The sequence below is a fragment of the Stenotrophomonas chelatiphaga genome, assembly GCF_001431535.1.
GTDB classification, from domain to species: Bacteria; Pseudomonadota; Gammaproteobacteria; order Xanthomonadales; family Xanthomonadaceae; genus Stenotrophomonas; species Stenotrophomonas chelatiphaga.
In genome coordinates this window covers 1-57,671 of the sequence record NZ_LDJK01000087.1, presented here as the reverse complement: position 1 = coordinate 57,671, position 57,671 = coordinate 1, and the positions used below count along the sequence as shown (strand labels likewise).

Here is a 57,671-nt window from a genome sequence, read left to right as displayed (position 1 = left end):
TCAGGATCACCCCCCTGCCCTGGGTGCCCTCGTTGAGCTTCACCACGTGCGGCGGCGGGCCCAGCATGGACAGCAGGTCGACGGTGTCATCCGGGTTGTCGCCGAACACCGTGATGGGCATGTCGATGCCCTTGGCCGCCAGCAGCTGGTGCGCGCGCAGCTTGTCGCGCGAACGCAGGATGGCATCGGAGGGATTGGGCGTGCGCGCGCCCATCAGTTCGAACTGGCGCAGCACGGCGGTGCCGTAGCGGGTCACCGACGCACCAATGCGGGGGATCACCGCATCCACGCCGGTCATCGGCCGCCCCTTGTAATGCATGGTGAAGCCGTCGGCGGCGATGCGCATGTAGCAACGCAGCGGATCGAGCACGCGCACGGTGTGGCCCCGGCTGCGCGCGGCCTCCACCAGGCGGCGGGTGGAGTACAGCTTGCTGTTGCGCGAAAGGATGGCGAGTTTCATCGGGGGCGGGCCGTGCGGAAGCGCGAAGCATAGCGCGCAGCATGTAAAAGGGGACGGAGGGAATTAAGTCCTTGTCAGCCTGATGTGCGGTTGGCGACTTAATTCCCTCCGTCCCCTTTTTTGACGGCGCTCAGGCGGGCGACGGCGGCGGTGGCATCGGCGGCGCTGCTGAAGTTGGCGAAGCCCAGCAGCAGGCCGGCTTCCGGGGAGGGTTCCAGGCGCCAGTGGCTCAGCGCTTCGGCCGCCAGGCCGTGGGCGCGGGCGGCGGCGGCGAGCGGCACGTCGTCTTCGCCCAGCGGCAGATGCGCCAGCACGTGGATGCCGCCGGCCTGCGGCTGCACCTGCAGCCAATCGCCGGCCTCGCGCGCCAGCGCATCCACCAGATACCCGCGACGCTCGGCATACAGCGCGCGCATGCGCCGCAGATGACGCACGAAGTGGCCCTGATCCATGAAGTCCGCCACGGTCGCCTGCGGCAGGATCGACCCCGCGCCGGGCAGGTGATTGACGGTGTCGTGGAAGGCCGCCACCTGCGACGGTGGCACCACCAGGTAGGCCAGCCGCAGGCCCGGGAACAGCACCTTGCTGAAGGTGCCGGTGTAGAGCACGCGCTGTTCGCGGTCCAGGCTTTTCAAGGCGGGCAGCGGGCGGCCGTGATAGCGGAACTCACTGTCGTAGTCGTCTTCGATGATCCAGCTGCGCTGGCGCTGCGCCCATTCCAGCAGTTCCAGCCGACGCGGCAGCGACAACGCCACACCGGTGGGACTCTGGTGGGTGGGCGTGACCACCGCGAAGCGGGCATCCGGCGCGCGCCGCTGGGCGATGTCCACGTGCAGGCCTTCGGCATCGACCGGCACCGGCGCCAGGCGCATCCCGGCACGCTGCAGGAACTGGCGGGCGAACAGATAGCCTGGATCTTCAAACCAGCCCACGTCGCCGGGCTGCAGCAGCGTGCGACAGACCAGTTCCAGCGCGCCACGGTAGCCGGCCGTGATGAACACCTGGTCGTGCGTGCAGCTGATGCCGCGCGAGATACCCAGATAGGTCGCCACCGCCCTTCGCAGCGGTTCGTGCCCGGCGGGATCCGGCGATGCCAGCGCCATCGTGTCCAGCTGGCGCAGGTGGCGGCCGCCGAGCCGCGCCCAGGTCTTGCGCGGGAATGCATCCAGTGCCGGCAGGCCGAGCTGGAACGGCAGCACCTGGCCGTCCACGGTCTGCGCATGCGGCACCGGCTGCGGTGGCGTAGATGCCGTTTCAGGGTGTGGGGGACTTGCAACAGCGCCGAGCCGTGGCGACACCACCGTGCCGGCCGCACCACGCGGGGTCAGGTACCCCTCGCTGACCAGCATCTGGTACGCCTGTTCGATGGTGCCGCGCGCCACGCCGAGCTCGCTCGCCAACCCACGCACCGACGGAACGCGATCCCCTGCCTGCAGCTTCCCGGCCGCGATCGCCTGGCGGTAACGGTCGTACAGCTGCAGGTACAGCGGCAGGGCATCGTTGCGCAGCGGGCGCAGCAGCTGCGGGTCCAGCACGAATGTCCCAGTCGGTTTCACGATTCTTGGCCCTGTATACAGGGTCATCAGTCTCGTAGATTGGCGGCAGCTGCACAACGCCCCTCCCCTTTCCAGGAACCTCCCATGAGCCTGCTTCGCCTTCCCTACTGGACCCTTTCGCCGGACGCCTACCAAGGCCTGATCGCTACCAAGAATGCGCTGGAAAAAAGCAGCCTGGGCAAGCAGTTGCTTGAACTGGTCTGGCTGCGGGTGTCGCAGATCAACGGCTGCGCGTTCTGTCTGGAAATGCATTCCAAATCGCTGCGCGCCGGTGGCATGCCGGCCGCGCAGCTGGACGCGGTTGCCGGTTGGCGGGTCAGCGAGCGCTTCAGCGACCGCGAACGTGCCGCGCTGGCATGGACCGAATCGCTGAGCCATGTCGACCAGACCCATGCACCGGACGCGGACTTCACGCCGCTGGCGTCGCAGTTCAACGAGGTGGAAATCGCCGACCTGACCTTCGCCGTCGCCCTGATGAGCGCCTTCAACCGGCTTGCGATCGGCATGCGGCAGTGAGTTGGGCCCATTGGGCTGGCAGCCCGTCGGGTTGACGGCCCGTTGGGTTGACGGCCAGCGGCCGTCACTACCTTTTTGAGCAGAGGATTCGATGAACATCCTGCATATCGACTGCAGTGCGCGCGCGCACTCGCACAGCCGTCAGTTGTCGGCGGGCATCCTCGCCCATCTGCTGCACCTGCATCCGCAGGCGCGCGTGGTCCGGCGCGATCTGGGCCACCAGCCGATCGCACACGCTGGCGATGGCTATGCCACGGCGCTGGCCTCACCGGCGGCAATGGCAGCGGCACCGCACCCGGATGCGGTGCGGTTGTCCGACAAGCTGATCGGCGAGCTGGAAGCGGCGGATCTGGTGGTGATCGGAACCCCGATGCATAACTTCACCGTGCCCTCGGTACTGAAGGCATGGATCGACCAGATCGTTCGTATCGGCCGCAGTTTCGCGGCGACGTCGGAAGGCAAACAGGGATTGTTGGCGGACAGGCCGGTCTTCGTCGCCGTGGCCTCCGGCGGGGTATACAGCGGCGAACGCCCAGCCAACCGGACTTCCTGACCCCCTAACTGCAGGCCGCACTGGGCTGCGTGGGCGTGCATGACCTGCGCTTCCTGGCGTTGCAGGGCACCGCGTTCCTGGACGCCGATCGCCTGCTGCAGTCCCGCGCTTCGCTGCTGGCTGCGCTGTAACGCAGACCGTGGAGCGGGTGAAGGGAATCGAACCCTCGTCAGTAGCTTGGGAAGCTACAGCTCTACCATTGAGCTACACCCGCAGCGCAGGGCGACAGTGTAGGCGGCGGGCCATGAAAAGCGCAATCCGCCGCCGTGCGGAAGGTGACGACCAACGGTCGTCACCCACCAAGCCGTCACTGCCTTCAGAACGCGCCGCTGAAGCTGGCGAAGATCGAGGTGTCCATTGCCTTCTTCTGCATCGTGGTGGCGCTCAGGCCGATGTTGCTCTGCAGGCCGAACAGTTCCATGCGCGCACCCAGGATGGCGGTGGCGTAGTCCTTGTCGAACTTCAGGCCCGGCACGCGGTAGCTGCCCACGCCCGGCAGGCTCTGCAGGAAGGCGCTGCCTTCCTGGCGGTCTTCGAACTCGTGGTCGTAGGTGACCTGCACGTACGGCTTGATGCTGCCGCCGTCCAGGCGCGCCTGCCAACCGAGGCGGCCAACGGTGGAATCGGCATCCTGGTCGCTGTAGCCCAGCGCCGTGCTGCTCGGGTTGCTTTCCAGGTAGCCGTCCAGCTTGACCTTCTGCCAGATCACCGCGGCGACCGGGCCGTGGCGGAAGCTGCCTTCCTGGCCGAACTCGTAGCCGGCATTCAGGGCCGCGGTCAGGTTGCTGCCTTCCGGCGAGCCGGTGTGTTCGCGGGTGGCCGGGCCGAGGTGCACCTTGCGGGTGACGTCGTAGTCCAGCCAGCTGTAGCTGACCTGGCCGTTCACCCACGCACGCTCGCCATACCAGCCGGCGAACAGGCCCACGGTGGTGTCGGACTGGGTGAAGTCACCCTGGCTGTTGCCGAAGTCGGCATCCATGCGGCCGTAGCCGGCGAAGCCGCCGACGACCATGCCATCACGCGCCCAGTCGATGCCGAACAGGCCGGCCGGGGCCAGCCCGTCGTACAGATCGGCGTGGTCGTAACGCTGCATGTCGCCACGCACGCCGCCCCACCACGACAGGCCATCGGCCGGTGCACCGCCCAGGTGCAGGCTGACCTGGTCGGCACGCGAACGGCCGATGGTCTGTGCCGAATGGGTCAGCACCTGCTGCAGGCGCGGGGCTTCCAGCACCGAAATGGCGTACTGGCCGAGCATCTCGTGGGTGGCCGCAGACGGATGGATGCCGTCGGCGAACACATAGGCGGTGGCCGCATCCGGGGCCACCAGGCTGGTCGGGTTGCAGGTGACCGACGAAGCCACGGTGCACGCCGCGTTGGTCACGTTGCGGAAGCCGTAGGTGGTCGGGGAGGCGACGATTTCACGCAGGATGGTAAAGGTATCCAGCGGGATGAACTCGATGCCTGCCTGGGTCAGGCCGCCATACAGCGCGTTGTTGTAGGCAGTGGCCACGGCGGTGTACTGCGCCATCGCGGCCGGGCCGCCGGCACGCGCCATCGGGGTCAGGCCGATGTCGGGCAGGTTCGGCACCACCACGTACTTGGCGCCTGCCGCCTGCAGGCTGCCGACGATGCCGATCTGGCTGGTTACCGCCGCGCCGATCACCGCCGGTGCCTGCGCCGGCGTGGTGATGCCGAGCAGGTTGTTCGCGCCACCCCACACCGTGTACAGCGCATTCGGATCGGCCTTGCCGCCATTGGCGGCGAGGTAGCGGCTGGCCTGGGTGGCCAGCGACGGGGTCGGACCGAGCGGGCCGACGACATCGGTGGCCACCGTGGCGCCACCGGCAGCGTAGTTGTCACCGCTCTGGCCGTTGCCGTTCGGGGTGGCGTTGGTGCCGTAGTAGTCGGCCACGTGTTCGGCCCATACCCAGGCCGGGTTGGTGGTGAACTTGCCGGTCACCGGCTGCACCGCAGCGGGCAGCAGCGGACGGAAATAGCCGCTGTCGGTCAGGCTGTCGCCAAAGAACACCGTGCGGTTGAACGCCGGCTCGGCGGCCATGGCCGGCAGGGCGGCAAGGGCGAGCGCAGCGGCGATCAGGGTGCGGACGGGGCGTTTACTGGACAACATGGGGAAACTCCTGTGGGATCAAGCGCCGGCAATACGCCAGCGCACGGTGCAATGGTTTCATCAGCGCAGGCAAAGTCACGCTGCGCCGCGGCATGCATTGTCGCCTGAAGCCCGCCCGGGGGCATGGATCGGCGATGGCTGGCGGCGTCTGGCTGCCCGAAATCGGTGTATCGGCGACAATGGCGGAATGAACATCCAGCTCAACGGCCAAGCCCGCACCCTCGCCCCCGGCGCCACCGTCCAGGACCTGCTGCAGTACGAACAGCTGCTTGAACGCCGCGTGGCGGTGGAGGTGAACAGCGAGATCATCACCCGCAGCCTGCATGCCACGCACGTGCTGGCCGACGGCGACGTGGTGGAGATCGTGCATGCGTTGGGCGGTGGGTGACACCTGCCGCCGTGGGATCGGCCGAGGAGGGCTCGGCGCCACCGGTTCCTGCAGCCCCTGCATTGGTTACCCCATGCGATAATCGCGTCATGAACCATCACGCCCCTTCTGATTCGCTGGTCATTGCCGGCAAGACCTACGCCTCGCGCCTGCTCACCGGCACCGGCAAGTTCAAGGATCTGGACGAAACCCGCGCGGCCACCGAAGCCGCCGGCGCGCAGATCGTCACCGTCGCCATCCGCCGCACGAACATCGGCCAGAACCCGGGCGAACCGAACCTGCTGGACGTGCTGCCGCCGGACCGTTTCACCATCCTGCCCAACACCGCTGGCTGCTATACCGCCGAAGACGCGGTGCGCACCTGCCGGCTGGCGCGTGAGCTGCTCGATGGCCACAACCTGACCAAGCTGGAAGTGCTGGGCGACCAGAAGTCGCTGTACCCGGACGTGGTCGCCACGCTGAAGGCCGCCGAGATGCTGGTGAAAGACGGCTTCGAAGTGATGGTCTATACCTCCGACGACCCGATCCTGGCCAAGCGCCTGGAAGAGATCGGCTGCGCGGCGGTGATGCCGCTGGCCGCGCCGATCGGTTCCGGTCTGGGCATCCAGAACAAGTACAACCTGCTGCAGATCATCGAAGACGCCAAGGTGCCGATCATCGTGGATGCCGGCGTCGGCACCGCGTCCGATGCCGCCATCGCGATGGAACTGGGTTGCGACGGCGTGTTGATGAACACCGCCATTGCCGGCGCGCGCCACCCGGTGCTGATGGCCAGCGCGATGCGCAAGGCGGTCGAAGCCGGCCGCGAGGCCTTCCTGGCCGGCCGCATCCCGCGCAAGCGCTATGCCAGCGCCTCTTCCCCCATTGATGGATTGATCGGCTGATGACCGACCCGTTTTCCAGTACCGGCGCCAAGGCCCCGGCCAAGCCGTTCACCGTCCACGAAGGACGCCGCGAGATCCGCAGCTTCGTGCTCCGCCAGGGCCGCTTCACCCCGGCCCAGCAGCGCGCGTTCGATGAGCGCTGGCCGCGCTTCGGCCTGGATTTCAGCGGCGACGTGCGTGACCTGGCCGCCACCTTCGGCCGTGATGCGCACAAGGTGATGGAGATCGGCTTCGGCAATGGCGTGGCCCTGCGCTTCGCTGCCCAGCAGGATCCCAGCCGCGATTACATCGGCATCGAAGTGCACGCGCCCGGCGTGGGCCGGCTGTTGAACGCGCTGGCCGAGGACAACGTCGACAATGTCCGGCTGTACCACCACGACGCGGTGGAAGTACTGGAGAAGGAAATCGCCGACGGTGCGCTGGACGAAGTGCGCATCTATTTCCCCGATCCGTGGCACAAGAAGCGCCACAACAAGCGTCGCCTGCTGCAGCCGGCTTTCGCCGAACTGCTGGTGCGCAAGCTGCGCCCCGGTGGCCGCCTGCACTGCGCCACGGATTGGGAAGACTACGCCGAGCAGATGTGGGACGTGCTCGACGCCACCGCCGGGCTGGTCAACCGGGCCGGCCCGCGCGGCCATGTGCCGCGTCCGGAATGGCGGCCGCAGACCCATTTCGAGACCCGCGGCCAGAAGCTCGGCCATGGCGTCTGGGACCTGTTGTACGACCGCACCTGACCTCCTGACTCCGACCGGACCGCGCCCCCCATGGAAACCGCGCTGACGCTGACCACCGACATGAAGCTCGTCCTCGGGCTGGTCGGTTTCACGATGGCGATGTTCCTGTTCGAGCGCATCCGCGCCGACGTGGTCGCGCTGGTGGTGCTGGTGGTGCTGGGCGTGACCGGCCTGATCGCGCCGGAAGAAATCTTCGGTGGTTTCTCCGGTAACGCGGTGATGAGCATCATCGCCACCACCATCCTCGGCGCGGGCCTGGACCGCACCGGCGCGCTGAACCGGCTGGCCGCCTGGCTGCTGCGGCGCGGGCATGGGGTGGAACAACGGCTGCTGATCATGACCACCGCGATCGCCGGCTTGAACTCCTCGTTCATGCAGAACCCGTCGGTGATGGCGCTGTACCTGCCGGTCGCCTCGCGGCTGGCCGCGCGCACCGGGCTGACCCTGCAGCGCCTGCTGCTGCCGATCGCCGCGGCCATCGTGATGGGCGGTGCGCTGACCATGGTCGGCAACTCGCCGCTGATCCTGCTCAACGATCTGCTGGCTTCGGCCAACAACAACCTGCCCTCTGGCCTGGCCACCATCGAACCGCTGCGGATGTTCGCCCCGCTGCCGATCGGCGTGGCCCTGCTGGTGGCTTCGCTGCTGTACTTCCACTTCTACGGCAACCGCAAGCTGGTGGAAGAGGAAACGCTGGCCAATGACGGGGTGACCCCGGCGCGTACGGAAAGTTACTTCGCCAAGACCTACGGTATCGAAGGCGATGTCTTCGAACTGGTGGTCACCGCCGAAAGCCCGTTGGTCGGCATGACCCTGGGCGAGGCCGAGACCGTGCACGATGCGCCGCTGCTGCTGGCGCTGAAGACCGGCAACGACACCCGCCTGGCGCCGCCGGCGGAGATGCGCATCTGGGTGGGCAGCGTGATCGGGGTGATGGGCTCGCGTCAGCTGGTCAGCGATTTCGCACAGAACCAGTTCCTGCGCATGTCCTCGCGGCTCAAGCACCTCGGTGACCTGTTCAATCCCAGCCGCGCCGGTATTTCCGAAGCGGTGGTGCCGCCGACGTCCGATGTGATCGGCAAGAGCGCGGCCGAACTGCGCCTGCGCAAGGAACGCGGCCTGAGCCTGCTGGCGATCAACCGGGACAAGCAGGTCATCCGCGAGGACGTGCGCAAGGTGCAGCTGCGTGCCGGCGACATGCTGGTCTTCCACAGCATCTGGACCGACCTTGCGCAGGCCGCGCGCGGGCGCGAGTTCGTCATCGTCACCGACTACCCGAAGGGCGAACAGCGCCCGCACAAGTTCAAGATCGCGATGAGCATCTTCGCGCTGACCATCCTGATCGCGTTGACCTCCAAGCTGCCGGTGGCGCTGACGCTGATGACCGGCGTGGCTGGCATGCTGCTCACCGGCGTGCTGCGCATGGACGAGGCCTACGCATCGATCAACTGGAAGACCATCTTCATGATGGCTGGGCTGATCCCGCTGGGCTGGGCGATGGATTCCAGTGGCGCGGCGGCCTGGGTGGCAGGGCACACCATCGACAAACTGCCCGAAGGCATCCCGCTGTGGGTGCTTGAAGTGGCGCTGGCCCTGCTGACCACGGCGTTCTCGCTGGTGATCAGCCATGTCGGTGCGACCATCGTGATGGTGCCGATCGCGGTGAACCTGGCGTTGGCGGCCGGTGGCAATCCCACCGCATTCGCGCTGATCGTGGCGTTGTCGGCCTCCAACAACCTGATGACCGCCTCCAACCCGGTGATTTCAATGATCACCGGCCCGGCCAACTACACTCCGCGCGAACTGTGGCGGGTGGGCGCACCGCTGTCGTTGATCTACACGCTGGTGGTGGTGGCGATGATCAACATCATGTTCTGAGCCGGCTGCATGACGGCCCGGTAGTGAAGGCCGCTGGCCGTCATGCCCTGGGCTGGTGGGTAACGACCGGCCTTGGTGAGTGACGACCGGCCTTGGTGGGTGACGACCGGCCCTGGTGGGTGACGACCGTTGGTCGTCACGCTGCTGCCCTGCTCCCGCTGCGCTCGCCGAGCATGGCTCGGCGCTACCGATGCAATGTTGACGGCCAGCGGCCGTCACTACCGATGCAATGCCGGCCCGGTAGTGACGGCCGCTGGCCGTCACTACCGGGCCGTCCAGCCCTGCCATCAACCCGCCAGGAACACCTGGCCATCGCGTACCTGCAGCGGCACGGCCCGCAGCCGGTCGCCCTTGCAGGGGCCGGCCACGCATTCGCCGCTGTCCAGCGCGAAGGAGGCGCCATGTGCGGCGCAGACCAGATGGCCTTCGCGGCTTTTCAGGAACTGCCCCGGCGCCCAGTCCAGCCGTCGCCCGGCATGCGGGCAGATGTTGAGGAAGCCGCGCACGCCATCGCCATCGCGATGGATCAACAGCGATTCCGCATCCCCTTCAATCAGCACCTCCACCTCGGCGAAGCCGCCGTCGGTAACGTTGTCGAGGGCGATCAGCGGCTGTTCGGACATTTCTGACTCTGGAGCTGGAATAAATCCAATTGTCGCATGGCTGGGGATATGGCTGGCTGCTGCATGAACGCAAGTGCTTGATCTGCAATGAACACGGCTGCAAATTAACGATTTTTTCACTCACCAGATAAAGCATCGCCCCGATACTGTGGGTTCGCTGATTTCAGCAAAGTGAGTTACCGATGATCAACCGCACCTTCCAGTTCGCCCAGTTCCGCACCCTGTTTGCGCCGCGCAAGCCGCGTCATCCGTTGGTGCGCGTAGCGGTAGGCCTGCTTGGCGTCGCCATTCTGGGCGTCATGGTGTTCGTCGGTGTGTTCGTGGGCGCGGCAATGATCATGGCCGGCCTGGCTTGGAAGCTGCTGGCCCAGCGCAAGGCGCCCGCACGGGCGGTCGATGCCAACGTGGTGGAAGGCGAGTACCGCGTGGTACGCAAGCCGGCATTGCCGACGCACTGATCGGGTCCTCCCGACCTGGCGGTTGCCCGGTAGTGACGACCGCTGGTCGTCATGCCGCGCCCGCTGCGCTCGCCGGGCATGGCTCGGCGCTACCGCCGTTACCGAACGCTACCGGACGCGACCGGCGCTACACTGCGACGACCTGATCGTTAGGAAGCGCGCATGACCGATGTAATTCCTGCCCAGCCCATTCCCCGCATCCCGGTAGTCGGCGGCGGCACCTTCCCGGTGCACCGCATCTACTGCGTGGGCCGCAACTTCGCCGACCACGCCAAGGAAATGGGGGCGGCAGTGCCGGACGCAGCGGCACGCGGCAAACCGATGTTCTTCAGCAAGCCGGCCGATGCCATCGTGGTCGGCCATGACGATGTGATCCCCTACCCGCCCGCCACCAGCGACCTGCACCACGAAGTGGAACTGGTCGTGGCGATCGGCGTGGATGCCCCCGACGGCGTGCTGCCGGTCGAGCAGGCGCTGTCGCTGGTGTACGGTTATGCGGTCGGCCTGGACCTGACCCGCCGCGACCTGCAGGCGGCGGCCAAGCAGAAGGGCCATCCCTGGGACACCGCGAAGGGCTTCGATGCGTCCGCGCCGATCAGCGAGATCGTGCATGCCGGTGAAGTGGGTGACCTGGCCGCACTCAACCTGTCGCTGGAAATCAATGGCGAAGTGCGCCAGCAATCGCTGTTGGACCAGATGATCTGGAACGTGCCGGAAATCCTGCACGAGCTGTCCCAGCTGTGGCGCCTGCGCGCGGGCGACCTGGTGTTCATGGGCACGCCGGCCGGCGTGGCCGCATTGAAGCCCGGCGACCGTTTCAGTGCGCGTCTGGAGAACGTCGGCGAGCGCCATGGCGTCATCGCGGGCTGACATGGGCTGCGTTAGCCTTTAACGCGATTACCCCACTTTTTCAGGAGACCTCAATGGGATTCATCACTGAGTTCAAGGAATTCGCCACGCGCGGCAACGTCATCGACCTGGCCGTCGGTGTGGTCATCGGCGCGGCCTTCGGCAAGATCGTCACTGCGCTGGTGGAAAAGATCATCATGCCGCCGTTGGGCTGGGTGATCGGCCAGGTGGATTTCTCCGACCTGGTCTGGACATTGGCGCCGGCACGCATAGCGGCCGATGGGGCGGAGATCCCGGCGGTGGTGATCGGTTACGGTGATTTCATCAATACGGTCATCCAGTTCGTCATCGTGGCCTTCGCCATCTTCCTGGTGATCAAGGGCATCAACCGCCTGTCGAAGAAGAAGGAAGCCGCGCCGAAGGGCCCGAGCGAAGAAGTCCTGCTGCTGCGCGAAATCCGCGACAAGCTGTCCGCCCCGCAGGGCTGAGCCCCTGCCGTGTGAGACCTCGGGGTCAGGTCCCTTCGCGCTGAAGGAACCTGGCCCCTTTTGGAGGTGACCTTTGCTCCATCTGTCCGGTTCTGGTCATTTCCGATAGGCATGACCTAGGGCCCATGCACCCGGCAATGACGCTGCTAAGCTCAGACGCTTATGCCCCCTGCCGGAGTCCTCTCCATGCGCCGCCGCGTTCTTGCCATCGCCTCTTCCCTTGCCCTGCTCGCCTCGCCGGCGTTCGCCGCACCGCGCATCACCACCCTGCCCCCGGCTTCGCTGGATACCGCCGCCCAGCTGCGTGAGCAGGCATTGGCCGATGACACCGGCTGGAAGGTGGTGGAATCGCTGACCACCGAAGTGGGCCCGCGCATCGCTGGCAGCGAAGCCGATGCCCGCGCCGTGGCCTGGGCCGAGGCACGCTTCAAGTCGCTGGGTTTCGACAGGGTATGGAAGGAACCGGTGACCTTCCCCAAGTGGGAACGCCGTAGCGAACATGCCGCCGTGGTCGGGGCGCATGCGCAGCCGCTGGCGATCACCGCACTGGGCGGCAGCCCGGGCGGGAAGGTACAGGCCGAGGTCGTGCGTTTTGCCGACCTGGCCGCGCTGCAGGCCGCACCGGCCGGCTCGCTGCAGGGCAAGATCGCCTTCGTCGATTACCAGATGCTGCCGTTCCGCGATGGCCGCGACTATGGGCGCGGTGGCGCGATCCGCAGCAAGGGGCCGTCCGAGGCGATCCGCAAGGGTGCCGTCGGCTTCCTGATGCGATCGGCGGGCACCGATTCGCACCGCGTGCCGCATACCGGCATCACCCGCTATGACGACGGGCTGACCCCGGTGCCGTCGGCCGCCTTGTCCGTGCCCGATGCCGACCAGCTGGCGCGGCTGGTCGCGCGCGGTGCCACCACCGTCAGCCTGGCGCTGGATTGCGGCTGGGATGGCACGGCCACGTCCTACAACGTGATCGGTGAAATCACCGGGCGCACGCTGCCGAAGGAAGTGGTGGTGATCGGTGGCCACCTGGATTCCTGGGACCTGGGCACCGGCGCCATCGATGACGCGGCCGGCGTGGGCATCACCATGGCCGCGGGGCACCTGATCGGGCAGTTGAAGCAGGCGCCCAAGCGCAGCATCCGCGTGGTCGCCTTCGCCAACGAGGAACAGGGCCTGTACGGCGGCAAGGCGTATGCCGAAGCGCATTCCAAGGACATCGTGCTGCACCAGCTGGCAGCCGAGAGCGACTTTGGTGCCGGCCGCATCTATGCGTTCAATACCGGATCGCCGAACCCAGAAGGATCACGCGATGCGACCCGCCAGATCGCCGAAGTGCTCAAGCCGCTGGGCATCGAATACGCCGCCGACAAGGGCGGCCCGGGCCCGGATATCGGCCCGCTCGCCGCCAAGGGCGGCGCCTGGGCCTGGCTGGCGCAGGATGGAACGGATTACTTCAACCTGCACCACACCGCCGACGACACGCTGGACAAGATCGACCCGAAGGCGCTGGCGCAGAACGTTGCCGCCTACACCGTCTTCGCCTACCTGGCCGCCGACGCCGATGGCAGCTTCGGCAGCGAAGCCAAGGCGACCGTACCGCCGGGCGAATAAGCCCCAGCCCATTGCGCCCGGGCGGACCCCGGGCGCAATGGCGTTCAGCCGATAGCCTTGGTGATGCGGTTCCACAGGCTGGCGCCCTTGATGCCCAGCCGGTCAGGTTCGAATACCGGATCGATGCCCGCCTTGCGGCTCGTTTCGTAGTCGCGCAGCGCCGCCAGTGCCGGCTTGTGCAGCAGCAGGATGGCGATGATGTTGAGCCAGCTCATCATGCCCACGCCGATGTCCCCCAGGGTCCAGGCCAGCGTGGCGCTGTTGATCGCCGAGTACGCCGCCAGCGCCAGGAACAGCACGCGGAAGACGTTGACGATCCACGCCGCAGGCTTGTCGCGGCACAGGTAGCTGACGTTGGTATCGCCCATGTAATACAGCGCCAGGATGGTGGTGAAGGCAAACGGCAGGATCGCCAGCGCCACGAACGACTTGCCGAATCCGGGCAGCGCCGATTCCACGGCGTGCTGCACGAAGCGCGGCCCCGCCTCCATGCCCGGCAGGTTGTCCAGCAGCATCCGGGCCTGGTCGGGCACGCCGTTCACCGCTGGATCGTAGACGTTGTACATGCCGGTGGACAGGATCAGGAAGGCCGTCGCGCTGCACACCACCATGGTGTCGATGTAGACCGAAAACGCCTGCACCAGACCCTGCTTGACCGGATGGGAGACCTCGGCCGCCGCCGCCGGGTGGGCACCACTGCCCATGCCGGCTTCGTTGGACAGCACGCCGCGGCGGACGCCCCACTGGATCGCCACGCCGATCATCGCGCCGAAGGTGGCATCCAGGCCGAAGGCGCTGCGCATGATCAGCGAGAGCACTTCAGGAATACGCTCGTAGCTCAGCAGCATCACCACCAGCGCCACCAGCAGGTAGGCGGTGGCCATCAGCGGCACGATCCACTGGGTCACCGCAGCGATGCGGCGCACCCCACCGAAGATGATCAGTGCCAGCAACAGCACCACGCCCACTGCGCTGGCGTGCACCGGCAGGTCCCACGCTTCATGCAGTGCACTGGCGATCGCATTGGACTGGGTGCCGGCCAGCATCGCGGCGGCAGCCACCGTGCAGATGGCGAAGATCACCGCGTACCAGCGCTGGCCCAACCCCTTTTCCATGTAGTACGCCGGCCCCCCGCGGTACTGGCCCTGGGCATCGCGCTGCTTGTAGATCTGGGCGAGCGTGGATTCGACGAAGGCGCTGGATGCGCCGAAGAACGCCACCACCCACATCCAGAAAATGGCCCCGGGCCCGCCGAAGGCGATGGCCATCGCGACGCCGGCGATGTTGCCCACGCCGACCCGGCTGGACAGCGAAATGTTCAATGCCTGGAACGGTGACAGCCCCGATTCCGACGCGCGGTGCTTGAACATCAGCCGCAGCATCTCCGGTAGCGCGCGCAATTGGATGAAGCGCGTGCGGATGCTGAAGTACAGGCCACCCAGCAGGCACAGCGCGACCAGGTAAGGGCTCCAGACGATGGCGACGATGGCGCCAACGATCGATTCAATGTTCACGACTCAACTCCACGAGGCAGAGGGGTTGCATCCACACTGACCCGTTCAGGAAGCCCCAACAATGAGGAAAGCTGTGAAAGTGGCGCGGAAACAGGAATGCGCCGGCGGGGGACATGGCGCAATCGAGGCGGGGCGGATCTGGGGCATTGACTACGCACCAATCAGATTTCGCGCAGCATCAGCAGCCCGAATCCTGACCCTCCCGGCCCTTCCCGCACCGCAATGGAGCGCGGTTGTCGCCACGTGCACCCTGCTGACGCGCACATTCGCAAACCCCTCCTGAATCGACTGCGCTGGCAGCCCCCTGCGACAGGTCCTTGGGACCAGCATCGCCCTGCCACATGCGGCCCCGCTGCCCGCCTTCCGGCACAGTCCTGGCGCTCATCGTTTCCCGCGACGCGGCGTCCGGCGCGATGCAGCAGCGATGCAACCAAGGAGCTGTCCTACGATGAACGCACGTCCCCTGCCCACGGCCTCCACTGCCCTCGTGGATGTCGAGGCGCTGGAAACCGCAACGCCCAACGCCGCCGCCAACGCCATCGGACACGACTTCATCCGCGCCTTGCACGTGCCGCTGGAAGACATCCGTGTGCAGGCGCAGGGACTGCACCTGCACATGATCCAATTGGACAGTGCCGCGTGGGTCGGGCACGACATCGAACGGTGCGGCGTAGGCGCCGACCCCGCGCAGGCGACCCGTTCGGGCATGTACGCGGCCATTGCGCAGATCATCCGCGCCACCCATTGGCGGACCTCGAAACTGGACGCGTGCAGGGTGGCTGACTATCTCGCACTGCCGGGCGTCGACGCCGCCCTGGGCGACCTGGTACCGATCCTGGCCGAGCAACCGGAGCGCCGCATGGCCATCGTCTCCCTGCAGGAACTGGGCGGCGAACGCACCCTGGCGGTACCGGTGGTCCTGCTGCATCCGACCTTCCTGTGCGGTGCCAGGAAGGATCCGCGCGCGTCGCAGGACGATTTCGACTACCACCTGCTGCGTCGCTACGGCAGCACCCACAGCATCGCCGCCGCACCCACGCAGGAGGAAGCCCTGCTGCTGGGCATGCTGGCCGCGCAGGAACGGATGGCAGCGGGCATGTTCGCCGTGCAGGGGCTCGCCCTGCGCCAGCAGTGCTACCTGCGCCAGGTGGACATGGCGACCCTGCCACCGCAGATCCGAAGCCTGTGGGAGCTGGTCCGGCAGCGCGAGGGTCACCCGGTGCACCTGTTCGACATCAGCGGCAGGGGCAGGGTCCCGACCTACCTGGCCTGCGTGGAGACCACGGCGGCGACCGCCTTGCGGCTTACCGCAGGTGCGGGGTTCACCTGCGAGCACGCCGCCACGCGGGCGCTGCGTGCCCTGCTGAAAGCGCACGAGTTCACGGCCTGGTCCGGCCGCCGCCGCGAGGGCGCCGCAGCGCGCGGCCTGCCGCGCCACGAGGGCCTGCTGGGCATGCAGCAAGCACCGCAGCGCCCGTACGGCATCCAGAACATCCAGGACATCCTCGCCAGGGGCGGATTCGAAAAAGTGCCTTTCGGCCGCACGATGGTCCCCGTGGCAGGGTCGCTCGGCGGGCGGATCCAGCACCTGCATGACAATTTCAGGCGCAGCGGCATGACAGTGTGGCTTGCACGCTATCCCTCGCCCCGGTGCTGCAACGACGTGGCCTGCCTGCAGGTAGTGCTGACGCCGTTCGATGCCGGTTTCCTGCTGCTCAACGGCGTGCCGGTGAGCCTTTCACTGGCGTCACTGGATGCTGCCGCCAACGACGGCTGATGCCGGCAGGCGGAAAAGAGCCCGGCCGTGGAGTCGGCCGGGCTGCCGCAGCGACCCATCCCACGCGATGGGCGGCACCCTGTGGATGCACCGGCCAACAACATCGCATCGGAGAGCAGATGCGATGCCGCGCCTACAGCGTGCTGGCCACTTCGGCCGCCGGCCATGGGATGAAAGGAAGCTGTGGGGTCAGGCAATGCGGGAACGTGCCCACTGGGCCAGCAACACGGCCGTTGCCGACGCCACGTTGAGGCTTTCCACCGCCCCGCTGCCGGGGATCGACACCTGCAGGTCACAGGCCGCGGCCAGGGCCCGGTCCATGCCTTCGGCTTCGGCGCCCATCACGTAGACCAGCCGCTGCGGCAGTTCGGCAGCGAACACGTTGCTGCCCCCATCGACCAGGGTGGCAGCCAGGCTGAAGCCGGCCTGGCGCAGCTGCGCCATCGCATCGGCGGTGGCCGGCAGCTGCACCAGCGGCACCGCCTCGGCACCGCCTTCGGCCACGCGCGCGGCCGCACCGGAAATGCCCAGCGTGCTGCCTTCGGCCAGCAGCAGCCCACCGGCACCGAAGTGCGCGGCCGAGCGCAGGATCGCGCCCAGGTTGTGCGGGTTGCCCACCCCGTCCAGCCACAGCGCCAGCACCGGGCCTTGCGGCAGCTGCTGCAGCCACTGCGACAGCTCCAGCACCGGTGCGCGCTGTACATCGGCCACCACGCCTTCATGGTGGGTGGTGCCGGACAGCTTGTTCAGGTCCCCGTCTTCCACCACGCGGTAGCCGATCCGGTTGGCCACGCACCACTTCAGCAGCGGCTGCATGCGCGGAATCAGTCCTTCCAGCAGGTAGATCTTGCGGACCGCCTGCGGGCGCTGGTTGAAGGCGGCCAGCACGGCATTGACGCCGAACAGGCGCAGCTCGTCGCCATTGCCGCGTGCCGCCGGCGCTGCCGGCGCATCAGTGCGCGGCAGCGGGGTGGCGCGCGGCGGACGCGCGGACGGACGACGGTTGTTCCAAGGGTTGTTCACTTACGCTGCTTCCTGTTTCTTCTGCCAGAAATCGGCATTCTTGATGCCCAGTGCGACAGGGTCGAAGGTCGGGTCCAGGCCCAGCTTCTTCTGCCGCTCATAATCACGCAGGGCGATCATGGCAGGCTTCTGCACGATCAGGATCGCCACGATGTTCAGCCAGGCCATCAGGCCGACGCCGATGTCGCCCAGCGCCCAGGCCAGCTGTGCGTTGTGGAACGCGCCGAAGATGACCATGCCGATGATGCCCAGGCGCAGCAACAGCACCGTCAGCGGACGCTTGGCGTTGTTGTTGAGGTAGGTCAGGTTGGTTTCGGCCATGTAGTAATAGGCCATGATCGTGGTGAAGGCGAAGAAGAAGATCGCGATGGCCACGAACGAAGCGCCCCAGCCCGGCAGCACCGCTTCCACGCCGGCCTGCGCATAGCCCGCACCCTCGGCGATGCCCTTCAGGCCCTGGAAGATCGGCTCGGCGCCGGCGACCGGCGAATACACGTTGTAGGTGCCGCTGGCCAGGATCAGGAAGGCGGTGGCGGTGCACACCATCATGGTGTCGAAGTAGATCGCGAACGCCTGCACGTAGCCCTGCTTGGCCGGGTGCGACACCTCCGAAGCGGCCGCCGCGTGCGGGCCGGTACCCTGGCCGGCTTCGTTGGCATAGATACCGCGCTTGACGCCCCACTCCACCGCCAGGCCGATCATCGCGCCGAACGCTGCGTGGGTGCCGAAGGCGCTGCTGAAGATGGTGTTGAACATCACCGGCACCTGATCGGCGTTCATGATCATGATCACGATGGCCATGATGATGAAGCCGGCGGCCATGAACGGCACCACGATCTCGGCGAAGTTGGCGATGCGCTTGACGCCGCCGAAGATCACCACCGCCAGCAGCACCGCGACCACCACGCCGATGCCCAGCTTCAGCGCCTGCACCTGGTCCATGCCGAAGGCCTGGCCATCCAGCGGGCCACACAGCGCACCGCCGCGGCAGGCGTTGATGATGCTGTCGGCGATCGCATTGGCCTGCACGCCGGGCATCAGGAAGCCGGCGGCGACGATCGTGGCCAGCGCGAAGGCCATCGCGTACCACTTCAGGCCCATCGCCTTTTCGATGTAGTACGCCGGGCCACCACGGTAGCGGCCTTCGGCGTCCTTGGTCTTGTAGATCTGCGCCAGGGTGCACTCGACATACGACGTCGACGCACCGAGGAAGCCCATCACCCACATCCAGAAGATCGCACCGGGCCCGCCGAAGGCGATGGCGGTGGCCACGCCGGCGATGTTGCCGATGCCCATGCGGCCGGCCATCGACATGGCCAGGGCCTGGAACGAGGAGACGCCGGCATCGGATTTCTCACCGGCCACGGTAAGCCGGCACATCTCGAAGAAGCCGCGGATCTGCATGAAGCGAGTGCGGACGCTGAAATACAGGCCGGCGGCCAGGCACATGAAGATCAGTGCCTTGCTCCAGATGATGCTGTTGATGAAATGTACGGTTGCTTCCACGCGCTCTCTCCAGTCGGCGGAACAAGGGACGTCCCGTCGGCTGAGGGGAACCGGGTTGATTCTAGCTGGCGAACGGCCGGTAGTGACGGCCGCTGGCCGTCAATCCGCGCATTGGTGGGAGAGGACCGCGCATGGGGGCTAGCGACCGCGCAGTGGTGGGTGACGACCGAGTAGTGGTGGGTGACGACCGTTGGTCGTCACGCTCCCAGGCTGATCAAAAGCTGTGACGACCAACGGTCGTCACCCACCGGAGCCGGTCGTCAGCCTTGACCGCCAGTGGCCGTCACTACCCGGTCAGGCGTGGCCACCCACCGATGGGGTGTCCTTCTCCTGCTGCTCCAGCTCGCGCGCCACCGCTTCAGGCGAACGCGTGAACGGGGCAAGCCTTGCGTAGAACGCCGGCACCACGAACAGCGACAGGAACGTGGACAGGGTCACCCCGAAAATGATCACCACGCCGATGGTGCCGCGGCTGGCCGAACCCGGTCCGCCGGCCACCACCAGCGGGATCGCACCGACCACCGTGGCGATGGACGTCATCAGGATCGGCCGCAGGCGCACCCGCGCCGACTCGATGATCGCCTCGCGCACCGTGCGCCCTTCATCGCGCAGCTGGTTGGCGAACTCCACGATCAGGATGCCGTTCTTTGCCGCCAGGCCCACCAGCATGACGATGCCGATCTGGCTGAACAGGTTCACCGTGCCCCCGCTCATCCACAGGCCGACCAGCGCACCGAGCACGCCCAGTGGCACGGTAAGCATGATGGTCAGCGGATGGATGAAGCTTTCGAACTGCGCAGCCAATACCAGGTACACCACCAGCAGGGCCATGGCGAAGGTCAGCAGTACCGCTCCGCCGGAACTCTGGTATTCGCGGGACTCGCCTTTCCAGCTGATCTGCGCATGCTGCGGCAGTTCCTCACGGGTGACACCCTGTGCCCAGGCGATGGCTTCGCCCAGCGGATAGCCCGGCGCCAGCCCGGCGCTGATGGTGATCGAGCGCAGGCGGTTGAACCGGTTCAGCGAACCCGCTTCGGCCACTTCGCTCAGGGTGACCAGGTTGGACAACGGCACCAGCTCGCCCGAGCTGGAGCGCACGCGGATCGCGGCCAGGTCGGCCGGGGTCGCGCGTCCATCGCGGCCGGCCTGCACCAGCACGTCGTATTCTTCGCCGTTGTCGACGAAGGTGGTCACCCGGCGCGAGCCCATCATGGTCTCCAGTGCCGAACCAATCGCCGTCACTGGCACGCCAAGGTCGGCAGCGCGCTGGCGGTCGATGTTCACCCGCATCTGCGGGCGGGTTTCCTTGTAGTCCGAGTCCACGCCGACCAGGCCGGGGTTGTCGGCCATGCGCAGCAGGATGCGGTCGCGCCACTGGGCGATCTCCGCATATTCCGGGCCACCGAGCACGATCTGGAACGGCTGCCCGCCACCGCGCACCAAGCCGCCGCCGACCTGGGTGCGCACGCGCACGCCACGCACCGCATCCAGGTCCTTCTGCAGTTCATCGGCCACTTCGGGGGTGGAGGTGGAGCGCTCGCGCCACGGCTGCAGGAACACGCTGATGCGGCCGGTGTGCATTTCCTCGCTGGACCCCCAGCCGCCCGGCACGCGCGGGTTGGCGCGGGTGATCGGGCGGTCCTCGCCAACGTGGCGGGCCACGATCGCTTCCACTTCCTGCACCTGGCCAACCGTGTAATCGAAACCAGCGCCTTCGGGTCCGTCGATCATGATCTGGAACGAACCTCGGTCCTCGGCCGGGGCAAGTTCCGAGGGCAGGTGCTTGATCAGCAACCAGCTGGCAACCAGCGTGGCCGCCATCACCAGCAGATAGATCCAGGTACGGTCCACGTGCCGGTCCAGCACATTGCCGTATCCGCCGGCGAGTTTTTCCAGGTTGCGGTTGATCACCCCGTACAGGCCCCGCGGCGCTTTACCGCTGTGCGGCTTGAGCAGCTTGGACGCCATCATCGGGGTGAGCGTCAGCGCCACGAACGCCGACAGCGCCACGGCCGCGGCCAGCGCCACGGCCAGTTCGCGGAACAGCCGCCCGGTGTTGCCTTCCAGGAAGCCGACCGGCAGGAACACCGCGACCAGTACCGCGGTGGTGGCGATCACCGCGAACGCCACCTGCGCGGTACCGCGCTTGGACGCCACCAGCGGCGGCTCGCCCAGGTCGATGCGGCGCTGCACGTTTTCCACCACCACGATCGCATCATCCACCACCAGCCCGATGCAAAGTACCAGCGCCAGCAGGGTCAGCAGGTTGATCGAGAAATCGAAGGCGTACAGCGCGATGAACGCGGCCACCAGGCAGACCGGCACGGTGACCGCCGGGATCAGCGCGGCACGGAAACTGCCCAGGAACAACCAGATCACCACCAGCACCAGCAGCATCGCCTCCACCAGCGTGGCGTAGACGCGATCCACTGCTGCTTCGATGAAGGTCGTGTTGTCGAAGGTCACCGCGATCTGCGTGCCCTGCGGCAGGGTTTCGGCGATGAGATCGGCCTGCGCACGTGCCAGGCGGGTCACGTCCAGCGCATTGGCGGTAGAGGTCTTGACGATGCCCAGGCCCACGCCCGGCTCGCCGTTGCTGCGGTAGTACGCGCGGCGTTCGGCCGAGGCCAGTTCGATCTTCGCCACGTCGCCCATGCGCACCACGTAGCCATCGCTGCCCTTGCCCAGCGGGATGGTGGCGAAGTCTTCCGGCTTCACGTAGTTGCGCTCTACGCGCAGGGTGAAATCACGGTCGGCCGATTCGATGCGGCCGGCGGGCAGCTCCACGTTTTCGTTGCGCAGCGCGGCCTCTACGTCGCCGGTGGTCAAGCCGCGTGCCGCCAGCTGGTCGCGGTCCAGCCAGATGCGCATGGCATAGCGCTGCCGCCCACCGATGCGCACCTGCGATACGCCGTCCAGGCTGGCAAAGCGGTCCACGACATAGCGCTCGGCATAGTCGCTGAGCGCGAGGGTATCCATGCTCGAGGACGACAGGTTGAACCAGATGATGGCCTCGTCGTCGCTGTTGGCTTTCTCGATCTCCGGCGCGCGCGCCTCGTCGGGCATGCGGTCGGCCACGCCGCTGACGGCATCGCGCACATCGTTCGCGGCCGCCTCGATATCGCGGTTGCTGGTGAACTCCAGACTGATCTGCGCGCGGCCATTGGTGCTGCGCGCGTTGATCATGTCGATGCCTTCGATGCCCGACAGGGAATCTTCCAGCACCTGGGTGACCCGGCTTTCGATGACCGCCGCCGATGCGCCGGGATAGTCCACCGATACCGACACCACCGGGGGATCGATGGCCGGCAGCTCGCGCAGCGTGAGCCGGGTGAACGACATGATGCCCAGCACGATCAGCAGCAGGCTCATCACCACGGCGAACACCGGCCGCTGGATGGAGGTGTTGGAGAGCTTCATCCGGCGTTACCGGCCCGTGCGACGGGCACGTCTGACGCTGGCGTGGCCGCTGGCGGCGGCAGCGTTTCCGGTTCCGGGGCATCCACCGGCGCCACCGCGCGGGCGTCGACCTTCAGTCCGGGGCGCAGCTTGCCGGTGCCATCCACGATGATGCGCTCACCGGCCTGGATGCCCTGCTTGAGTTCGACCACGCCCGCGCGACGGGCACCGGTCACCACGTCGGCGCGCTCCACCGTGCTGTCAGCCTTCAGGCGGTAGACATAGGAATCCCGCCCGACCTGCACCACGGCGATTTCCGGCACCACCAGCGCCTGCCGCTCGGGACGGTAGATGCGCACGTCCAGCAGCATGCCCGGACGCAGCGCGTGGTCGCCGTTGGCGAAGTCGGCGCGCACGGTGACCGCGCGGGTGGACGGGTCGACGCGGGCGTCGATGGTGCTGACCTCGCCCTCGAACGTGCGTCCGGGCCACGCCACGCTGGTGGCTTCAACCTTGTTGCCGTTGGCCAGCGAAGACAGCTCCGCTTCGGGCACCTGGAAATCCACGTGCATGCGTTCGATATCGTCCAGCGTGGCGATGGCGGTAGTGGGCGTCACCAGCGAACCAGGGCTTACCTGGCGGATGCCGAGCACGCCGGCAAACGGTGCGCGCACGCTGCGATCACCGATCTCGGACTGCATTTCGGCCACGCGCGCCTCGGCGCTGTCGCGGATCGCCTTCTGGGTATCGAGGGTGGAACTGGCCACCAGCCGCTGCTGGGCCAGTTCACGCTGGCGCTTGTACAGCTGGTCGGCTTCAGCGAAGGTGGCCTGGGCCTGGGTCAGCGCGGCCTGCTGGGCCAACCCACGCAGGGTCACCAGCGGCGTACCGGCCGCTACCTGCTGGCCGCTTTCAAAATGCACCCGCTCGATGATTTCGCTGACCTTGGCGGTGATGGTCACCGATTCGCGCGCCCTGGCGGTACCGAGGGCCTGCAACGTATCGCTCCACGCGGCCGATTCCACGACCTGCGCGGTGACCGGCACATCGGCGCCCTGGCGGCGCGCCGCCTGCGGTTCGCCCTTGCAGCCGGCCAACAAAACCAGGACCAGGCCAACGGCCGCGCCCTTTGCGATACGTCCCAGCATGAATAATCCCGCCCTGTACATGACCGGCGAGTGTAGGGGGCGCCATGCGAAGACCGTATGTGCCAAGCGTTTACCACCGCAGGACAGCCCCGAGATAGCGGCCGGAACCCTTTCCGTGCAAGGGCTTGCGCCGGGATGTCATCGTGTATCGGGATGTGTCGGCGGCAGCGCGCGCGCCGTGTGCGACCGCCGACGCGGCTGCCTCTGGGCCCGGCCCGGCCAGTAGCGCAGGCTGAACTCTACCCTCCTGCCAAGGCCATGACGTGCCCACTTTCAATCGCAGGCAGTTTCTCGCTGCCGCAGCAGCATCGGGCGCGATGGCCGGCACCGGGGGCATGGTGCCCGCTGCGGCGCAGGTGCCGCCCCTGTCGCTGCGGTCGCCTGGCTCACTCCCGGCGTGGGCGCTGTCAGCCACCGACGCGAGCGCGCTCCTGCGCCGCGGGGAGCTCAGCGCGGTTGAACTGACGCGCAGCTGCCTGGGTCGCATTGCGGTGGTGAATCCTGTCGTCAACGCATTGAACTTCGTGGACGAGGCCGCCGCGATCCGCGCTGCCGAGCAGGCCGATGCCGCCCTGGCTCGGGGAGCCGTGAGCGCGCCCTTGCATGGCATTCCCGTTGCCATCAAGGACAACACCGACGTGCGTGGCCAACCGATGACCAACGGCATCGTCGCCCTGAAGGACAACATCGCCAGTGCCGACGCGCCCCAGGTGGCCCGTCTGCGCGCGGCCGGTGCCATCGTGCTCGGGCGCAGCAACACGCCGTGTTTTTCATTCAGCTGGGACGCGCGCAACGACCTGCACGGCACCACCTGGAATCCATGGAGCCGGGCCCATACGCCCGGCGGCAGCAGCGGCGGGGCCGCCTGCGCGGTAGCGACAGGCATGGTGCCGCTGGCACACGGCAACGACATCGGGGGTTCGATCCGCCATCCGGCTTATTGCTGCGGCGTGGCCGGACTGCGGCCGACGCCCGGGCGCGTGCCGGGGCTGTTCAGTCCGGCCAAGGGCGATGAAGCACTCGGCCTGCAACTGATGCTGGTCGATGGGCCGATCGCCCGCGGCGTTGCCGATCTCCGTCTCATGCTGGAATCGATGACTGGATTCGATCCTCGCGTCCCGGGATCGCTGCCGCTGCCGCTGCCGTTCCCCGCCTCACCGCTGCTGCCGGGCACCCGCATCGGCGTGCTGCGCGAGGACGATGTAAAGCCGCGCACGCCTACCGTGGCCGCCGCGCTGGAACGTGCGGTGGTGGCGCTGCAGCAGGCCGGTTTCACCGTGGAAGAGGTCAGGCTGCCGGAACTGGCCGAAGCGTGGCGTCTGTGGTGGCTGCTGGTGATGGAAGAAACCCGGGCGCTGCTGCCCAGCATCGAGCGCGACGGAGACGCGCCGATCAAGGCATGGATCGGCTTCAACTACGACGTCGCGAGTGAAATGTGGGGGCGTCAGCCTTCGCTGACCGACTACATCAACGGTTACGCGCGGCGCGCCAGGCTGATCGCCAGCCTGCAGCAGAAGCTGCGCCGGTATCCGGTGATCCTGATGCCGGTCGCCAGCGAGGAGCCCTTCAAGCAGGGCCAGCACTACGCGGACCTTGCCTCCGCGCGAGCGGCCATCGCCTCCGGCTGGCCATTGATGGCCATTCCAGTGCTCGGCTTTCCGGCGCTGGCGGTGCCGACCGGGTGCGTGGACGGGTTGCCTACCGGCGTACAGCTGATGGGCAGGCGCTTCCATGAACGCGACGTGCTGCAGGTGGGCGCGGCACTGGAAGCGGCGATGCCGGTATTGACCCCGATGGACCCGCTCAGGACGTGATGGTCTGGGTCAACGATTCCCAGGTAGGCGGCAGCGGCCAGTTCGCGGCCTGGTTGCCATCCAGCACCCGGCGCAGGTCACGCGGGTCGATCTGCGGGGCCAGCACGTGCACCAGTTCCAGCGCGTAATCGCGCAGCACGCGGTCCCGCGGCAGCACCGCCCAGGCGATGCATTCGGCGATCGGTGCCGGCGCCACCCAGGCGCGCAGGTCGTGGTCGGCGGCGCTGACCGCCATTTCGGCCAGCAGGCCCACGCCCACCCCGCTGCGCACGTAGGTCTTGATCAGGTCGGCATCCAGCGCGGTCAGCGCGATGTCCGGCTCCAGCCCGGAACCGGCGAACGCCCGCTGCAGCGAAGATGCAGCGCGCGTGGACGATTCGTAGCTGATCAGCGGATGGGCAGCCAACGCGGCCAGGTCCGGCGCGCGGCCGGCGCGGTCCAGCGGATGGCCCTTGGGCACCAGCACCAGCCGCCGCCAGCGATACAGCGGCACGGCGATCCCGGCACTGGGTTCGCCGCCGGCGGTACTGATGATGGCGATGTCCGCATCGCCCTGGCTGAGCAGGTCCAGCGCGTCGCTTTCAGCGGCCTGCTGCAGGTGCACGCTGACCTGCGGATAGGCCTGTTTGATCCGCGCCACCGCCGGCGGCAGCACGAAGCGGGCCTGGGTATGGGTGGTGGTCAGCACCAGCTGGCCCTGGCTTTCACGCCGCTGGTTGGCCGCATAGGTGCGGATGTTGTTGGCTTCGGCCAGCACCGCGCGGGAGCGGCTGATGACTTCCACGCCGGCCGGGGTGACCGATTCCAGGCTGCGGCCACGCCGCACGAACAGCAGGAAGCCCAGTTCATCTTCCAGCTGCTTGAGCTGCTTGGACAATCCCGGTTGGGTGGCATGCACGCGCGAGGCGGCGAGCGTGATGTTCAGCTCGGCATCGGCGATGGCGACCAGGTAGCGAAGCTGGGTCAGCGTCATGGCAGGCGGCTCGGTAGGGAAAACCACTGTAGGTCAATTGCCCTCACCAACATATAACCAAACGTTGTTTATGAAAGGTATCTGGTCATTTCCTGCCGTCATATGGCAGCGCTACGGTCAGCCGGCAAAGGCGGATGCCAGCAGCGGCCGCCTTCCCTCTTGCCCCCGCGTCTGGCGCGGCCCCTCACGGAGTGCCCTCATGGCCCTGTACGAGTCCATCCTCGATACCATCGGCAACACCCCCATCGTCAAGCTGCACCGGCTGGCGCCGGCGCACGTCACCCTGTACGCCAAGGTGGAATCGTTCAATCCGGGCGGTTCGGTCAAGGACCGCCTGGCGCTGGCGATCGTACTCGATGCCGAACAGCGCGGCCTGCTCAAGCCGGGCGACACCATCATCGAAGCGACCTCCGGCAACACCGGCGTGGCGTTGGCGATGGTGGCCGCCGCGCGTGGCTACAAGTTCGTCGCCACCATGGTGGAAACCTTCTCCATCGAACGCCGCAAGCTGATGCGTGCCTACGGCGCGAAGGTGATCCTGACCCCGGCCGCCGAGCGCGGCAGCGGCATGGTGCGCCGGGCGGCCGAGCTGGCACAGGAACACGGGTGGTTCCTGGCCAGCCAGTTCGCCAATCCGGCCAATCCGGCCTACCACCGCAGCACCACCGCCGCGGAGATCCTGCGTGACTTCGCCGGCCGCCGGCTGGACTACTTCGTCAGCGGCTGGGGCACCGGCGGCACGCTGACCGGCGTCGGTGAGGTACTGAAGGTGGCCCGCCCGCAGACCCGCATCGTCGCCACCGAACCGGCCGGCGCGGCGCTGTTGAAGGGCGATGACTGGAAGCCGCACAAGATCCAGGGCTGGACCCCGGACTTCGTGCCCGATGTGCTCAACCGCAACGTGGTGGACGAACTGCTGACCGTGGAAGACGACCGCGCGATCAGCACCGCGCGCCGGCTGGCGGCCGAAGAAGGCCTGTTCGTCGGCATTTCCGCCGGTGCCACGCTCGCCAGCGCACTGGACGTCGCCGAACGCGCCGAGCCGGGTTCGGTGATCCTGGCGATGCTGCCGGACACCGGCGAGCGCTACTTCTCCACGCCGCTGTTCGCCGATGTGAACGAAGGCTCCGACGACGACTGGCTGGCCGGCCTGCCCTGAGGGCGCGCCCGGGGTTTCGATGGGGTCAGGTTCCTTTCCTGCGGAAAGCAACCTGACCCCGATGCCCTGCCCTTCCCGGCAGACTGTTCTTTTCCTGTTCGCAGCGTGTGAGACGGTCATGACGCAGCCTGCATGCAGCCCCGGTTACGGTGGCACATGCAACGCGGGACGTTGCGCCGTTTCAACGACAGTCAGGAGAAGGACGCATGAAGATCGAGGTTTGGCAGGGTGACATCACGACCCTGGCGGTGGATGCGATCGTCAATGCGGCCAACGAGTCCCTGCTGGGTGGCGGTGGCGTCGACGGTGCCATCCACCGGGCAGCAGGTCCTGGCCTGCTGCAGTCGTGCGAGCAGCTGCCGCAGCTGCGCCCCGGCGTGCGCTGCCCGACCGGCGAAGTGGTCGCCACCGACGCGCATGACCTGCCCGCCCGCTTCGTGCTGCACACGGTGGGGCCGGTCTGGCACGACGGACAGCGCGATGAAAGCGCACTGCTGGCCAACTGCTACTGGAAGTCGTTGCAGCTGGCTGAAAAGCTCGGCGCACGCTCGATCGCCTTCCCGGCGATCAGCTGCGGCGTCTACGGTTATCCGCTGTACCGCGCCGCCGAAATCGCGGCCACCGAAACGCTGGCCTGGCAGCGCAGCCATCGCGAACCGCGACGGATCATCCTGGTGGCCTACAACACCGCCACGTTCAAGGCCTACCAGCAGGCGCTGGCAGCGGCAGGACAGACACTGGACGATCAAGCCGAGGCACCGCGTGGCAGTGATCGCGCTGTTGCCGCGTCGCCGTTGATGCCCGCTTTCTGAAGACGGTGACGACCCGAGGGTCGTCACCGTTGGAACGCGCTTAGTTGGCGTCCACGTCGGTCGGCGCCGCGACCGCTACGTCGTTGTCCGCCGATGCGGCATCACGCACCGAAAGCGATTCGCCGCTCTCCGCGCTCACCCGCACCTGCACCACGGCCTGGCTCTCTTCCAGGCTGGCAACCAGCAGCTGGTAACGACCCGCCGGCAGGTTCGCCTGCAGGCGTGCATTGGTGCCGCTGCCACCGTCATCGTCTTCCAGGTTGATGTTGCCGCCAGTCAGTCGAAGGGTGGTGTCGACCTGGTCGGACAGCGCATCGATGCGCACCGCGCCGGCCTGCGGCACGTTCAGCACGAAGCGGCGCTCGCCGTCATCGCGCGACAACAGCACCTGCACGTTGGCGCCGACAGCGAGGGCGGTGCCATCGCTGGACACCACGTCCGCCGCCAGCGCGGTGTTCTTGACGTCCAGGCGGAACTGGCCGTTGCCTTCGTCATCCAGTGCACGCACGCCGAGCTTGTAGGTACCGGCGTCCAGCATCAGGCTCAGGCGCGAGTTGGTGGAACTGCCACCGTCATCGTCCTCTTCTTCCACGTTGGCACCCTTCAGGTCGAGCACGGTGTCGAACGCATTGGAGGTCAGGTTGATCTGGTACAGGCCCGGCTTGTCGACCTGCAGGGTGTATTCCTGGCGCTCGCCGGCCAGCAGGTCGACGATCTGTCCGCCGTTGGCCAGCGGCTTGCCGTCATACGGCACCACTTCGGTGGCCTGCAGGCGATACGGGCCGTAGGCATCGGCATCGTCGCCGTTGACCGCGATGCGGTATCGGCCGGCGCCGTCGGCACGGAAGGTCACTTCCAGGCCGGTGTCTTCAGAGCGTTCGCCGCGGGTCACCAGGGTACCGTCGTCGCGGAACACCGACAGCGCACCGGACAGCGAACCGACCAGCTTCAGCGAAACCGCCTGCTTGTCCTTCAGTTGCATCGAATAGAGCTGGTAACGGCTGCCGTCGCTGAAGCTCAGCGGGCTGGAGGTGGTGATCTCCCCGGCCACCGCCTTGTCGAAGTCCAGCGACGTGGCCTTGCCGCCGTCGGCGGCGCCCGCCTTCTGGCCACAGCCGCCGATCGCCAGCGCCAGGGCGGCGGCCAGTAGTGTCGTTGCAGTACGCATGGTGTTTCTCCTTGGCCCATCATTCAGAGGCCGCGAAGTGGCCATGCCCCGGGCAGGCGACACGATAGCCGAAAAAAAACGCCGGCACGTGGCCGGCGTTCTTTTTTCATTTCCGGAGCGGCTCGATCAGCCGTTCCACTTGCCCAGTGCAGCCTGGCCGTTTTCCTTGGCACGCTCGTACACGGTCTTCTGTGCGGCGGCGTAGTTGCCCTTGGTGTCCTTGCCCCACAGCGCCAGCGCGGCCTGCTGCATGGCACGACCGTAGGAGAAGCTCAGCGGCCACGGCAGGTTGCCCATCTGGTTCATCGCGTTGAGGTGTTCGGTGGACTGCTCGTCGCTCTGGCCACCGGACAGGAACACCACGCCCGGCAGGATCGCCGGCACGGTGCTCTTCAGGCACATCACGGTCGATTCGGCCACTTCCTCGGCATCGGCCTGCTCTTCGCAGTCCTTGCCGGAGATGACCATCGAGGCCTTCAGGATGGTGCCTTCCAGCAGCACGTTCTGCTGGTAAAGCGCGTCGAACAGCGAACGCAGCGTGGCTTCGGTGACCTCGTAGCAGGTCTCGATGTCGTGGTCGCCGTCCATGATCACTTCCGGCTCGACCATCGGCACCAGGCCGCATTCCTGGCACAGGGCGGCATAACGGGCCAGCGCATGCGCGTTGGACTCGATGCAGGTGCCCGACGGAATGCTTTCGCCGATGTTGATGACCGCACGCCACTTGGCGAAGCGCGCACCCAGCTTGTAGTACTCCTGCAGGCGCTCGCGCAGGCCGTCCAGGCCTTCGGTGACCAGCTCGCCCGGGCAGCCGGCCAGCGGGTGGGCGCCCTTGTCGACCTTGATGCCGGGGATCATGCCGTTGTCGGACATGTACTTGGCAAACGGCACGCCGTCCTTGGTCGACTGACGGATGGTCTCGTCGAACAGGATCGCGCCGGAGATGTGCTCGTTGAGCTTCGGCGTGGTCAGCAGCAGTTCGCGGTAGGCGCGACGGTTTTCTTCGGTGTTCTCAACGCCGACGCTGGCAAAGCGCTTGGCGATGGTGCCGGTGGATTCGTCGATCGCGATGATGCCCTTGCCCGGGGCGACCATGGCCTGGGCGGTTTCAGCCAGCTGTTCGATGCTCATGTACTTCCTGTGGCGGGTGCGGGAAAAAACCGATTATAGCGCCCGCCTCCCGTGAACTGTCCGTCCACGGGGTCTGGAACCGCTTTCAGCTTGCGCAACCGTGACGGCGCGACGTTTCCACCGCGCCGCCGGGACGTCCTTACAGCTCGCCCAGGCCGCTGGCGCTGCCGTTGGCGCCCACTTCCAGCAGGCGCAGGGTGTTGGTGGCGCCATGGGTCTCCATGTGCTCGCCACTGGTGAACACCACGCGGTCACCGGATTCGAGCAGGCCGGCTTCGGCCAGCAGGCGGATACTGCCGCGCGCGGCTTCACGCGGGGTCAGGCCACGGCTGTCGAAGTTGATCGGGAACACGTCGCGCATCAGCGCCATCTGGCGGCGGGCGCCGTCGTGGCGGGTCACCGCGAACACCGGCGCGGAGGCACGGAAGCGCGACAGGTAGCGGGCGGTGCCGCCGGATTCGGTCATCGCCACGATCGCGCGCACGCCGACGTGCTGGGACAGGAACATGGTGGCCATGGCGATGGCCTGGTCGGCACGTTCCAGGTTGCGCGGGGAGGCGCCGAAGTCAGTTTCGGTCTGGAACTGGCGCTCGGCGCCGAGGCAGATGCGCGCCATCGCTTCCACGGCCTTGACCGGGTAGGCGCCGGCGGCGGTTTCCGCCGACAGCATCACCGCGTCGGTACCGTCGATGACCGAGTTGGCCACGTCCAGCACTTCGGCGCGGGTCGGGATCGGGCTTTCGACCATCGACTGCAGCATCTGCGTGGCGGTGATCACCACCTTGTTCTGCGCCAGCGAGGCCTTGATGATCTTCTTCTGCAGGCCCGGCAGCTCGGCATCGCCGATTTCCACGCCCAGGTCACCGCGCGCCACCATCACCACGTCGCTGGCGTCGACGATCTCTTCCAGGTTCTCGATGGCTTCGGTGCGCTCGATCTTCGACACCAGCGCGGCATAGCAGCCGTGCGATTCGGCGATCTCGCGGGCATCGTTCATGTCCTGCGCGTTGCGGCAGAACGACACGGCGATGAAATCCACGCCGATCTTGGCAACGATGCCGATCAGTTCCTTGTCGCGCTCGGTCAGCGCGCCCAGCGACAGGCCGCCGCCCTGCTTGTTCAGGCCCTTGCGATCAGACAGCACGCCGTCGTTGAGCACGGTGTTGATGATGCGCTCGCCCTGCACTTCCACCACCTGCAGTTGCATCAGGCCGTCATCCAGCAGCAGCACATCGCCCGGGCCGACGTCCTGCGGCAGGCCGAGATAGCTCACGCCGACCTGGGTGGTGTCACCCGGCGGCACGTTGGCGGCGGCCACCAGATCGAAGCGGTCACCGGCCTTGAGCTGGATCTTGCCCTCGGCGAAGCGCTCGATGCGGATCTTCGGGCCCGGCAGGTCGGCCAGGATGCCTACTTCCACGCCCACGCGGGCAGCGGCGGCGCGCACGTCGGCGGCACGCTTGGCCTGGCCGGACGGATCGCCATGGCTGAAGTTCAGGCGCACCACGTTGACGCCAGCGCGGAACAGCTCCTCGAGGATGCCGGGTGGATCGGTGGCCGGGCCGAGGGTGGCTAGGATCTTGGTGCGACGCTGACGCTCGAACATGGTGGATGGGCTCCCGTTAAAGCAGGGAAATTAGCACATCCTTCACGACCCATGTATGCGGTTACATCCTTACGGGGTCTGGTTCTGCGCGATGTCTGCAAGACAATACGGGGCAGCATGGAGAGAGCGGAACCTCCGCACGGTCGTCGCATCTGGTTCTGGACAGATCCCGCCGCACGCACGTCTACTTGCCGGCCACGCGCACCAATGGCACACCCGGATCCCCTGATGGACGGCTCACTGGCGTTTGAAGAGTACGGCAGCGGCGCGCCCCTCATCCTGGGCACCAGCTACCTGTGGGATGCGCGGATGTGGCGTCCGCAGATCGAGGCGCTTGCGGCGCGTTACCGCATCATCGTTCCCCTGCTGCCCGGACATGGCAATGACGTGATACTGGCGGCTGACGTACGCACACCCGCGGAGCTGGCAAGCTGCGTCGGCACCTTGCTGGACGGTCTCGGGATCGGCAACGCCGCCGTAGCGGGCCTGTCCGTGGGCGGCATGTGGGCGGCCGAACTGGCGTTGCAACGGCCGCACCAGGTGCGTGCGTTGCTGCTGATGGATACGTTCCTGGGCAGCGAGCCTGAAGTTTCGCGCAACCGCTATGAGGCGATGTTCCAGGCAGTTGAAGCGGCAGGGCGGTTCGAGCCAGCGCTGGTACAGCAGATCGTACCGCTGTTCTTCCGTCCCGGAATCGATCAACAGCACCCGTTGTTCCGCGAACTCACCATGCGACTGCTTGCCTGGCCAGCAGCACGCATCGCCACCCTGATCGCCGTGGGCCGGCTGATTTTCCTGCGGCCGGAGCGTCTGGCCGCACTGGCTGCCCTGGATCCCTCCCGCACCCTGATCGCGGTCGGTGCACAGGACATTCCACGGCCGCCCAGTGAGTCGCGCACCATGGCCGCGCTCATCGGCTGCCGTTTGCAGGTCATTGCAGACGCAGGCCACATCGCATCGCTGGAAAGCGCGCAGGCGGTAACGGCAATGATGCACGAATGGTTGTCGGCCACGGCCGCTGCATCCTGACGAGGGGAACCGGCCGGGCGGACGACACCGATGCCCCATCGCAGGGGAAGCCTCAGCAGAGCAGCGTCAGCAACTCCGTCGGCGTCGCCGCCAGCGCATCGGCGCCGGCCTCGCGCAGTTCCTCGGCACCGCCGAAGCCCCACAACACACCGATGTTGCGCAGGCCGTGGTGGCGGGCCCCTTCGATGTCCATGCGGCGGTCACCGATCATCCAGCACTGGCCTGGCTGCAGCGACAAGCGGGACAACGCTTCGGCCACCAGCTGCGGCTTGCTGCTGCGGCTGCCATCGGCGGTCGCACCGATGACCTCGTCGAAACATGCACCGAATGGCAGGTGCTCGATGATGCGCCGCGCATGGGCTTCATTCTTCGCGGTGACCACGGCCAGGCGATGGCCGCGCGCCTGCAGCGCACGCACCACCTGTTCAATGTCGTCGAACACCGCATGCTCCTGCCAGCCTTCGGATTCGAAGCGCTCGCAGTAGTACGCAACGGCCTGCTCCACCTTCGCCGCATCATTGAACAGCGGCGCGAAGCTGGTGCGCAGCGAGGGACCGATCCAGCCGCGCAGCGCCTCCACTGGAGGCGCCGGGTGCTGCATCCGCTCGAACGCGTGGGTGATGCAGCGGGTGATGCCGACCTGCGAGTCGATCAGCGTGCCATCAAGATCGAAGAACAGCGTGTCACGCGCCTCAGCAGGGTGAGGGCCCACGGCCGTCACCCACCGATCCTGCTCCATCACGCGCCCCGGGCTTCGAGGGCCGCCACGGCCGGCAGGGTCTTGCCTTCCAGGAACTCCAGGAACGCGCCGCCGCCGGTGGAAATGTAGCTGACGTCGCCTGCGATATCGAACTTGTCGACCGCGGCCAACGTGTCGCCGCCACCGGCAATGGAGAACGCCCGGGAGCCGGCGATGGCACGTGCCAGCGCTTCGGTGCCCTTGCTGAAGGCCTCGAATTCGAACACGCCGACCGGGCCGTTCCACACCACGGTGCCTGCCTGGTTGATCAGCGCGGCGTAGCGCTGGGCGGTGTCCGGGCCGATATCCAGGATCAGGTCGTCCTCGGCGACATCGGCCAGTGCCTTCACCGTGGCTTCGGCATCGGGCAGGAACTGCTTGGCGACCACCACGTCGGTCGGCAGCGGAATGTCGGCGCCGCGTGCCTTGGCATCGGCGACGATCTTCTTCGCCGTCTCCAGCAGGTCCGGTTCGTACAGCGACTTGCCGACCGGGTAACCGGCGGCGGCGATGAAGGTGTTGGCGATGCCACCGCCGACGATCAGCTGGTCGACCTTGCCGACCAGGCTGGCCAGCAGTTCCAGCTTGGTGCTGACCTTGCTGCCGGCGACGATCGCCAGCAACGGCTTGGCCGGTTCCTTCAGCGCCTTGGCCAGCGCATCCAGTTCGGCCATCAGCAGCGGGCCACCGGCCGCCACCGGGGCGAAACGGATCACCCCGTGGGTGGAGGCCTGCGCGCGGTGCGCGGTACCGAAGGCATCCATCACGAACACATCGCACAGCGCGGCGTACTGCCTGGCCAGCGCTTCATCATCCTTGCCCTCGCCAACGTTCATGCGGCAGTTTTCCAGCAGCACGATCTGGCCCGGCTGCACGTCCACCCCACCGACCCAGTCACGCAGCAGCGGCACGTCGCGGCCCAGCAGTTCGGACAGGCGGCGGGCAACGGGCTGCAGCGAATTCTCTTCGCTCCACTGGCCTTCCTTCGGACGCCCCAGGTGCGAGGTCACCATCACCGCAGCGCCCTGCTCCAGCGCCCGCTTGAGCGTGGGCAGCGAGGCGGTGATGCGCTGTTCGGAGCTGATCTGTCCGTTCTCGATCGGGACGTTCAGGTCCTGCCGGATCAACACGCGCTTGCCGGAGAGGTCGAGGTCGGTCATGCGGACGATGGACATGGGCATTCCTGTTCTGGGGAAAGAAGCGCGCCGCGCGGCGCAGCCCACTATTGTCCCGGCTGCGCAGGCGCACCGCAAACCCCAGGTAGTGACGGCCGCTGGCTGGCGGGTGACGACCGTTGGCTGGTGGGTGACGACCGTTGGTCGTCACCCACCAACGTACCGGTAGTGACGGCCAGCGGCCGTCACTACCGCGCCGTCAGGACCGGGCCGTCATTCCTTGTCCGCGACCGGATGCTGCCGCAGCACGCTCAATGCCAGCCAGCCCACCACCAGCACGCCCAGTACCAGCAGCGCCCACAGCAGCCAGCGCTTCCAGTCGCGCGGTGCCTGCAGTGCAGCCTCCCCCGCCAGTGGCTCAGGGGCGCCTTCCAGCCGCGCCAGGGTGGGCTGCCACGCCGGCCCATTGCGCTGCCGCAGATCATCGATCAGGACGCCGACCGGCGCCTCCTGGCGCACGGCCGTCGCACTGCCCACCGCCAGCGCATAGGGCGCCGCCCCCTGGCTCAGGAACACCAGCACTTCCGGCTGGTAGCCCACGCGCAGGGTGGGCACGGCGGTGGTGGTGGCCGGTTCGGCGACCAGCTTCCAGTACCGGTCGCGGGTCGGCCCCGACAACGACTGCGGCGCGGACTGCTGGGCACTGCCGCCACCGGCCTGCAGCTGGTAGGCCACCCAGGGTGCGGTGCGGCGCTGCCAGTCGGCCGCCGGATCATCGCGGCTGAAGGCCGTCCACTGCACCAGGCTGTTGTCGCGGGTGGATACATCCAGACGACTCACCGGATAGCGGCCGTCCACGGTGAACTCGAAGCTGCCACCGCCCTGCTTCACCGGCTGCAGGGCAACCCACTCCCAGGGAATCGTCGCTGCGGCCGGCGGCAGCTCCGCCAGCACGCCACGCAGCACCGGCAATGCCTGGTCCTGGTTGGGCAGCACGCGCAGGTAACGCACGCTGCGGTCCACGCCGATCCGGCGCTGCAGCAGGCGCTTGCCGGCGCGCTGCAGGTCCACCAGCGGCAGCGCCGCGTCGATCTGCTGCCAGCTGCGCAGGTCGTCGCTGGCATCCACCTGCACGGTGGCCTGCAACGGTTGCTCCTGGGTGTCCCAATCCAGCACCACGGCGGCCAGCGGCTGCTGTCCCAGCACGCTGGCGTCGATCAGCCAGCCGGCGGACCGCGTTGCGCCTGCCGATGCCCCCAGGCGCGCTTCGACCCGCCGCACGCGGCCGTCGCTGTCGCGCTCGGTCAGCAACTGCAGGTCGTTGCGGCTGCGTGCATCCAGCGGCGGCAGCACGAACCAGGGCAGCTCACGCTGCACCGGCGGCTGCGCCAGTGGCTGGTCCGGCGCCAGCAGTGCCGACGGCAGCGCCTGGCCGGCGGCGTTGTAGACCTGCACGTCGGCCAGTTGCGCTGACCACGCACGACGGTAGATCTGCGGCTCCAGGGGGATCCGGTAAGCACCGGACTGCGCGCTGGAAAGACTCAGCGGCCACTGCTCGACGTACTGCTGCCGATGTTCCTGCGCGTGCGCGGCAGCGGGGGCCACCAGCAGGGCCAACAACAGCCCCGTCCACGTTTTCATGCTTGGTTCTCCACGGTCTGCGGCTGGCGCGGCGGCGCCGGCGCGAAGTATCCCACCACGGTACACAACAGCCCGTAGGCGATGAACGAGGCGATGCCGAGCAGGTTGCCCAGATGCTGGCGGTCGACCAGGATCAGCTTGGCCAGCACCACCGCCATCAGCACCGCACCGACCGTCCACAACACGCGCTGGCCGCGCCGTGAGCCCCATACCCAGGCGACCACGCCGAGCACGCTCCAGACCACGGTGAGGCTGGTCTGGGCCAGGCTGGAACCCAGCAGCGCCTCGTTCCAGCGCACCCCGCCCCAATGATGCACGGCGTGCAGGGTCAGGCTGGTCACCGCGATGAAGCCGGCGATGGACAACAGCGGCACGCGGATCCGCTGCAGCGCGGCAGGCGCCTGGCCGATATACAGCCAGCGCGCCGCCAGCAGCAGGATCGCCCACTGCACCAGTTCGGAAGGATTGACCACCGGCAGCCACGGCAGCGGATCGGCGCTGCCCGGGGTGCTGTGCAGGTACAGCCAGACACAGCCCAGCAGGCCGAACAGCACGCTCTGCAGCACCGGCCGTGCCGGATCGAACGCCGAGCCCAGCGGCTGGCTGATCCAGCGCCAGCGATGCAGGGTCGCCACCACCAGCGCGATCCACGGCAACAGCACCACCACGACCTGCCAGCCGCCGGCCATGCCGAAGCGGCTGGCCACCTGCTGCAGTGCAAGCGACAGCACGCAGGGCCACAGCAGCCACCACAGGAACTGCGCGATAACGGCGACCCGGCCGGCGCCCTGGCGCAGCGCATGCAGCGAACGCGTACCGAGCACCGCCATCAGCGCCCACGCCAGGCCGCCATAGCCGGCGAACGGCTGCTCGTGCGTACCCACCTGGGCAATCAGCAGCGGGAAGGCAAACGCGAGCATCGCCAGCGTGGTCAGCCCCAGCACGCGTGCAGGCTGGCGACGATACGCTTCGGCAGCCAGCCAGCCGGTCACCGCGGCGATGATCAACAGGGCATCCGGCTGGTGGCGGTCAGGGACGAAGCGGAAGCATTCGGCCACCAGCCCCAGCAGCCACCACATCAGGCCCCACAGGTAATACACCAGCGCGATGTTGTCGCGGCCGTGCTGGCGGCAGCTCCACGCCGAAGCGAAGCCGGCCAGGGCCAGCAGCAGCACGCCGATCGCGGTGGGGTTGAGGAACATCCGCGCGTCGCCGTCCCAATGGTCGGCACCGGCGACGAAGGCGAACGCGGCGGCGATCTGCAGCAGCGCGCCGCTGATCTGCGGCAGCCGGCGCTGCTGGCGCAGGCCCAGCCAGACCAGGCCGGCGCCTTCCAGCGCGAAAACCGCGCCGGTGACCCGTGCCGACAGCGCCAGCGGCACCGCCAGCGTGGCAAAGCCCACCGCCAGCACCGCGTGCGACTGGGCCAGCACGCGGTACGACGGACGCGTGATCAGCGCGCGGGCAAGTACGGCATACACGGCGGCCACGCCGACCGCGATGCCGGCCAGCAGCATCGGCTGGTCATGCAGCAGCGCGGCCTGCAGCGAGAACGCCACCAGCGGCGTGCCGAACACCAGGCTGCCATCGACCAGGTCGCGTTCCTCAGCCGGCTGGCGGCGCGCATACAGCAGCGGAATCAGCAGGTAGAAGGCGAAGAACAGCACCAGGAACGGCTGCGTGGTGGGCAGGTCTTCCGGGCGGTACTGCAGCACGCCCCATGCGGTGCCGATGCCGAAGGTAAACACGAACCCCAACAGGTTCAGCGCGCGCCACGGGCGGAACCAGGCGATGGCGAAGATGCCGGCGTTGAGCACCGCGTAATAGCTGAAAAGCCCAACGTGGTTGCCGCTGCCGGTGGACAGCCACAACGGGGCCATGAAGCCGGCCAGGATGCCCAGCACCGCCAGCGTGCGCGAGTCCTGCACCACGGCCAGCACGCACAGGCCGGCGACCAGCAGGATGCTGGCGATGAACGCCGGTGCGGGATCGACCAGCCCGTAGATCTTGAACGCCGCGAAGGTGGTCAGCAGCAGCACGCCGATGGCGCCGCCCTGCAGCGCCAGCGCGAACAGGCGGCGCTGGTCGCGCTGCTTCCAGCCGAACACCAGCAGGCCCAGCGCACCGACGGTGATGCCGGCCAGGCGCAGTTCGATCGGCACCTGCAGCAGGCCCTGGTCGCTGACGTACTTGAGCAGCGCCGCCACGCCGGCCAGCAGCACCAGCATGCCGATCTTCACCGGCACGTTGCCTTCGGTGAACCAGCGTTTGGCGCCGGCCAGCAGGCGTTCGACCGGGTTCGGGCCCGACGGCGGCGGCGGTGCGCGGTACACCGGCTCCGGCTGCGCTTCGGGAGTGTCCTGCGCTCCAGGCGGCAGCGGCGGCGGTGCCGCGGGAGAGACGTTGGCCAACGCCCCCGCCGCTTCTTCGCGCTCGATCGCCTCGGCGTGCGGGGCGTGCAGCGGCCAGGGTGCGACGGCGGGAACCGGATCCCACGCGTCATCGACTACCGACGTGCTTTCGCTGACCGCAGCGGAACGCTCGGCCACCGGCGCATCGCGCGCCAGCAGGGCCTGCTCCAGCGCACCCACGCGGCGGCGCAGCCCGGAGATCATCACCAGCGCGATCACCAGCAACAACGGGATGGCCAGCGCCACCAGTACCAGCAGTGCAATCAACGCTTCCATTCAGTCGCTTCCTGGTGGTCTTCCCGCGCCACGATGGCACCGCCGGACCGTGCCATGCTACGGCAAGTCAGGCAACTGCAGGAATCGACCGCCGCGCGGCTGCCGCTGCAACGACGAACCCCGGCCGGGGCCGGGGTTCGCAGGGTCACATGTGGTGCGGAATTACTTCGCCGCGACGACGCGCACCATTTCCAGGCACTTGTTGGAGTAGCCCCATTCGTTGTCGTACCACGACACCAGCTTGACGAAGGTGCTGTCCAGGGCGATGCCGGCTTCGGCATCGAACACCGAGGTGTGGGTTTCGCCGCGGAAATCGGTCGCCACGACCTTGTCTTCGGTGTAACCGAGGATGCCCTTCAGCGCGCCTTCGCTCTGTGCCTTCACTTCGGCGCAGATTTCAGCGTAGGTGGCTTCCTTTTCCAGTTCGACGGTCAGGTCGACCACCGACACGTCCGAGGTCGGCACGCGGAAGCTCATGCCGGTCAGCTTCTTGTTCAATTCCGGGATCACCACGCCGACGGCCTTGGCCGCACCGGTGGACGAAGGAATGATGTTTTCCAGGATGCCGCGGCCGCCGCGCCAGTCCTTGTTGGACGGGCCATCGACGGTCTTCTGGGTCGCGGTGGCGGCATGCACGGTGGTCATCAGGCCACGCTTGATGCCCCACTTGTCGTTGATGACCTTGGCCAGCGGGGCCAGGCAGTTGGTGGTGCACGAGGCGTTGGAGACGATCGCCTGGCCGGCGTAGGTCTTGTCATTCACGCCGAACACGAACATCGGCGTGTCGTCCTTCGACGGTGCCGACAGGATCACCTTCTTCGCACCAGCGTCGATGTGCTTCTGCGCGGTTTCCTTGGTCAGGAACAGGCCGGTGGATTCGATCACCACGTCCACGCCCACTTCGTCCCACTTCAGGTTGGCCGGGTCGCGTTCCTGGGTCAGGCGCACCTTCTTGCCGTTGACCAGCAGGTTGCCCCCTTCCACGGCCACGTCGGCCTTGAAGCGGCCGTGCACCGAGTCGTACTTCAGCATGTAGGCCAGGTAATCCGGCTCCAGCAGATCGTTGATGGCCACGATTTCGATGTCGTCGCCGAAGTTCAGCACCGCCGAGCGCAGCACGTTGCGCCCGATGCGACCGAAACCGTTGATACCAACCTTGATTGCCATGTTGATGAGCTCCTGCGGCCGCGCGCGACGCGGCGGGATGGATAAGGCCCACTAGTCTAGCAAACCGCCCTGACCACCGGCGGCCAGGCCCGCCCGGGGCCCGGCGGCCCGGTCGGATTTGATCCGGATCAAGGCGTTGCAGGCGGGCCCGGCCGAGACTGGCCCCATCACCCCCGCAACGAGACCTGCACCATGCGCATCACCGCTCCCCTGCTGGCCGGCCTGGCCCTCGCCCTGTCATCGGCCGCCGCCCCGGCCATGGCCCAGTCCAAGGGCGACTGGACGCTCTCCGCCGGCGTGCACCAGGTGGCACCGAAGTCCAACAACGGCTCGCTGGCCGGTGGCACGCTGAAGGTGGACGTGGACAGCGACATCAAGCCGACCATCACCGGTGAGTATTTCATCGCCGACAACCTCGGCATCGAGGTGCTGGCCGCGCTGCCGTTCAAGCACGACATCAACATCGCCGGCCTCGGCCGGGTCGGCAGCACCAAGCACCTGCCGCCGGTGGTGACCCTGCAGTACCACTTCAACAGCCAGGGCAAGGTGTCCCCGTTCCTGGGGGCGGGCATCAACTACACCACCTTCTTCAGCGAAGAAACCGGCGGCGCGCTGGCCGGCAGCACGCTGAAGCTCGATGATTCCTGGGGCCTGGCCGCGCATGCAGGCCTGGATTTCGCGATCAGCGAAAAGGCCGCGCTGCGCGTGGACCTGCGCTGGATGGACATCGACAGCAAGGTCAAGCTGGATGGCCAGAAGCTGGGCACGGTGAACATCGACCCGCTGGCGTACGGCGTGTCATACGTCGTCGCGTTCTGATCCGCAGCCCATCGTTCGAGCACGTGACGGCCAGCGGCCGTCACTGCCGAAAGCGTGACGTCCAACCCTGCGCGCGGGGCGCCCGCTAGAATACGCAGGATGAAATTCTCCTCCCTGATCCCGGCCGCTGCCCTGCTGGCAGCGCTCACCCTCGTTTCCACCGATGCCCTGGCCTGGGGCGCCCAGGGCCACCGGCTGGTGGGCCGTGTCGCGGAAACACGCCTCACCCCGGCTGCGCGCGCCGAAGTGGATCGCCTGCTGGCCGGCGAAACCGATCCCACCCTGTCCGGCATCGCGCCGTGGGCCGACCAGTTGCGCGCCAATGATCGGGACCTGGGCCGTCGTTCGGCGAAGTGGCATTACATCAACATGGCCGAAGACGGCTGCGTCTACGATGCACCCAAGCACTGCCCGGACGGCAACTGCGTGGTCGAAGCGCTGAAGCAGCAGACGTTGATCCTGTCCGATCGCAGCCGCAGCGACGCCGAACGTGCGCAGGCGCTGAAGTTCGTGGTGCACCTGGTCGGTGACATCCACCAGCCCATGCATGCCGGCTACGGGCACGACAAGGGGGGCAACGATTTCCAGCTGCAGTTCAACGGGCGCGGCACCAACCTGCATTCGCTGTGGGACAGCGGCCTGCTCAACACCCGCAAACTGGACGACGACGGCTACCTGAAGGTACTGCAGGCGCTGCCGCAACCGTCGCTGGCACGCCGCGTGGACCTGCGCCGGGATGCTGCCGCCTGGGCCGAATCCAGCTGCCGCGTGGCGGTTGAACACGGTGTTTACCCGGCCTCGCGTAAGCTGGGCGACGACTACACCGAACACTATCGCCCCGTGGCCGAGGGCGAACTGCGCATCGCCGGCGAGCGGCTGGCGCAGGTACTGAACAGCGCCCTCGGCCGCCGCTGAGGAGGTGCCGCATGCCTGTCCACGTCCAGTCCTTCTTCCACCACGACAGCAATACCTTCAGCTATGTGGCGCACGACCCGGCCACCGGCCACGCGGCGCTGATCGACGCTGCGCTGGACTACGAGCCGGATGCCGGCGCGCTGTCCGATGCCGCGCTGCAGCCGCTGCTGGACCATGTGCGCGACAACGCGCTGGACGTGCGCTGGCTGCTGGAAACCCATGCCCATGCCGACCACGTGTCGGCCGGGCGCGTGCTGAAGGCACGTTTCCCGCAGGCCACGCTGGCCATCGGCGAAGGCATCCGCGCGGTGCAGGCCACGTTCGCGCCGCGTCTTGCGCTGGACCTGTCGGCGACCCCGGAAGCCTTCGACCATCTGTTTGCCGACGGTGAACGCTTCGCGCTGGGCACGCTGGACGCCCGCGTGATCGCCGTGCCCGGCCACACCAGCGACAGCATCGCCTACCTGATCGACGACGCGCTGTTCCCGGGTGATTCGCTGTTCATGCCCGACAGCGGCACCGCCCGCTGCGACTTTCCCGGTGGCGACGCCGCGCAGTTGTACCGCTCGATCCAGCGCCTGCTGTCGCTGCCAGGGCAGACGCGCGTCTTCGTGTGCCATGACTACGGCGCCGGCGGCCGCGATGTCGCCAACCAGACCAGCATCGCCGAACAGCGCGCGCACAACATCCACGTCCGCGAAGGCGTGAGCGAAGCCGAGTTCGTGGCCATGCGCCAGGCCCGCGATGCCACCCTGGCCGAACCGCGCCTGATGCAGCCGGCAGTAAGGGCCAACCTGCAGGGCGGCGGCTAGGCCCCGCCTTTCTGGCTGCGGACGTACTGACGGCCCTTCACGATTTCGAAAGTGAAGGCGTAGAGCAGGCTGACCGGCACCGGTTCGATCCGCTCGGCGCCGTCGCAATCGGTGGCATCGCGCGGTGCGCTTCCCGCCGGAAAATGGCAGAGCGCGGCAGGCGAGAAACGCCACATTGCCACCGCGTGCTGCGCCGCCTGCAGCAGGGGGCGATTGACCGCGGCCAGTCCCGCTTCGCACTCCGGCCGATCGGCCAGCGGCAGGCTGCGCTCCACCCTGCCCTCGGCATCCACCACCAGCTGCAGGCAGACCCGCGTCGGCGCCAGTTCCTGGCGGGGATCGGCGTTGCCCAGCACCGGTGGCGGTGCGGTGTGCAGCTGGGGCATGCGATACCCCTCCGTTGGGCGAAGGGCGTACACCTCAATGGCGCCTGCGCCGCTGCCATCACGGCGCACCTGCAGCCGCTGGTGATCGACGTTCTCCGCGCGGGTGTCCTGCGCGGCCAGGTGCTCGTGGGTGGCGCAGCCGGACAGCAGCATCGCACCCGCCACGAACACCGACCGCCGCTTCAGGGCAGCGGGCCGTCGTTGTCCAGCGAGAACGTCACCGGGAAAAGCTCTCACAGCATCCAGCATCGGGAATTGCTCGTTAAGAGGCGTCCATGCCTATAAACACCAGACGAAGGCTAGGCTCCTGCTTGAGCGGCAGCATCATTAGCTGCGGCTGTTACCGTGCTGCCGACACCTACGTAACTAGATCGACCGCAGGTTAGACGCGCCCGAAAAATAACACCAGCCAGCTCGGCTTTGTCAAACCTGCAGGCAGCTGCCTCTGGCGTTGATCTCACCATCAGGCGCAAAGCCATAGCATTCGCATCATCTATGCTCGAGCCCAACCCCGCCACGGACCATGCAGCACCGGTTCTCGCACAGTCGTAGGGATAAAGAAACCCGTGAATAGACGCACTGTAGTACCCAGCGTTACAACTTACAGTGGTTGCCGCGAAGTGCTCCGCGATTGCCAGAACGTTTGACGCGGACACTGTCGCTGTCTTGCCATAGGCCGCAACCTGCCTGCCGTTGCAGAAGGCCTTGATGCCAATACCTGGAGCTTTATTCGAGGTCACTGCATCGTTCAGCTGCATAGTGCACTTCACGCCCTCATCAGCGACAGCGACAAATCCGATCGCGTTGATTGCTGCGTCTGAAACGTTATTGCCTGCTCCGTATACATCGCCCATGCTGGAACATCTGGAAACCATTGCACCGGCCACTCCTGGGATGACGCTGGCAAGGGGCGGGGATGTGCAGACCGCTGCGACGCGTGACATATCAGCTTCCTGCGAAAGACTTGCGCTATCTTTGGACCAAGCATTACCAACAGCACATAACTGAACCACCGCAGCGATTGCGGCTATCGGCCTAAAAATCACGTAAGCGTCTCCTTTGGTTTCGAATTCTCATTCTCTTAGCCTCTTCTTCGGCGCTGTAGTAGGTCCTTCGCGCTCTGTCATATAAGAAAACTCCTAACAAGCGAAGTGCAACCGCTCTTCAGGTGCCAAACAGCTCCTCTCCCACTTTCTTATTACGTTCAAGCCCGACATGCTGTAATGCCTTGATAAAGACCAAGGAGCGCGCATGACCGACCACCTGACCGATCTGGATGCGGCCGTCGATTGGCTGCAGGCGCGCGTCGAAGGGGCCGTTCGCATCGGGGCGCCGCTCGCGCTGGGCAAGCCGCATCGGCTGCTCAACGCGCTGTACGCGCGGGTGGAAAAGGACCCGGCACGGCCGCTGCAGATCTATACCGCGCTGTCGCTGAACCCGCCGGTTGCGCGTGGCGATGGGCTGGAGGCGCGCTTCATGGGACCGTTCGCGGCGCGTCATTTCGGCCAGGACGCCGTGCGCCTGGCGTACGCCGATGCGATGGCAGCCGACACCCTGCCGGACCACATCCAGGTGGAAGAGTTCTACATGCAGTCCGGCGCATTGCTGCGCTCGCGGCAGGCGCAGGCCAGCTACACCAGCCTGAACTACACCCACGCCGCCGATGCGGTCGCCCAGCGCGCGCCACATGCCATCGTGCAGAAAGTGGCCCGTCGCGAAGGCAGCAGCCGGTTGTCGCTGTCGTGCAACAACGACATCACCCAGGACACCCTGGATGCGATGGCCGCACGCGGGCTGCCGCGCCCGCTGCTGATTGCCGAAGTGGATCCGCAGCTGCCCTGGCTGGGCGGCAGTGCGGCGGTGGACGAGACCTTCTTCGACCTGGTGATCACGCCGCCCGGTCCGTATCCGGCGCTGTTCGGCCTGCCGCGGCAACCGGTCAGCGATGCCGACCATGCCATCGGCCTGTACGCCAGCACGCTGGTGCGTGACGGTGGCACCCTGCAGATCGGCATCGGTGCACTGGCCGATGCGCTCAGCCACGCGCTGGTGCTGCGCCATACCGACAACGCGCTGTACCGACGCGTGCTGCATGCACTGGATCCGCAGCTGGCGGCGCATCCCCTGGTGGCTGAAATCGGTGGATTGGGGCCGTTCGAAGAGGGCCTGTACGGCTGCAGCGAAATGCTCAACGAAGGCTTCCGCAAGCTGGTGCAGTGCGGGGTGATCAAGCGCAAGGTGCACGATGACCTGGTGCTGATGAAACGGCTGGACAACGGCAGCGCCTACACCGCCGACCACGCCACGCTGGCCGCCGAAGGCGAGTACCTGCACGGCGCGTTCTACCTCGGCTCGCCTGAGTTCTACGAGTGGCTGCGCACCCTGCCCGACGACGAATGCCGCGCCATCGGCATGCGCCGGATCAGTGAGATCAACCAGTTGTACGGCGGCAACGAAGAGCTGGAGCGACTGCAGCGCCGCCATGCACGCTTCTTCAATTCCTGCATGATGGCCACCGCGCTCGGCGCCGCCGTCTCCGATGCGCTGGAAGACGGCCGCGTGGTCTCCGGCGTGGGCGGCCAGTACAACTTCGTGGCGATGGCGCATGCGCTGCCCGAAGCACGCAGCGTGCTGATGTTCCGCGCCGCGCGCGAGGATGCCGGCACCCGCGAAAGCAACGTGCGCTGGAACTATGGGCATACCACCATTCCGCGCCACCTGCGCGATGTGTACCTGGATGAATATGGCATCGCCGACCTGCGCGGACTGACCGACGCCGACTGCGTGCAGGCCATGGCCGCCATTACCGAACAGCCGTTCCAGCAGGCATTGCTGCAGCAGGCGAAGGCCGCGCGCAAGCTGGCGACCGCCGCGCAGGTCGACCCGCGTGCACAACGCAATACGCCGCAGGCCTTGTCGGCCGCACTGGCCGGATTCCGCAGCGACGGCACCCTGCCCGATTATCCGCTGGGCAGTGATTTCACCGAGGTCGAGCAGGTCCTGCTGAAGGCACTCGGCTGGCTGAAATCCCACACGCAGACACGCGGCGCGAAGCTGCGCACGGTGTGGGCCGCGTTGACGCAGCGCGCCGGCGATGGCGATGCGGTGTACCTGCAGCGGATGGGGCTTGAAGCGCCGGCGAACCTGGGCGAGCGCTTGAACGCGCGCCTGTTGCGGCTGGCGCTGGCACGCACGGCCGCCTAGCGGCCGATAGCGCCGAGCGGTGCTCGGCGAGCGCAGCGGTAACGGAGCAACCGCGTGACGACCAACGGTCGTCACCCACCGGGAGCAAGGCAGGAGCGTGACGACCAACGGTCGTCACCCACCAAGGGCAAGGGCAAGGCAGGAGCCGACGGCCAGCGGCCGTCGCTACCGGGCTGGGGCGCAAAAAAAACGCCCCTTGCGGGGCGTTTTCCGTTGCTGCGTATTACAGCGCCCTGGCGGCTTCCACCACGTGCGCGGTGGTGATGCCGAAGTGCTTGTACAGCGCGTCCGCCGGCGCCGATGCGCCGAAGGTGTCGATACCCACCACCGCGCCATCCAGGCCGACGAACTGGCGCCAGAAACCGGTGACACCGGCTTCAATCGCCACGCGCTTGCGCACCGCGTTCGGGAGCACCGATTCACGGTAGGCCGCATCCTGGCGCAGGAACACGTCGGTGGACGGCATGGAGACCACGCGGGTCTTCAGGCCGGCCGCGTCCAGCTGCGCCTTGGCTTCGGTGGCCAGCGACACTTCCGAACCGGTAGCGATCAGGATCACGTCCGGGGTACCGCCTTCGGCATCGGCCAGCACGTAGCCGCCCTGCTCGATCTGGGCGATCTGGCCGGCATCGCGCGGCTGGTGCGGCAGGTTCTGGCGGCTGAACACCAGGCAGCTCGGGCCATCCTGGCGGGTGATCGCGGCCTTCCAGCTGACCGCCGATTCCACCGCGTCGCAGGGACGCCACACATCGTTGTTCGGGATGTAGCGCAGCGAGGCCAGGTGCTCCACCGGCTGGTGGGTCGGGCCGTCTTCGCCCAGGCCGATCGAGTCGTGGGTATAGACGTGGATGGTGTGGGCCGGGATCAGGGCGCTCATGCGCACACCGTTGCGGGCGTAATCGCTGAACACCAGGAAGGTGGCGTCGAACGGCAGGAAACCGCCGTGCAGGGCCAGGCCGTTGGCAATGGCGGTCATGCCGAACTCGCGCACGCCGTAGTACACGTAGTTGGCGTTGGCGTCATCGGTGGCGACTGACTTGCTGGCCTTCCACAGGGTCAGGTTGGAGTGCGCCAGATCGGCCGAACCGCCCACCAGCTCCGGCAGCAGCGGTGCATAGGCTTCGATGGCCAGCTGCGATGCCTTGCGCGAGGCGATGGTCGGGCCTTCCGCCGCCACCTGGGCGATGTAGGCATCGGCCTTGGCGATGAAATCTTCCGGCAGCTCGCCGTGCGAACGACGGGTCAGCTCCTCGGCCTGCTGCGGGTACTGGGCGGCGTACTTGTCGAACTGCTGTTCCCACTCGGCCTGGCGCAGGGTGCCGGTACCGCCGGCACGCCAGCCGCCATAGATGGCTTCCGGGATCTCGAACGGGCCGTATTCCCAGCCCAGTGCCTTGCGGGTGGCTTCCAGCTCGTCCTTGCCCAGCGGCGCACCGTGGCTGGATTCCTTGCCGGCCTTGGCCGGGGAACCGAAGCCGATGGTGGTGCGGCAGCAGATCAGGGTCGGCTTGTCGGACTGTGCCAGCGCGGCGTCGATGCCGGCCTTGATGCTTTCCGGATCATGGCCGTCGACGTCACGCACCACGTTCCAGCCGTAGGCCTCGAAACGTTCCGGGGTGTTGTCGGTGAACCAGCCATCGGTGTTGCCGTCGATGGAGATGTGGTTGTTGTCCCAGAAGCAGACCAGCTTGTGCAGGCCCCAGGTACCGGCCAGCGAAGCGGCTTCATGCGACACGCCTTCCATCAGGCAGCCGTCACCCATGAACACGTAGGTGCGGTGATCGACGATCTCCAGCTCCGGGCGGTTGAAGCGCTGGGCCAGCAGCTTTTCGGCCAGGGCGAAACCGACGGCATTGGCGAAGCCCTGGCCGAGCGGACCGGTGGTGGTCTCCACGCCGGGGGTTTCATGGTGTTCCGGATGGCCGGCGGTCTTGCTGCCGAGCTGGCGGAACGCCTTCAGCTGCTCGATCGGCAGATCGTAGCCGCTCAGGTGCAGCAGGGCGTACTGCAGCATCGAGCCATGGCCGTTGGACAGCACGAAACGGTCACGGTTGAACCACTTCGGGTTGTTCGGGTTGTGGCGGAGATAGTCGTTCCAGAGCACTTCGGCGATGTCGGCCATGCCCATGGGCATGCCGGGGTGGCCGGACTTGGCGGTCTCGACCGCATCGGCGGCAAGGAAGCGGATGGCGTTGGCCAACTGGCGGCGGGTAGGCTGCGTCATGGTTCTATCGGAATCAGGGAGGCGGCCGCGGACGTGCGGGCAAGCCATTGTAGCGCCGTGCCACGCCTGGCGAACTCACGCGGTAACCGGCGGGTCAGCAAGCGGCACGCCCCGCCCGCCCGGAACCGGTAACGCCGACCCATGGTCGGCGAGCGCAGCGGCACGGGGGCCTCCGCCGAGCACGGCTCGGCGCTACCCGGGGCGAAATCGGTACGCCCCGCCCGCCCGGCACCGGTAGCGCCGACCCATGGTCGGCGAGCGCAGCGGCACGGGGCATCCGCCGAGCACGGCTCGGCGCTACCCGGGCGGAGTCAGCGGTCGGTCGTTGCCGCCGCGGCCACCGGCTCGTCCTTTTCGCCCTTGGCCACCAGGGTGGTCAGGGCCAGGTCGCCGGTGACATTCAGCGCGGTACGGCACATGTCCAGGAAGTGGTTCACGCCCAGGATCAGGCCGATGCCCAGCGGGTTCACCCCGACCATCGCGCAGATCATCGCCACCACCGGCAGCGACCCCGACGGCACGCCGGCCGTGCCGATGCCGCCAAGGATGCAGACGGCCATGACCATGATCTGCTGGCCGATGCTCAGGTCCACGCCGAAGAACTGCGCCAGGAAGATCACCGTCACGCCCTCGAACAGCGCGGTGCCGTTCTGGTTGGCGGTCGCGCCCACGGTCAGCACGAAGCGCGACACCTTCTGCGGCAGGCCCATCTCATCGGCCACGCGCAGCGCGGTCGGCAGGGTGGCGTTGCTGGAGGCGGTGGAGAACGCCATCACCGTGGCTTCCTGGGTATCGCGGAAGAACGCCAGCGGCGAGCGTCCGGACAACCACACCGCCACGCCGTAGGTCACCACCATGTGCAGGCCCAGCGCCAGCACCACCACGCCCACATAGGCACCGAGCCGGATCAGCAGCTCGAAGCCGAACAGCGCGGCCAGGTTGAACATGAAGCAGGCCACCGCATACGGCGCCAGGCGGATGACCAGGTTGATCAGGGTCATCGAGACTTCGAAGATGCCCTCGATGGCACGCCGCAGCGGGGCGACTTTTTCATCGTCGGTCAGCACCATGCCGATGCCGAACATCAGCGCGAAGAACATCAGCGACAGGATCGCGCCATTGCTGGACGCGGCTTCCACGATGTTACTCGGCACGATCGACAACAGCATGTCCATGCCCTTGGGCTGGCTGCCGACCCCGGCGACGATCTCCTTCGACCGTTCCAGGTTCTCGGCCAGGATCTGGTTGGCCATGGCCGGATCCACGCCCACGCCCGGCTTGAGCAGGTTCACCAGCACCAGGCCGATCGCCACCGCGATGCTGGACAGCACGATGGTGTACGCCAGGGTTTTCCAGCCGATCCGACCGAGCGCGCGGATGTCGCCCATCTCCGACACGCCCATCACCAGCGCGGAGAAGATCAGCGGCACGATCAGCATGAAGATCAGGTTGAGGAACAGGCCGGAAGCCGGCGTGGTGATGTAGTGCATCAACCACTTCGCCGCGTCCATCAGTGCCGGCGTCTGCGCACCCAACGCATGCACCACCAGACCCAGCACCAGGCCGATGGCGAAGCCGATGCCCATTTTCCAGTGCAGAGGCATCTTTTTCTTCGCGGGGCTGGCTGCTGTCATCGGGTCGGTATCCTGGGAAAGGGGAGTCACTGTAGCAAAGCGCCCCGCGGCCCCGTCTTGCCGATCACGGCGGTGGCGGGTACAGCGGCGGCAGTCCAGTCTGCGTCGAGATTACCGGCGCCGACCAGTGCGGTCCGTCATGGAACGCTTGTTTCAATTCCCGTCGCACGTCCGGAAGCTCACCTTCGCCCGCCCAGCGCGCTTTCTGCAAGGCCTGCAGCGCCTGCCGCTGGCGATCGTCGCCCAATCTGGCCATGACCTGTTCCAGACGCGACACGCCGGCCATCGCACACAGCAACGCCGCCACATCGGCGAAGCTCTCCACGTCCAGAGCGCGACGCAGCTCGGCCACGCGCGGCGCCTGCTGGCGCACGCCGTCGTGTGTCGGCGGCACAGGCCCGGACGGCCGCGTCGGCTGGCCGCGTCCACGCCGCCAGCCCCACCACAGGGTCAGCAGCCACAACAGCAGCAGGCCGGCGGCCAACGCCATCCACGGCCAGGCCTGCCGCGCCTGGGCCGGGGCCGCCTCGAGGGCGGGCGCGTCGTCGCCACCAGGCAACGCGGCATCGGTGTCCAGCGCCTGCGCCGGCGGGGTCGGCTGGCCAGCCCCCCCACTGCCGGCCGCAACCGCCAGGGTCAGTGCGGGAACACCGCTGCTGCGCGCCTGGCCGCTCTTCACGTCCCACCAGCGCATCTGGATGCCGGGCACTTCCAGCGTCCCGGCCGCCCGCGGCACGATGGAATAGCGCCGGGTGATCTTCAGCTGCGGCGAGCCGCCAGTGAAGGTTTCGTCGTACTGCGCCGGCTCGGCGAACACCTGGGCATCGCTGCCGACATCGGGCACCGGCAGGTCGGTGAACTGGGCCCGGGTCGCCCCCACCGCGATCCCTTCGATCTCCAGCGTGGCCGCTTCACCGGCGCGCGCCCGGTCCGGTGCCAGCGTGTAACGCAGGCGCAGGTCGTGCAGCGGCAGCCACGGCTGCGGCGCGTCGACCGGTTGCGCCTGCACCTGCAGGGTCTGGTCGGCTGCTGCCGCGCGCAGCCGGCCATCACCGCGCCCGCCGAAGAAATCATCGAAGAAACTGCCCGCGGTACGCCCGTCGAAGCGCGCACCCGCCACCCGCAGCGGACCGCTGCGTTCGGGAATCAACAGATAACGCCGCTCGGCCACGTTGTAACGTCGTCCGTTGACCTCGCGCACGTCGGTGCGGTCCTGGCCGATCACCTGCAGCGATGCCCCTTCGGGGGTATCCAGCACCAGTGAACCCGACGCCAGCTGCGCGGCGTAGAACAACCGCACCACCACGCCCACGCTCTGCTGCACGTAAGGGCTGCTGTCATCCACTTCGGTTTCGATGAACGCCAGGGCGGTGCCATCGTTGCGTGCCGGGGCGGCCGCGCCCACCTGCAGCTGCAGCGGCTCGGTGAATACCTGGCCGACCTGCAGCGGCGGCACCACCAGCGTGCCGCTGCGCCGGGGTGACAGGGCCACCCCGTGCAGCGTGCGCGTCTGCATGCGGCCGTTGATCCACTCGACCTGGCGGCTGCGGGTCTGGTTGCTGAGTTCGAAATCGGCACCCAACGGCGTCAGCACCGGCGAGGCGGCCGAATCGGACTGGATGTTCAGGGTGACCGTGTCGCCGAGCGAAACCTGGGCGCGGTCCAGCCACGCACGGGTCTGCGCCGATGCGGACTGCGGCACACATGCCAGCACCGCGAACACCGCGAGCAGCCACGGCAGCACGCGCATGAGGGCTGATGGAGAGGCGGTGCGGATCATGGTCCTTCCTGTTTCCTGCGTTCGTTTTCCAGCTGGAATTTGGCGCGCAGCAGATCGCCGGGCCGGTCAGGCACGCGCCGCATCCATGCTTCGACCGCCTGCTGCTGCTCGCGCTGCTGCGGCGTGCGGCCATCGCTGCGTCGTGCCGGCTGCTTGCCGTCCTTGCCGTCCTTGCCGTCCTTGCCCTCGTTGCCCTGCTGCACCGCCTGCTGCATGCGCTGGCGCTGTTCTGCATCGGCGCGCGCCTGCGCCTGGGGATCGACAGGGGGCTGCCGCGCCGCCTCACCTTGTGCCGGCTTGTCTGATGGTGCGCCCGCGGGCGGCGGCTGGGCAGGCTCGCCCGGCTTCGGCGACCCCTTGCCGGTGGACGACGGCTGGCCGGTCGCTGGCGGCTGCGCCTGGCCCTGGCCCTGCGGTGGCGGCTTGCTGTTTCCGCTCTGCGATGGCGGGGACTTTCCGTCCTTCGGCGAAGGCGGTGGCCTGCGTTTGCGCGCGGCATCGACCACGGCCCGGTTGGCCACCGCATCGGGCATGCCCGGGCGCCGGCTCAAGGCATGGTCGTAGGCCTGCACGGCGCCATCGAGATCGCCCTGGCGCGCACGTGCGTTGCCGAGGTTGTACCAGCCTTCGGCGGTCTGCACGCCCTCAAACGTGCGTGCGGCGGTGCTGAAATCGCCGGCGTGGTAGGCCTGCACGCCCTGCTCCAGTTGCTGCTGGCGGCGCTGGTCATCGCGCAGCCAGAGGCCGGAACGGGCACCGGACTGCGGGGCGGACTGCGGGGCGGCGGAGGCGGTGGCCTGCGCCAGCACCGGCGTTGGCTGCAGGCCTGCAGCCCCGATCAACAGCAGCACCGACAGCACCGCGCTGCGCCGCCGGAATGCCAGCAAGGCAAGCAGCATCAGCGGCGGCAGCAGCCAGTAGCCCTGGTCCAGCCACTGGCGCACGCTCCCCTGCTTGCTTTCCCCCACCGAACGGTCGGCGCGCAGCAGATCCAGGGCGCGCAGGTCGGCGGTGTCGCGGGCCAGCCGCTGGTAGCGCCCGCCACCGGCGTCGGCCAGCCGGCGCAGGCTGGCTTCGTCCAGCGCGGCGTTGGCGATCTGTCCGCGGGTGTCCCGGTAGGCCGCGCCGGTCGTTGTACCCAGCCCGATCACCGATACCTGCACGCCCTGGCCGTGCGCCTGGCGCGCGGCGTCGATGGCAGCCGCATCGGCGCTGTCGGTCAGCAGCAGCACCTGGCCGGCGCGCATGCCACTGCGTTGCAGCAGCCGGGTGGCCCAGTCCAGCGCGCGGTCGGTGCGCTGGCCATCGGCCGGCATCACCTGCGGCGACAACGCATCCAGGTACAACGCGATGTTGGCCACGTCATCGGTGAGCGGCGCCACGGTGTAGGCATCGTCGGCGTAGACCACCAGCGCCAGTTGGCCGCCTTCGCGTTGCTGCAGCAGGCTGCCCAGTTTGGCCCGTGCCTGCAGCAGCCGCGACGGCGGCAGGTCGGTGGCGGTGATGCGGGTGGACAGATCCAGCACCACCACCAGCGGTGACTGCGGTTGCAGCAGCGGTTGGGCCTGCTGCTTCCAGCCCGGACCCGCCAGTGCCAGTACGGCCAGCGTCCAACCCAGCAGCAGCGTCCACGGCCAGCGCCGTGCCCCCTTGCGGCTGGCCTGCAGCAGGTGCGGCAACAGGTGGGGATCCACCGCGTGCTGCCAGCGTCCGGCATCACGCCCGCGACGCCATGCCCACAGGGCGATGAGCGGCAGCACGCACAACGCCCACAGCAGCTGCGGACGGGCCCAGTGCAGCGCGGAAAGCAGGTCCAGGTTCATGACCGACGTCCCGGCCACAGCCAGGCCAGTGCACCCAGCAGCATCGCCAGCCCCAGTGCCCAGAAATAGACTTCGTTACGTGGCCGCAGGGCAGGCCCCTTGGCGGTCACCGGTTCAAGCCGATCCAGTTCGGCATAGATGCCGGCCAGCTCGGCGGTGTCACGTGCGCGGAAGAAGCGCCCGCCGGTGCGCTCGGCGATCTGCCGCAGCGTGGCCTCGTCGACGGGATCCTGGCCCTGGCCGAGGTCCATGCCGAACAGCTTCATGCCGCCATCCCCACCGAAGGCCACCGGGTAGACCCGCACCTGTTCGGTGGCCGCCAGCTCCGCCGCACGCAGCGGGGACAGCACCCCGGCATTGCTGACGCCGTCAGTCAGCAGGATCAGCACGCGCTGGCCTTCGGGCTGGTCACGCAGGCGTTTGACCGCCAGTGCGATCGCATCGCCGATGGCGGTTTCGCGGCCGGCCAGTCCAACGACCGCATCGCCGAGTTGTTCGCGCACGCTGGCCAGGTCGGCGGTGATCGGGGTCAAGGCATAGGCACGGTCGCCAAATACCAGCAGGCCCACGCGATCGCCGGCACGACGGTCCAGGAAATCCGCCAGCACCGCCTTGGCGGCGACCAGCCGTTCCACCACCTGCCGACCGAGCACCATGTCCGGTTCACCCATGCTGCCGGACACGTCCATGGCCAATATCAACTGCCGCGCCTGGGTGGGCGGACTCACCGCTTCACCGAGCAGCTGCGGACGGGCCAGCGCCACGCACAGGCAGCACCATGCCAACCACAGCAGCAGGCGATGGACGCGTGCGCCATCGTGGCCGCTGCCACCGGCGATCTGCTGCAGCTGCTGCGCCGACCACGGCACGCGCAGCGCGGCGCCTTCCGATGCCACGCGGCGTGGCCACCAGCGCATCAGCCACGGCAACGGCAGCGCCAGCAGCGCCCACGGCCATGCCAGCAGCAGGTCCGGCCACGGCCAAGCGGGAAGGGTCATCGCGTGCGCTCCCGCAGCAGCGCGACATACCGCGCGCGCGCCCAGCGTCCGAGCGTTGCCAGCTGCGCTGCATCGATGGCGGGCTGGTAAGCGCCCTGCAGCAGCAGCGCGCGTTGCGCCGGCGCAAGCGCATTGGCTGGATCAAGCACCTGCAGCCACGCCTCCCCCTGCAGCAGCTCGCTGCCGGCGCGGTTTGCGCGGGCGGCGCGACGCAGCAGCTCCACCAGCGCGGCAAGCCGCAGCGGCCCTTCGCCCGCCGCCTGCAGCTCAGCATCGAACTGCCGCTGCCAGGCCCGTTCGCGGCGTAGCCGGCGGGCGCGCAGCAGCAAGGGAATCGCCACCAGCAGCAGCACCACGGCGGCGACAAGCCACCAGCCGGGCGCAGGCGGCCACAGACTGGGCGCCGGTGGCAGGTGCACGTCACGCAGTGGCAGGTTGGTGCTCATGCCACCACCTCGCGCACTGCAGGGGCCAGCCAGCCGGCACTCGGCGCATCGGTGGACATCACATGGGCGGTGACCCGGCGCGTGGCGAGGCTGTCCTGCAGCTGCTGCAGCGGCGTGGCGAAATGGTCCTGCCAGTGCGCGCGCACCTGCGGACTGCGCAGGTCGACCCGCACGCGACGCTGTTCGGCAAGGAAATCGAGTGCCTCGGTGGGCGGCTGCAGCTCCAGCGGATCCACCAGCAGCACCACGTCGACCTGGTGATGCAGGGCCAGCCCGGACCAGCGCGCGAGCGGCACCGCGGCGGCGCGCAGCGGGTCGGCCAGCACCAGCAGGCGCGCGCCCGGCCGCAGCACGCGCGTGGCCTGCTGCAGCGCGTGCTCCAGCCCGGCGTCTTCGGCCGGGGGCGCGGCATACCAGCGGCCCAGTGCATCGAGCACGCGCAGCACGCCACGGGTTCCGCCGGCTGGCGGAATCGGGGCCTCGTGCAGGCTGCCGCGCAGCGCCGCGATGCGGTCACCGCGCCGCTGCGCTGACCACGCCGCGACCGCGCCCACGCGTGCGGCCTGTACCGATTTGAAGCGCGTACGCGTGCCGAAGTACAGGGCCGGATCGGTGTCGGCGACGATCAGCGTGACCCGCTCGCGTTCGGCCTGGAACAACTTGGTATGGGTGCGGCCACTGCGTGCGGTCACCCGCCAGTCGATATGCCGCGCGTCATCGCCGGCGACATACTCGCGTGATTCGGCGTACTCCATGCCACGCCCGCGCAGTGGCGATGGCGCTTGGCCGGCCTGGCCGATGCGTCCACGCTTCGGCGCCGGCGGGCGGATCGCCGTGCCGCGCAGCGCCACCAGTTCGGCCAGCGTGGGGACCAGGCCATCGCCGTGCAGCAGGTCGGGGGAATCAACGGCCATCGCGGTCAGGGGGCCGGCACCTTGGCCAACAGCTCCTGCACCAGCCGTTCGCCATCCCAGCCTTCCGCGAGCGCCTCGTAGCTGGGCAGCACGCGGTGGCGCAGGACGTCAGCGGCGATCGCGCGTACATCGTCGGGGGTCACGAAGTCACGCCCGGCCAACCAGGCGCGCGCGCGCGCGCAGCGTTCCAACGCGATCGAGCCACGCGGGCTGGCGCCCCAGGCAATGCGCCGCGCCAGCGCGGCGTCGTAACGGGCCGGCTGCCGCGAGGCCAGCACCAGCTCCACCAGATAGCGTTCCAACGGCGGCGCCATGTGCAGGTCCAGCACTTCCCGGCGCGCCTGGTGGACGTCTTCCAGCGGCATCCGCCGCGGCGGCTCCGGTGCCGCGTCCAGCGCACCGCGCGCGCGTTCACGGGCCAGTCGCAGGATCTCGGTCTCGGCGCCTTCGTCGGGGTAGCCGATGCGGACATACATGAGGAAGCGGTCGAGCTGCGCTTCCGGCAGCGGGAACGTGCCTTCCTGTTCGATCGGGTTCTGCGTCGCCATCACCAGGAACAGCGGCGGCAGCGCGTAGGTATGGCGGCCCACGGTCACCTGGCGCTCGCCCATCGCTTCCAGCAGCGCGGACTGGACCTTGGCCGGGGCGCGGTTGATCTCGTCCGCCAGCAGGATCGGGTGGAAGATCGGACCGGGCACGAACTCGAAGCGGCCCTCCTGCGGGCGCCAGATTTCGGTGCCGGTGAGGTCGGCCGGCAGCAGGTCCGGAGTGAACTGCACGCGGGAAAACTCAGCGTCCAGGCGACTGGCCAGGGCGCGGATGGCGGTGGTCTTGGCCAGCCCGGGCGCGCCCTCCACCAGCAGGTGGCCATCGGCCAGCAACGCGATCAGCAGGCGTTCGACCAGCTCGGCCTGGCCGACGATTTCACTGGACAGCGCAGCGCGCAGGGCCTGGAAGTCAGCATGCAGGCGCGAGGCATTGCTGCCTGCGGTGAGGGTGGGGGGAACGGCGGGGATCTGATTCATCGTGCTTGGACCAGCACCGGTGGATTCCGGTTCCCCATCATCGCAGGGGTCGGTCATGAATGTGATCAAGATTGGATGAACAGTGGATCGAGCGGTGATTCCCCTCGCGGCTGGCGTTCTGGAGTTGCAACTGGGGGTGGGCCGGGCGATGGGGCTG

The 57,671-nt window shown here is 67.7% G+C and carries 46 protein-coding genes and 1 tRNA gene (1 of these 47 running past the window's edge); 19 read left to right on the top strand and 28 right to left on the bottom strand.

Going from position 1 to position 57,671, the window contains the following annotated elements; all coding sequences use genetic code 11:
• Nucleotides 1-460, bottom strand: the 5' portion of a protein-coding gene (rimK, locus tag ABB28_RS16065; protein WP_057687379.1) for a 30S ribosomal protein S6--L-glutamate ligase. 419 nt of this gene lie to the left of the window's left edge; only the first 460 of its 879 coding nucleotides appear in the window; the start codon lies at nt 458-460; its stop codon lies beyond the left edge, outside the window.
• Between the two features lie 98 nt (nt 461-558).
• A complete protein-coding gene (gene pdxR, locus ABB28_RS16060) occupies nt 559-2,016 on the bottom strand; it encodes a MocR-like pyridoxine biosynthesis transcription factor PdxR (RefSeq protein WP_245625358.1) in 1,458 nt (485 codons plus the stop codon).
• Nucleotides 2,017-2,100: 84 nt separating this feature from the next.
• Here pdxR and ABB28_RS16055 point away from each other — a divergent pair, with 84 nt between their 5' ends.
• Nucleotides 2,101-2,532, top strand: a complete 432-nt coding sequence (locus ABB28_RS16055) for a carboxymuconolactone decarboxylase family protein (protein WP_057687378.1) — start codon at nt 2,101-2,103, stop codon at nt 2,530-2,532.
• Nucleotides 2,533-2,623: 91 nt separating this feature from the next.
• Complete coding sequence (locus tag ABB28_RS16050; protein ID WP_211260402.1) at nt 2,624-3,085, top strand: FMN-dependent NADH-azoreductase; 462 nt, start codon at nt 2,624-2,626, stop codon at nt 3,083-3,085.
• A gap of 140 nt (nt 3,086-3,225) precedes the next feature.
• Here ABB28_RS16050 and ABB28_RS16045 read toward each other — a convergent pair.
• Nucleotides 3,226-3,299 (bottom strand) — tRNA-Gly (locus tag ABB28_RS16045).
• A 102-nt stretch (nt 3,300-3,401) separates the two neighbouring features.
• Entirely contained in the window at nt 3,402-5,216 is a 1,815-nt protein-coding gene (locus tag ABB28_RS16040; protein ID WP_057687377.1) for an autotransporter domain-containing esterase, read from the bottom strand.
• A gap of 187 nt (nt 5,217-5,403) precedes the next feature.
• Here ABB28_RS16040 and thiS point away from each other — a divergent pair, with 187 nt between their 5' ends.
• From thiS to ABB28_RS16020, 4 genes are all read left to right on the top strand, one after another.
• On the top strand, nt 5,404-5,604 hold the full coding sequence (gene thiS / locus ABB28_RS16035; protein ID WP_057687376.1) for a sulfur carrier protein ThiS: 201 nt from the start codon (nt 5,404-5,406) through the stop codon (nt 5,602-5,604).
• An 89-nt stretch (nt 5,605-5,693) separates the two neighbouring features.
• Entirely contained in the window at nt 5,694-6,488 is a 795-nt protein-coding gene (locus ABB28_RS16030; protein ID WP_057687375.1) for a thiazole synthase, read from the top strand.
• Entirely contained in the window at nt 6,488-7,222 is a 735-nt protein-coding gene (gene trmB / locus ABB28_RS16025; RefSeq protein WP_057687374.1) for a tRNA (guanosine(46)-N7)-methyltransferase TrmB, read from the top strand. Before ABB28_RS16030 ends, trmB begins: the two co-directional genes overlap by 1 nt.
• Nucleotides 7,223-7,252: 30 nt before the next feature.
• The gene (locus ABB28_RS16020; RefSeq protein WP_057687373.1) at nt 7,253-9,100 is read left to right on the top strand and encodes an SLC13 family permease; all 1,848 of its coding nucleotides are present in this window, start codon (nt 7,253-7,255) and stop codon (nt 9,098-9,100) included.
• A 287-nt stretch (nt 9,101-9,387) separates the two neighbouring features.
• Here the strand turns inward: ABB28_RS16020 and ABB28_RS16015 are convergent, their stop codons facing one another.
• Nucleotides 9,388-9,723 carry a Rieske (2Fe-2S) protein gene (locus ABB28_RS16015; RefSeq protein WP_057687372.1) on the bottom strand — a complete coding sequence of 112 codons (336 nt, stop codon included), beginning with the start codon at nt 9,721-9,723 and terminating at the stop codon, nt 9,388-9,390.
• A 182-nt stretch (nt 9,724-9,905) separates the two neighbouring features.
• Between ABB28_RS16015 and ABB28_RS16010 the strand changes: the two genes are divergently transcribed.
• The 4 genes from ABB28_RS16010 (at nt 9,906) to ABB28_RS15995 (ending at nt 13,126) form a co-directional block, all read left to right on the top strand.
• The gene (locus ABB28_RS16010; RefSeq protein ID WP_057687371.1) at nt 9,906-10,181 is read left to right on the top strand and encodes a hypothetical protein; all 276 of its coding nucleotides are present in this window, start codon (nt 9,906-9,908) and stop codon (nt 10,179-10,181) included.
• A 162-nt stretch (nt 10,182-10,343) separates the two neighbouring features.
• A complete protein-coding gene (locus ABB28_RS16005) occupies nt 10,344-11,051 on the top strand; it encodes a fumarylacetoacetate hydrolase family protein (RefSeq protein ID WP_057687370.1) in 708 nt (235 codons plus the stop codon).
• Nucleotides 11,052-11,104: 53 nt separating this feature from the next.
• On the top strand, nt 11,105-11,518 hold the full coding sequence (gene mscL, locus ABB28_RS16000) for a large-conductance mechanosensitive channel protein MscL (RefSeq protein WP_057687369.1): 414 nt from the start codon (nt 11,105-11,107) through the stop codon (nt 11,516-11,518).
• Nucleotides 11,519-11,704: 186 nt separating this feature from the next.
• Entirely contained in the window at nt 11,705-13,126 is a 1,422-nt protein-coding gene (locus tag ABB28_RS15995; protein WP_057687368.1) for a M28 family peptidase, read from the top strand.
• A 44-nt stretch (nt 13,127-13,170) separates the two neighbouring features.
• Here ABB28_RS15995 and ABB28_RS15990 read toward each other — a convergent pair whose 3' ends face one another.
• Nucleotides 13,171-14,640 (bottom strand): alanine/glycine:cation symporter family protein, encoded by a 1,470-nt coding sequence (locus ABB28_RS15990; protein ID WP_057687367.1) that lies wholly within the window; start codon nt 14,638-14,640, stop codon nt 13,171-13,173.
• Nucleotides 14,641-15,088: 448 nt separating this feature from the next.
• Here ABB28_RS15990 and ABB28_RS15985 point away from each other — a divergent pair, with 448 nt between their 5' ends.
• Nucleotides 15,089-16,417, top strand: coding sequence for a YcaO-like family protein (locus tag ABB28_RS15985; protein WP_057687366.1), 1,329 nt, complete (start codon nt 15,089-15,091; stop codon nt 16,415-16,417).
• Between the two features lie 189 nt (nt 16,418-16,606).
• On the opposite strand, the gene ABB28_RS15980 is transcribed toward ABB28_RS15985, so the two are convergent.
• From ABB28_RS15980 to ABB28_RS15965, 4 genes are all read right to left on the bottom strand, one after another.
• Nucleotides 16,607-17,440 carry a TrmH family RNA methyltransferase gene (locus ABB28_RS15980; protein ID WP_057687365.1) on the bottom strand — a complete coding sequence of 278 codons (834 nt, stop codon included), beginning with the start codon at nt 17,438-17,440 and terminating at the stop codon, nt 16,607-16,609.
• Nucleotides 17,441-18,946, bottom strand: coding sequence for an alanine/glycine:cation symporter family protein (locus ABB28_RS15975; RefSeq protein ID WP_057687364.1), 1,506 nt, complete (start codon nt 18,944-18,946; stop codon nt 17,441-17,443).
• A gap of 294 nt (nt 18,947-19,240) precedes the next feature.
• Nucleotides 19,241-22,366, bottom strand: coding sequence for an efflux RND transporter permease subunit (locus ABB28_RS15970; protein ID WP_057687363.1), 3,126 nt, complete (start codon nt 22,364-22,366; stop codon nt 19,241-19,243).
• A complete protein-coding gene (locus ABB28_RS15965; RefSeq protein ID WP_083492060.1) occupies nt 22,363-23,493 on the bottom strand; it encodes an efflux RND transporter periplasmic adaptor subunit in 1,131 nt (376 codons plus the stop codon). The genes ABB28_RS15970 and ABB28_RS15965 overlap by 4 nt, the downstream gene beginning before the upstream one ends.
• A gap of 263 nt (nt 23,494-23,756) precedes the next feature.
• On the opposite strand from ABB28_RS15965, the gene ABB28_RS15960 reads away from it, so the two are divergent.
• Entirely contained in the window at nt 23,757-25,307 is a 1,551-nt protein-coding gene (locus ABB28_RS15960; RefSeq protein ID WP_152983496.1) for an amidase, read from the top strand.
• On the opposite strand, the gene ABB28_RS15955 is transcribed toward ABB28_RS15960, so the two are convergent.
• Entirely contained in the window at nt 25,297-26,280 is a 984-nt protein-coding gene (locus ABB28_RS15955; RefSeq protein ID WP_057687362.1) for a LysR family transcriptional regulator, read from the bottom strand. The genes ABB28_RS15960 and ABB28_RS15955 overlap by 11 nt on opposite strands.
• Before the next feature lie 199 nt (nt 26,281-26,479).
• On the opposite strand from ABB28_RS15955, the gene cysK reads away from it, so the two are divergent.
• A complete protein-coding gene (gene cysK, locus ABB28_RS15950) occupies nt 26,480-27,439 on the top strand; it encodes a cysteine synthase A (protein ID WP_057687361.1) in 960 nt (319 codons plus the stop codon).
• 206 nt (nt 27,440-27,645) lie between these two features.
• Nucleotides 27,646-28,251 (top strand): O-acetyl-ADP-ribose deacetylase, encoded by a 606-nt coding sequence (locus ABB28_RS15945; RefSeq protein WP_083492059.1) that lies wholly within the window; start codon nt 27,646-27,648, stop codon nt 28,249-28,251.
• A 40-nt stretch (nt 28,252-28,291) separates the two neighbouring features.
• Here ABB28_RS15945 and ABB28_RS15940 read toward each other — a convergent pair whose 3' ends face one another.
• From ABB28_RS15940 to pyk, 3 genes are all read right to left on the bottom strand, one after another.
• Nucleotides 28,292-29,419, bottom strand: a complete 1,128-nt coding sequence (locus ABB28_RS15940; protein WP_057687360.1) for a hypothetical protein — start codon at nt 29,417-29,419, stop codon at nt 28,292-28,294.
• Nucleotides 29,420-29,545: 126 nt separating this feature from the next.
• Nucleotides 29,546-30,550: a class I fructose-bisphosphate aldolase gene (locus ABB28_RS15935; protein ID WP_057687359.1), complete on the bottom strand. Its 1,005-nt coding sequence runs from the start codon at nt 30,548-30,550 to the stop codon at nt 29,546-29,548.
• Nucleotides 30,551-30,689: 139 nt separating this feature from the next.
• A complete protein-coding gene (gene pyk / locus ABB28_RS15930) occupies nt 30,690-32,156 on the bottom strand; it encodes a pyruvate kinase (RefSeq protein ID WP_057687358.1) in 1,467 nt (488 codons plus the stop codon).
• Nucleotides 32,157-32,384: 228 nt separating this feature from the next.
• Here pyk and ABB28_RS15925 point away from each other — a divergent pair, with 228 nt between their 5' ends.
• On the top strand, nt 32,385-33,185 hold the full coding sequence (locus ABB28_RS15925) for an alpha/beta fold hydrolase (protein WP_057687357.1): 801 nt from the start codon (nt 32,385-32,387) through the stop codon (nt 33,183-33,185).
• Nucleotides 33,186-33,237: 52 nt separating this feature from the next.
• On the opposite strand, the gene ABB28_RS15920 is transcribed toward ABB28_RS15925, so the two are convergent.
• From ABB28_RS15920 to gap, 5 genes are all read right to left on the bottom strand, one after another.
• Nucleotides 33,238-33,924: an HAD hydrolase-like protein gene (locus ABB28_RS15920; protein WP_057687356.1), complete on the bottom strand. Its 687-nt coding sequence runs from the start codon at nt 33,922-33,924 to the stop codon at nt 33,238-33,240.
• Nucleotides 33,924-35,099, bottom strand: a complete 1,176-nt coding sequence (locus ABB28_RS15915) for a phosphoglycerate kinase (RefSeq protein ID WP_057687355.1) — start codon at nt 35,097-35,099, stop codon at nt 33,924-33,926. Before ABB28_RS15915 ends, ABB28_RS15920 begins: the two co-directional genes overlap by 1 nt.
• A gap of 213 nt (nt 35,100-35,312) precedes the next feature.
• Entirely contained in the window at nt 35,313-36,680 is a 1,368-nt protein-coding gene (locus ABB28_RS15910) for a DUF3999 domain-containing protein (RefSeq protein WP_057687354.1), read from the bottom strand.
• Nucleotides 36,677-39,367 (bottom strand): DUF2339 domain-containing protein, encoded by a 2,691-nt coding sequence (locus ABB28_RS15905; protein ID WP_057687353.1) that lies wholly within the window; start codon nt 39,365-39,367, stop codon nt 36,677-36,679. The genes ABB28_RS15910 and ABB28_RS15905 overlap by 4 nt, the downstream gene beginning before the upstream one ends.
• A 162-nt stretch (nt 39,368-39,529) precedes the next feature.
• A complete protein-coding gene (gap, locus tag ABB28_RS15900; RefSeq protein ID WP_057687352.1) occupies nt 39,530-40,534 on the bottom strand; it encodes a type I glyceraldehyde-3-phosphate dehydrogenase in 1,005 nt (334 codons plus the stop codon).
• A 192-nt stretch (nt 40,535-40,726) separates the two neighbouring features.
• On the opposite strand from gap, the gene ABB28_RS15895 reads away from it, so the two are divergent.
• From ABB28_RS15895 to ABB28_RS15885, 3 genes are all read left to right on the top strand, one after another.
• Entirely contained in the window at nt 40,727-41,353 is a 627-nt protein-coding gene (locus tag ABB28_RS15895) for an OmpW/AlkL family protein (protein ID WP_057687351.1), read from the top strand.
• A 99-nt stretch (nt 41,354-41,452) separates the two neighbouring features.
• The gene (locus ABB28_RS15890) at nt 41,453-42,268 is read left to right on the top strand and encodes a S1/P1 nuclease (protein WP_057687350.1); all 816 of its coding nucleotides are present in this window, start codon (nt 41,453-41,455) and stop codon (nt 42,266-42,268) included.
• Between the two features lie 11 nt (nt 42,269-42,279).
• Nucleotides 42,280-43,080, top strand: coding sequence for an MBL fold metallo-hydrolase (locus ABB28_RS15885; protein WP_057687349.1), 801 nt, complete (start codon nt 42,280-42,282; stop codon nt 43,078-43,080).
• Here ABB28_RS15885 and ABB28_RS15880 read toward each other — a convergent pair.
• Complete coding sequence (locus ABB28_RS15880) at nt 43,077-43,619, bottom strand: hypothetical protein (RefSeq protein ID WP_057687390.1); 543 nt, start codon at nt 43,617-43,619, stop codon at nt 43,077-43,079. The genes ABB28_RS15885 and ABB28_RS15880 overlap by 4 nt on opposite strands.
• Before the next feature lie 1,098 nt (nt 43,620-44,717).
• Between ABB28_RS15880 and ABB28_RS15875 the strand changes: the two genes are divergently transcribed.
• A complete protein-coding gene (locus tag ABB28_RS15875; RefSeq protein WP_057687348.1) occupies nt 44,718-46,670 on the top strand; it encodes an acetyl-CoA hydrolase/transferase C-terminal domain-containing protein in 1,953 nt (650 codons plus the stop codon).
• A 223-nt stretch (nt 46,671-46,893) separates the two neighbouring features.
• Here ABB28_RS15875 and tkt read toward each other — a convergent pair whose 3' ends face one another.
• The 8 genes from tkt to ABB28_RS15835 all read right to left on the bottom strand — a co-directional run bounded on the left by tkt (nt 46,894) and on the right by ABB28_RS15835 (nt 57,514).
• The gene (gene tkt, locus ABB28_RS15870) at nt 46,894-48,894 is read right to left on the bottom strand and encodes a transketolase (protein WP_057687347.1); all 2,001 of its coding nucleotides are present in this window, start codon (nt 48,892-48,894) and stop codon (nt 46,894-46,896) included.
• 311 nt (nt 48,895-49,205) lie between these two features.
• Nucleotides 49,206-50,528 carry a dicarboxylate/amino acid:cation symporter gene (locus ABB28_RS15865; protein ID WP_083492058.1) on the bottom strand — a complete coding sequence of 441 codons (1,323 nt, stop codon included), beginning with the start codon at nt 50,526-50,528 and terminating at the stop codon, nt 49,206-49,208.
• A 64-nt stretch (nt 50,529-50,592) separates the two neighbouring features.
• On the bottom strand, nt 50,593-52,278 hold the full coding sequence (locus tag ABB28_RS15860) for a BatD family protein (RefSeq protein ID WP_057687345.1): 1,686 nt from the start codon (nt 52,276-52,278) through the stop codon (nt 50,593-50,595).
• Between the two features lie 26 nt (nt 52,279-52,304).
• Complete coding sequence (locus ABB28_RS15855; RefSeq protein ID WP_057687344.1) at nt 52,305-54,131, bottom strand: VWA domain-containing protein; 1,827 nt, start codon at nt 54,129-54,131, stop codon at nt 52,305-52,307.
• Nucleotides 54,128-55,129 (bottom strand): vWA domain-containing protein, encoded by a 1,002-nt coding sequence (locus ABB28_RS15850; RefSeq protein ID WP_057687343.1) that lies wholly within the window; start codon nt 55,127-55,129, stop codon nt 54,128-54,130. The genes ABB28_RS15855 and ABB28_RS15850 overlap by 4 nt, the downstream gene beginning before the upstream one ends.
• Nucleotides 55,126-55,575, bottom strand: a complete 450-nt coding sequence (locus ABB28_RS15845; protein WP_057687342.1) for a DUF4381 family protein — start codon at nt 55,573-55,575, stop codon at nt 55,126-55,128. Before ABB28_RS15845 ends, ABB28_RS15850 begins: the two co-directional genes overlap by 4 nt.
• Nucleotides 55,572-56,489, bottom strand: coding sequence for a DUF58 domain-containing protein (locus ABB28_RS15840; protein WP_057687341.1), 918 nt, complete (start codon nt 56,487-56,489; stop codon nt 55,572-55,574). Before ABB28_RS15840 ends, ABB28_RS15845 begins: the two co-directional genes overlap by 4 nt.
• Before the next feature lie 5 nt (nt 56,490-56,494).
• Nucleotides 56,495-57,514 carry an AAA family ATPase gene (locus ABB28_RS15835; RefSeq protein ID WP_057687389.1) on the bottom strand — a complete coding sequence of 340 codons (1,020 nt, stop codon included), beginning with the start codon at nt 57,512-57,514 and terminating at the stop codon, nt 56,495-56,497.
• Nucleotides 57,515-57,671: the final 157 nt, after the last annotated feature.

What these genes read in the sequence shown, in the direction of transcription:
- ABB28_RS16020 (WP_057687373.1), top strand. Translation starts at nt 7,253, where the DNA reads ATGGAAACCGCGCTGACGCTGACCACCGACATGAAGCTCGTCCTCGGG.
- ABB28_RS15915 (WP_057687355.1), bottom strand. Translation starts at nt 35,099, where the DNA reads ATGTCCATCGTCCGCATGACCGACCTCGACCTCTCCGGCAAGCGCGTG.
- ABB28_RS16010 (WP_057687371.1), top strand. Translation starts at nt 9,906, where the DNA reads ATGATCAACCGCACCTTCCAGTTCGCCCAGTTCCGCACCCTGTTTGCG.
- ABB28_RS15965 (WP_083492060.1), bottom strand. Translation starts at nt 23,493, where the DNA reads ATGCTGGGACGTATCGCAAAGGGCGCGGCCGTTGGCCTGGTCCTGGTT.
- ABB28_RS15925 (WP_057687357.1), top strand. Translation starts at nt 32,385, where the DNA reads ATGGACGGCTCACTGGCGTTTGAAGAGTACGGCAGCGGCGCGCCCCTC.
- ABB28_RS15995 (WP_057687368.1), top strand. Translation starts at nt 11,705, where the DNA reads ATGCGCCGCCGCGTTCTTGCCATCGCCTCTTCCCTTGCCCTGCTCGCC.
- ABB28_RS15935 (WP_057687359.1), bottom strand. Translation starts at nt 30,550, where the DNA reads ATGAGCATCGAACAGCTGGCTGAAACCGCCCAGGCCATGGTCGCCCCG.
- ABB28_RS16055 (WP_057687378.1), top strand. Translation starts at nt 2,101, where the DNA reads ATGAGCCTGCTTCGCCTTCCCTACTGGACCCTTTCGCCGGACGCCTAC.
- ABB28_RS15880 (WP_057687390.1), bottom strand. Translation starts at nt 43,619, where the DNA reads ATGCTGCTGTCCGGCTGCGCCACCCACGAGCACCTGGCCGCGCAGGAC.
- ABB28_RS15885 (WP_057687349.1), top strand. Translation starts at nt 42,280, where the DNA reads ATGCCTGTCCACGTCCAGTCCTTCTTCCACCACGACAGCAATACCTTC.
- ABB28_RS15985 (WP_057687366.1), top strand. Translation starts at nt 15,089, where the DNA reads ATGAACGCACGTCCCCTGCCCACGGCCTCCACTGCCCTCGTGGATGTC.
- tkt (WP_057687347.1), bottom strand. Translation starts at nt 48,894, where the DNA reads ATGACGCAGCCTACCCGCCGCCAGTTGGCCAACGCCATCCGCTTCCTT.
- thiS (WP_057687376.1), top strand. Translation starts at nt 5,404, where the DNA reads ATGAACATCCAGCTCAACGGCCAAGCCCGCACCCTCGCCCCCGGCGCC.
- ABB28_RS15865 (WP_083492058.1), bottom strand. Translation starts at nt 50,528, where the DNA reads ATGACAGCAGCCAGCCCCGCGAAGAAAAAGATGCCTCTGCACTGGAAA.
- gap (WP_057687352.1), bottom strand. Translation starts at nt 40,534, where the DNA reads ATGGCAATCAAGGTTGGTATCAACGGTTTCGGTCGCATCGGGCGCAAC.
- ABB28_RS15855 (WP_057687344.1), bottom strand. Translation starts at nt 54,131, where the DNA reads ATGAACCTGGACCTGCTTTCCGCGCTGCACTGGGCCCGTCCGCAGCTG.
- ABB28_RS15850 (WP_057687343.1), bottom strand. Translation starts at nt 55,129, where the DNA reads ATGACCCTTCCCGCTTGGCCGTGGCCGGACCTGCTGCTGGCATGGCCG.
- ABB28_RS15940 (WP_057687360.1), bottom strand. Translation starts at nt 29,419, where the DNA reads ATGCGTACTGCAACGACACTACTGGCCGCCGCCCTGGCGCTGGCGATC.
- mscL (WP_057687369.1), top strand. Translation starts at nt 11,105, where the DNA reads ATGGGATTCATCACTGAGTTCAAGGAATTCGCCACGCGCGGCAACGTC.
- ABB28_RS15910 (WP_057687354.1), bottom strand. Translation starts at nt 36,680, where the DNA reads ATGAAAACGTGGACGGGGCTGTTGTTGGCCCTGCTGGTGGCCCCCGCT.
- ABB28_RS16050 (WP_211260402.1), top strand. Translation starts at nt 2,624, where the DNA reads ATGAACATCCTGCATATCGACTGCAGTGCGCGCGCGCACTCGCACAGC.
- pyk (WP_057687358.1), bottom strand. Translation starts at nt 32,156, where the DNA reads ATGTTCGAGCGTCAGCGTCGCACCAAGATCCTAGCCACCCTCGGCCCG.
- trmB (WP_057687374.1), top strand. Translation starts at nt 6,488, where the DNA reads ATGACCGACCCGTTTTCCAGTACCGGCGCCAAGGCCCCGGCCAAGCCG.
- ABB28_RS15955 (WP_057687362.1), bottom strand. Translation starts at nt 26,280, where the DNA reads ATGACGCTGACCCAGCTTCGCTACCTGGTCGCCATCGCCGATGCCGAG.
- ABB28_RS15905 (WP_057687353.1), bottom strand. Translation starts at nt 39,367, where the DNA reads ATGGAAGCGTTGATTGCACTGCTGGTACTGGTGGCGCTGGCCATCCCG.
- ABB28_RS15845 (WP_057687342.1), bottom strand. Translation starts at nt 55,575, where the DNA reads ATGAGCACCAACCTGCCACTGCGTGACGTGCACCTGCCACCGGCGCCC.
- ABB28_RS15970 (WP_057687363.1), bottom strand. Translation starts at nt 22,366, where the DNA reads ATGAAGCTCTCCAACACCTCCATCCAGCGGCCGGTGTTCGCCGTGGTG.
- ABB28_RS15945 (WP_083492059.1), top strand. Translation starts at nt 27,646, where the DNA reads ATGAAGATCGAGGTTTGGCAGGGTGACATCACGACCCTGGCGGTGGAT.
- ABB28_RS15875 (WP_057687348.1), top strand. Translation starts at nt 44,718, where the DNA reads ATGACCGACCACCTGACCGATCTGGATGCGGCCGTCGATTGGCTGCAG.
- ABB28_RS16040 (WP_057687377.1), bottom strand. Translation starts at nt 5,216, where the DNA reads ATGTTGTCCAGTAAACGCCCCGTCCGCACCCTGATCGCCGCTGCGCTC.
- ABB28_RS15840 (WP_057687341.1), bottom strand. Translation starts at nt 56,489, where the DNA reads ATGGCCGTTGATTCCCCCGACCTGCTGCACGGCGATGGCCTGGTCCCC.
- ABB28_RS16030 (WP_057687375.1), top strand. Translation starts at nt 5,694, where the DNA reads ATGAACCATCACGCCCCTTCTGATTCGCTGGTCATTGCCGGCAAGACC.
- ABB28_RS15835 (WP_057687389.1), bottom strand. Translation starts at nt 57,514, where the DNA reads ATGAATCAGATCCCCGCCGTTCCCCCCACCCTCACCGCAGGCAGCAAT.
- ABB28_RS15860 (WP_057687345.1), bottom strand. Translation starts at nt 52,278, where the DNA reads ATGCGCGTGCTGCCGTGGCTGCTCGCGGTGTTCGCGGTGCTGGCATGT.
- cysK (WP_057687361.1), top strand. Translation starts at nt 26,480, where the DNA reads ATGGCCCTGTACGAGTCCATCCTCGATACCATCGGCAACACCCCCATC.
- ABB28_RS15920 (WP_057687356.1), bottom strand. Translation starts at nt 33,924, where the DNA reads ATGGAGCAGGATCGGTGGGTGACGGCCGTGGGCCCTCACCCTGCTGAG.
- ABB28_RS15890 (WP_057687350.1), top strand. Translation starts at nt 41,453, where the DNA reads ATGAAATTCTCCTCCCTGATCCCGGCCGCTGCCCTGCTGGCAGCGCTC.
- ABB28_RS15895 (WP_057687351.1), top strand. Translation starts at nt 40,727, where the DNA reads ATGCGCATCACCGCTCCCCTGCTGGCCGGCCTGGCCCTCGCCCTGTCA.
- ABB28_RS16005 (WP_057687370.1), top strand. Translation starts at nt 10,344, where the DNA reads ATGACCGATGTAATTCCTGCCCAGCCCATTCCCCGCATCCCGGTAGTC.
- ABB28_RS16015 (WP_057687372.1), bottom strand. Translation starts at nt 9,723, where the DNA reads ATGTCCGAACAGCCGCTGATCGCCCTCGACAACGTTACCGACGGCGGC.